This is a genomic window from Nocardioides anomalus (assembly GCF_011046535.1).
Classification (GTDB): Bacteria; Actinomycetota; Actinomycetes; order Propionibacteriales; family Nocardioidaceae; genus Nocardioides; species Nocardioides anomalus.
Genome location: NZ_CP049257.1, coordinates 3,672,328 through 3,728,593, shown reverse-complemented (window position 1 = coordinate 3,728,593; position 56,266 = coordinate 3,672,328). Strand labels below are relative to the sequence as shown.

At 73.1% G+C, this 56,266-nt stretch carries 57 protein-coding genes and 1 riboswitch (2 of these 58 running past the window's edge); of the genes, 40 read left to right on the top strand and 17 right to left on the bottom strand.

The genetic code is table 11. The features are described 5' to 3' along the window. A protein-coding gene (locus G5V58_RS18670; protein WP_165236128.1) for a flavin monoamine oxidase family protein crosses the window boundary here: on the bottom strand, nt 1–1,029 show its 5' portion. 483 nt of this gene lie to the left of the window's left edge; the window shows 1,029 of its 1,512 coding nt (coding positions 1–1,029); the start codon lies at nt 1,027–1,029; its stop codon lies beyond the left edge, outside the window. A 45-nt stretch (nt 1,030–1,074) separates the two neighbouring features. Here G5V58_RS18670 and G5V58_RS18665 point away from each other — a divergent pair, with 45 nt between their 5' ends. The 5 genes from G5V58_RS18665 to G5V58_RS18645 are packed head-to-tail and all read left to right on the top strand — an operon-like array spanning nt 1,075 to nt 4,568. Then, nucleotides 1,075–1,725, top strand: coding sequence for a class II aldolase/adducin family protein (locus G5V58_RS18665; protein WP_165236125.1), 651 nt, complete (start codon nt 1,075–1,077; stop codon nt 1,723–1,725). Then, the gene (locus G5V58_RS18660) at nt 1,722–2,642 is read left to right on the top strand and encodes a carbohydrate kinase family protein (RefSeq protein WP_165236122.1); all 921 of its coding nucleotides are present in this window, start codon (nt 1,722–1,724) and stop codon (nt 2,640–2,642) included. The genes G5V58_RS18665 and G5V58_RS18660 overlap by 4 nt, the downstream gene beginning before the upstream one ends. Continuing rightward, the gene (locus G5V58_RS18655; RefSeq protein ID WP_165236118.1) at nt 2,639–3,802 is read left to right on the top strand and encodes a zinc-binding dehydrogenase; all 1,164 of its coding nucleotides are present in this window, start codon (nt 2,639–2,641) and stop codon (nt 3,800–3,802) included. Before G5V58_RS18660 ends, G5V58_RS18655 begins: the two co-directional genes overlap by 4 nt. Next, nucleotides 3,799–4,230, top strand: a complete 432-nt coding sequence (locus G5V58_RS18650) for an MmcQ/YjbR family DNA-binding protein (protein ID WP_230486739.1) — start codon at nt 3,799–3,801, stop codon at nt 4,228–4,230. Before G5V58_RS18655 ends, G5V58_RS18650 begins: the two co-directional genes overlap by 4 nt. After that, nucleotides 4,227–4,568 (top strand): NUDIX domain-containing protein, encoded by a 342-nt coding sequence (locus tag G5V58_RS18645; protein ID WP_165236114.1) that lies wholly within the window; start codon nt 4,227–4,229, stop codon nt 4,566–4,568. The genes G5V58_RS18650 and G5V58_RS18645 overlap by 4 nt, the downstream gene beginning before the upstream one ends. On the opposite strand, the gene G5V58_RS18640 is transcribed toward G5V58_RS18645, so the two are convergent. Genes G5V58_RS18640 through G5V58_RS18630 form a run of 3 tightly spaced genes read right to left on the bottom strand, consistent with a single transcriptional unit; the run spans nt 4,531 to nt 8,761 of the window. Beyond that, nucleotides 4,531–5,982: a pyridoxal phosphate-dependent decarboxylase family protein gene (locus G5V58_RS18640; protein ID WP_165236111.1), complete on the bottom strand. Its 1,452-nt coding sequence runs from the start codon at nt 5,980–5,982 to the stop codon at nt 4,531–4,533. The genes G5V58_RS18645 and G5V58_RS18640 overlap by 38 nt on opposite strands. Further along, on the bottom strand, nt 5,979–7,322 hold the full coding sequence (locus tag G5V58_RS18635; RefSeq protein ID WP_165236108.1) for an MFS transporter: 1,344 nt from the start codon (nt 7,320–7,322) through the stop codon (nt 5,979–5,981). Before G5V58_RS18635 ends, G5V58_RS18640 begins: the two co-directional genes overlap by 4 nt. 26 nt (nt 7,323–7,348) lie before the next feature. After that, nucleotides 7,349–8,761, bottom strand: a complete 1,413-nt coding sequence (locus G5V58_RS18630; protein WP_165236105.1) for an alpha/beta fold hydrolase — start codon at nt 8,759–8,761, stop codon at nt 7,349–7,351. Nucleotides 8,762–8,832: 71 nt separating this feature from the next. Between G5V58_RS18630 and G5V58_RS18625 the strand changes: the two genes are divergently transcribed. Further along, nucleotides 8,833–10,428, top strand: coding sequence for an FMN-binding glutamate synthase family protein (locus tag G5V58_RS18625; protein ID WP_165236102.1), 1,596 nt, complete (start codon nt 8,833–8,835; stop codon nt 10,426–10,428). 11 nt (nt 10,429–10,439) lie between these two features. Here the strand turns inward: G5V58_RS18625 and G5V58_RS18620 are convergent, their stop codons facing one another. Next, nucleotides 10,440–11,867 (bottom strand): alpha,alpha-trehalose-phosphate synthase (UDP-forming), encoded by a 1,428-nt coding sequence (locus tag G5V58_RS18620; protein ID WP_165236099.1) that lies wholly within the window; start codon nt 11,865–11,867, stop codon nt 10,440–10,442. Nucleotides 11,868–12,037: 170 nt separating this feature from the next. On the opposite strand from G5V58_RS18620, the gene G5V58_RS18615 reads away from it, so the two are divergent. Together G5V58_RS18615 and G5V58_RS18610 are read left to right on the top strand one after the other, a co-directional pair. Beyond that, entirely contained in the window at nt 12,038–13,360 is a 1,323-nt protein-coding gene (locus G5V58_RS18615) for a sensor histidine kinase (protein WP_165236096.1), read from the top strand. Between the two features lie 5 nt (nt 13,361–13,365). After that, nucleotides 13,366–14,007, top strand: coding sequence for a response regulator (locus G5V58_RS18610; RefSeq protein ID WP_165239301.1), 642 nt, complete (start codon nt 13,366–13,368; stop codon nt 14,005–14,007). 7 nt (nt 14,008–14,014) lie between these two features. Here G5V58_RS18610 and G5V58_RS18605 read toward each other — a convergent pair whose 3' ends face one another. From G5V58_RS18605 to G5V58_RS18595, 3 genes are all read right to left on the bottom strand, one after another. Then, entirely contained in the window at nt 14,015–14,860 is an 846-nt protein-coding gene (locus G5V58_RS18605) for a hypothetical protein (RefSeq protein ID WP_165236093.1), read from the bottom strand. A gap of 144 nt (nt 14,861–15,004) precedes the next feature. Next, nucleotides 15,005–15,583, bottom strand: a complete 579-nt coding sequence (locus G5V58_RS18600) for a hypothetical protein (protein WP_165236090.1) — start codon at nt 15,581–15,583, stop codon at nt 15,005–15,007. 198 nt (nt 15,584–15,781) lie between these two features. Continuing rightward, a complete protein-coding gene (locus tag G5V58_RS18595; RefSeq protein ID WP_165236088.1) occupies nt 15,782–16,804 on the bottom strand; it encodes a Gfo/Idh/MocA family protein in 1,023 nt (340 codons plus the stop codon). Between the two features lie 73 nt (nt 16,805–16,877). Here G5V58_RS18595 and G5V58_RS18590 point away from each other — a divergent pair, with 73 nt between their 5' ends. The 9 genes from G5V58_RS18590 (at nt 16,878) to G5V58_RS18550 (ending at nt 27,340) form a co-directional block, all read left to right on the top strand. Next, nucleotides 16,878–17,180 carry a DUF3263 domain-containing protein gene (locus G5V58_RS18590; protein ID WP_165236085.1) on the top strand — a complete coding sequence of 101 codons (303 nt, stop codon included), beginning with the start codon at nt 16,878–16,880 and terminating at the stop codon, nt 17,178–17,180. Between the two features lie 19 nt (nt 17,181–17,199). Beyond that, nucleotides 17,200–17,703: a LytR C-terminal domain-containing protein gene (locus tag G5V58_RS18585; RefSeq protein ID WP_165236083.1), complete on the top strand. Its 504-nt coding sequence runs from the start codon at nt 17,200–17,202 to the stop codon at nt 17,701–17,703. Between the two features lie 159 nt (nt 17,704–17,862). Further along, on the top strand, nt 17,863–18,708 hold the full coding sequence (otsB, locus tag G5V58_RS18580; protein WP_165236081.1) for a trehalose-phosphatase: 846 nt from the start codon (nt 17,863–17,865) through the stop codon (nt 18,706–18,708). Between the two features lie 94 nt (nt 18,709–18,802). Beyond that, nucleotides 18,803–21,106: an endopeptidase La gene (lon, locus tag G5V58_RS18575; protein WP_407939638.1), complete on the top strand. Its 2,304-nt coding sequence runs from the start codon at nt 18,803–18,805 to the stop codon at nt 21,104–21,106. A 30-nt stretch (nt 21,107–21,136) separates the two neighbouring features. Next, nucleotides 21,137–21,625: a hypothetical protein gene (locus G5V58_RS18570; protein WP_165236077.1), complete on the top strand. Its 489-nt coding sequence runs from the start codon at nt 21,137–21,139 to the stop codon at nt 21,623–21,625. 94 nt (nt 21,626–21,719) lie between these two features. After that, nucleotides 21,720–21,831, top strand: a riboswitch (SAM riboswitch). Between the two features lie 7 nt (nt 21,832–21,838). Continuing rightward, nucleotides 21,839–23,107: a threonine synthase gene (thrC, locus tag G5V58_RS18565; RefSeq protein ID WP_165236075.1), complete on the top strand. Its 1,269-nt coding sequence runs from the start codon at nt 21,839–21,841 to the stop codon at nt 23,105–23,107. A gap of 42 nt (nt 23,108–23,149) precedes the next feature. Then, complete coding sequence (locus G5V58_RS18560) at nt 23,150–24,085, top strand: TauD/TfdA dioxygenase family protein (protein ID WP_165236073.1); 936 nt, start codon at nt 23,150–23,152, stop codon at nt 24,083–24,085. Nucleotides 24,086–24,136: 51 nt separating this feature from the next. Continuing rightward, nucleotides 24,137–24,904 carry an SGNH/GDSL hydrolase family protein gene (locus G5V58_RS18555; RefSeq protein WP_165236071.1) on the top strand — a complete coding sequence of 256 codons (768 nt, stop codon included), beginning with the start codon at nt 24,137–24,139 and terminating at the stop codon, nt 24,902–24,904. Between the two features lie 84 nt (nt 24,905–24,988). Next, on the top strand, nt 24,989–27,340 hold the full coding sequence (locus G5V58_RS18550) for a putative bifunctional diguanylate cyclase/phosphodiesterase (RefSeq protein WP_165236068.1): 2,352 nt from the start codon (nt 24,989–24,991) through the stop codon (nt 27,338–27,340). A 160-nt stretch (nt 27,341–27,500) separates the two neighbouring features. Here G5V58_RS18550 and G5V58_RS18545 read toward each other — a convergent pair whose 3' ends face one another. From G5V58_RS18545 to G5V58_RS18525, 5 genes are all read right to left on the bottom strand, one after another. After that, nucleotides 27,501–27,872, bottom strand: a complete 372-nt coding sequence (locus G5V58_RS18545) for a hypothetical protein (RefSeq protein WP_165236065.1) — start codon at nt 27,870–27,872, stop codon at nt 27,501–27,503. A 279-nt stretch (nt 27,873–28,151) separates the two neighbouring features. Next, a complete protein-coding gene (locus G5V58_RS18540; protein WP_230486738.1) occupies nt 28,152–29,195 on the bottom strand; it encodes an RNA polymerase sigma factor in 1,044 nt (347 codons plus the stop codon). 170 nt (nt 29,196–29,365) lie between these two features. Continuing rightward, complete coding sequence (locus tag G5V58_RS18535; RefSeq protein ID WP_230486737.1) at nt 29,366–29,716, bottom strand: YciI family protein; 351 nt, start codon at nt 29,714–29,716, stop codon at nt 29,366–29,368. Then, nucleotides 29,713–30,072 carry a YciI family protein gene (locus tag G5V58_RS18530; protein WP_165236062.1) on the bottom strand — a complete coding sequence of 120 codons (360 nt, stop codon included), beginning with the start codon at nt 30,070–30,072 and terminating at the stop codon, nt 29,713–29,715. Before G5V58_RS18530 ends, G5V58_RS18535 begins: the two co-directional genes overlap by 4 nt. Further along, nucleotides 30,069–30,428 (bottom strand): YciI family protein, encoded by a 360-nt coding sequence (locus tag G5V58_RS18525; RefSeq protein WP_165236059.1) that lies wholly within the window; start codon nt 30,426–30,428, stop codon nt 30,069–30,071. Before G5V58_RS18525 ends, G5V58_RS18530 begins: the two co-directional genes overlap by 4 nt. A 70-nt stretch (nt 30,429–30,498) precedes the next feature. Between G5V58_RS18525 and G5V58_RS18520 the strand changes: the two genes are divergently transcribed. From G5V58_RS18520 to groL, 12 genes are all read left to right on the top strand, one after another. Next, nucleotides 30,499–31,260, top strand: a complete 762-nt coding sequence (locus G5V58_RS18520) for an ATP-grasp domain-containing protein (protein WP_165236056.1) — start codon at nt 30,499–30,501, stop codon at nt 31,258–31,260. Nucleotides 31,261–31,281: 21 nt separating this feature from the next. Further along, the gene (locus G5V58_RS18515) at nt 31,282–32,814 is read left to right on the top strand and encodes an APC family permease (protein WP_165236053.1); all 1,533 of its coding nucleotides are present in this window, start codon (nt 31,282–31,284) and stop codon (nt 32,812–32,814) included. Between the two features lie 36 nt (nt 32,815–32,850). Next, nucleotides 32,851–33,345, top strand: a complete 495-nt coding sequence (locus G5V58_RS18510) for a SigE family RNA polymerase sigma factor (RefSeq protein ID WP_165236051.1) — start codon at nt 32,851–32,853, stop codon at nt 33,343–33,345. Continuing rightward, nucleotides 33,342–34,331 carry a hypothetical protein gene (locus G5V58_RS18505; protein WP_165236049.1) on the top strand — a complete coding sequence of 330 codons (990 nt, stop codon included), beginning with the start codon at nt 33,342–33,344 and terminating at the stop codon, nt 34,329–34,331. Before G5V58_RS18510 ends, G5V58_RS18505 begins: the two co-directional genes overlap by 4 nt. A 133-nt stretch (nt 34,332–34,464) precedes the next feature. Further along, the gene (locus G5V58_RS18500) at nt 34,465–35,760 is read left to right on the top strand and encodes an ABC transporter substrate-binding protein (protein ID WP_165236046.1); all 1,296 of its coding nucleotides are present in this window, start codon (nt 34,465–34,467) and stop codon (nt 35,758–35,760) included. A gap of 104 nt (nt 35,761–35,864) precedes the next feature. Further along, nucleotides 35,865–36,818 (top strand): carbohydrate ABC transporter permease, encoded by a 954-nt coding sequence (locus tag G5V58_RS18495; RefSeq protein ID WP_165236043.1) that lies wholly within the window; start codon nt 35,865–35,867, stop codon nt 36,816–36,818. Then, nucleotides 36,815–37,714 (top strand): carbohydrate ABC transporter permease, encoded by a 900-nt coding sequence (locus G5V58_RS18490; protein ID WP_230486736.1) that lies wholly within the window; start codon nt 36,815–36,817, stop codon nt 37,712–37,714. Before G5V58_RS18495 ends, G5V58_RS18490 begins: the two co-directional genes overlap by 4 nt. Then, nucleotides 37,711–39,141, top strand: a complete 1,431-nt coding sequence (locus G5V58_RS18485; RefSeq protein WP_329957533.1) for a GH1 family beta-glucosidase — start codon at nt 37,711–37,713, stop codon at nt 39,139–39,141. The genes G5V58_RS18490 and G5V58_RS18485 overlap by 4 nt, the downstream gene beginning before the upstream one ends. After that, the gene (locus G5V58_RS18480) at nt 39,138–40,160 is read left to right on the top strand and encodes a LacI family DNA-binding transcriptional regulator (RefSeq protein ID WP_165236040.1); all 1,023 of its coding nucleotides are present in this window, start codon (nt 39,138–39,140) and stop codon (nt 40,158–40,160) included. The genes G5V58_RS18485 and G5V58_RS18480 overlap by 4 nt, the downstream gene beginning before the upstream one ends. A gap of 39 nt (nt 40,161–40,199) precedes the next feature. After that, nucleotides 40,200–40,943, top strand: coding sequence for an SDR family NAD(P)-dependent oxidoreductase (locus tag G5V58_RS18475; RefSeq protein WP_165236037.1), 744 nt, complete (start codon nt 40,200–40,202; stop codon nt 40,941–40,943). 19 nt (nt 40,944–40,962) lie between these two features. Beyond that, complete coding sequence (locus G5V58_RS18470) at nt 40,963–41,568, top strand: hypothetical protein (RefSeq protein ID WP_165236034.1); 606 nt, start codon at nt 40,963–40,965, stop codon at nt 41,566–41,568. A gap of 111 nt (nt 41,569–41,679) precedes the next feature. Continuing rightward, a complete protein-coding gene (gene groL / locus G5V58_RS18465; RefSeq protein ID WP_165236031.1) occupies nt 41,680–43,305 on the top strand; it encodes a chaperonin GroEL in 1,626 nt (541 codons plus the stop codon). A gap of 101 nt (nt 43,306–43,406) precedes the next feature. Here groL and G5V58_RS18460 read toward each other — a convergent pair whose 3' ends face one another. Continuing rightward, nucleotides 43,407–43,958 carry a hypothetical protein gene (locus G5V58_RS18460; protein ID WP_165236028.1) on the bottom strand — a complete coding sequence of 184 codons (552 nt, stop codon included), beginning with the start codon at nt 43,956–43,958 and terminating at the stop codon, nt 43,407–43,409. 108 nt (nt 43,959–44,066) lie between these two features. Between G5V58_RS18460 and G5V58_RS18455 the strand changes: the two genes are divergently transcribed. The 3 genes from G5V58_RS18455 to G5V58_RS18445 are packed head-to-tail and all read left to right on the top strand — an operon-like array spanning nt 44,067 to nt 45,900. Then, nucleotides 44,067–44,618 (top strand): RNA polymerase sigma factor, encoded by a 552-nt coding sequence (locus G5V58_RS18455; RefSeq protein ID WP_165236026.1) that lies wholly within the window; start codon nt 44,067–44,069, stop codon nt 44,616–44,618. Next, nucleotides 44,615–45,337, top strand: a complete 723-nt coding sequence (locus G5V58_RS18450; protein ID WP_165236023.1) for a hypothetical protein — start codon at nt 44,615–44,617, stop codon at nt 45,335–45,337. The genes G5V58_RS18455 and G5V58_RS18450 overlap by 4 nt, the downstream gene beginning before the upstream one ends. Before the next feature lie 41 nt (nt 45,338–45,378). Beyond that, complete coding sequence (locus tag G5V58_RS18445; RefSeq protein WP_230486735.1) at nt 45,379–45,900, top strand: nucleotidyltransferase family protein; 522 nt, start codon at nt 45,379–45,381, stop codon at nt 45,898–45,900. Between the two features lie 277 nt (nt 45,901–46,177). On the opposite strand, the gene G5V58_RS18440 is transcribed toward G5V58_RS18445, so the two are convergent. Next, nucleotides 46,178–46,450 carry a DUF3253 domain-containing protein gene (locus tag G5V58_RS18440; protein WP_165236020.1) on the bottom strand — a complete coding sequence of 91 codons (273 nt, stop codon included), beginning with the start codon at nt 46,448–46,450 and terminating at the stop codon, nt 46,178–46,180. A gap of 17 nt (nt 46,451–46,467) precedes the next feature. Between G5V58_RS18440 and G5V58_RS18435 the strand changes: the two genes are divergently transcribed. Beyond that, nucleotides 46,468–46,857: a VOC family protein gene (locus G5V58_RS18435; RefSeq protein ID WP_165236017.1), complete on the top strand. Its 390-nt coding sequence runs from the start codon at nt 46,468–46,470 to the stop codon at nt 46,855–46,857. On the opposite strand, the gene G5V58_RS18430 is transcribed toward G5V58_RS18435, so the two are convergent. Then, nucleotides 46,854–47,927 (bottom strand): patatin-like phospholipase family protein, encoded by a 1,074-nt coding sequence (locus G5V58_RS18430; RefSeq protein WP_165236015.1) that lies wholly within the window; start codon nt 47,925–47,927, stop codon nt 46,854–46,856. The two genes, G5V58_RS18435 and G5V58_RS18430, sit on opposite strands and share 4 nt — an antisense overlap. A 44-nt stretch (nt 47,928–47,971) precedes the next feature. Between G5V58_RS18430 and G5V58_RS18425 the strand changes: the two genes are divergently transcribed. From G5V58_RS18425 to G5V58_RS18405, 5 genes are read left to right on the top strand one after another with little or no spacing between them, the layout of a single operon-like run. After that, on the top strand, nt 47,972–48,856 hold the full coding sequence (locus G5V58_RS18425; protein ID WP_165236012.1) for an AAA family ATPase: 885 nt from the start codon (nt 47,972–47,974) through the stop codon (nt 48,854–48,856). Nucleotides 48,857–48,867: 11 nt separating this feature from the next. Further along, nucleotides 48,868–50,007: a vWA domain-containing protein gene (locus G5V58_RS18420; RefSeq protein ID WP_230486734.1), complete on the top strand. Its 1,140-nt coding sequence runs from the start codon at nt 48,868–48,870 to the stop codon at nt 50,005–50,007. Beyond that, on the top strand, nt 50,000–51,136 hold the full coding sequence (locus tag G5V58_RS18415; RefSeq protein WP_165236009.1) for an XdhC family protein: 1,137 nt from the start codon (nt 50,000–50,002) through the stop codon (nt 51,134–51,136). The genes G5V58_RS18420 and G5V58_RS18415 overlap by 8 nt, the downstream gene beginning before the upstream one ends. Then, nucleotides 51,136–52,218, top strand: a complete 1,083-nt coding sequence (locus tag G5V58_RS18410) for an alpha/beta hydrolase family protein (RefSeq protein ID WP_230486733.1) — start codon at nt 51,136–51,138, stop codon at nt 52,216–52,218. Before G5V58_RS18415 ends, G5V58_RS18410 begins: the two co-directional genes overlap by 1 nt. A gap of 32 nt (nt 52,219–52,250) precedes the next feature. Then, nucleotides 52,251–53,489, top strand: coding sequence for a sigma-54-dependent transcriptional regulator family protein (locus G5V58_RS18405; RefSeq protein WP_165236006.1), 1,239 nt, complete (start codon nt 52,251–52,253; stop codon nt 53,487–53,489). Nucleotides 53,490–53,694: 205 nt separating this feature from the next. Here G5V58_RS18405 and G5V58_RS18400 read toward each other — a convergent pair whose 3' ends face one another. Then, entirely contained in the window at nt 53,695–54,078 is a 384-nt protein-coding gene (locus G5V58_RS18400) for a MerR family transcriptional regulator (RefSeq protein ID WP_165236004.1), read from the bottom strand. Nucleotides 54,079–54,432: 354 nt separating this feature from the next. Here G5V58_RS18400 and G5V58_RS18395 point away from each other — a divergent pair, with 354 nt between their 5' ends. Beyond that, a complete protein-coding gene (locus tag G5V58_RS18395) occupies nt 54,433–55,209 on the top strand; it encodes a sigma-54-dependent transcriptional regulator family protein (protein ID WP_230486732.1) in 777 nt (258 codons plus the stop codon). Nucleotides 55,210–55,902: 693 nt separating this feature from the next. Next, nucleotides 55,903–56,266 carry the 5' portion of a hypothetical protein gene (locus tag G5V58_RS18390; RefSeq protein WP_165236001.1) on the top strand. Its footprint extends 74 nt past the window's final position, so the window shows 364 of its 438 coding nt (coding positions 1–364); the start codon lies at nt 55,903–55,905; its stop codon lies off the right edge, out of view.

The window sequence follows — 56,266 nt, the reverse complement described above, 5'->3', positions numbered from 1 at the left end:
GCCCATCCGCAGCGACTCCAGGAGCGCGCGGCGCCGGCGAGGCAGGACCGGGTGGAAGCCGATGTCCAGGACGGTGGGGGGCGGGGCGGCGACGACGACGCGCCTGGCGCGCACGCGCCCGCGGCTGGTCTTGACGTGGACCCGGCCGTCACGCTGGACGATCCGCTGCACCTGGGCGCGCAGCGCGACCACGTCGCCGAGCTGCCTGGCCAGCTTGAGCGGGACCAGCTGCGAGCCCCCGACGAAGCGGCGCTCCTGGGCGCCGTTCGCGGTGTCGGAGTTGCGCGAGAACGTGCCGGGGGTCTGCTCGTCACCCGAGCACGCGACGTACCAGAGGGTGAAGAGGAGGGAGAGCTCGCTCGGGTCGGCGCCGAAGCCGGGCTGGGTCCAACAGGCGATGAGGTTCTCGACGCCGGGCCCGTTGAGCGCGTTGGTCCGGATCCACTGCCCGAGCGTGATCGAGTCCCACTCCCGCGCCCTCGGGTGGGCCCACGGTGCGGCGACGTCGATCTCGGCGGCGTAGCCGTCGATGCGCTGCAGCAGGACCGCCGCGTCGGCCAGGATCGTCGGGTCCGGCGGCACGGTGCCGGTGTACTCCTGGCGGCCGGTGGTCGCGGAGAGGTAGACGCTGCTGCCGGTGTCGTACTCCGCGAACGTCGGCACGCCGAGCTCCTGGGCCAGGGCCGCGATGTGGTTCTGGGTGGGGCCGATGAACGCCCCTCCGGACTCGATGACCTGGGCGCCCGGCTGCTTCCCGGCCAGGGAGTGGTTGAGCACCCGACCGCCGACCCGCTTGCGGGCCTCGACCACAAGCACGTCGTGGCCCTTCGTCGCGATCTCCCGGGCCGCGACCAGGCCGGCGAGGCCCGCCCCGACCACGACGACGTCGACCTGCTCCGGCAGCCGACCCTGCCGCGTCCCGGCCAGCACGGCCGCTTCCGAGTCCGCGGTGAGGGCGCCGGCGCCGAGCAGCGCGGCACCGGTCGTCGCGCTGCCCAGCAGCGCCCGGCGGGAGAGCTCCGTCGTCATGCAGGGCGCAACGAGGCGGGGCGCCGCCTGGTTACTGTGAGGCCCATGACCCGGGCCCCGCTGCGCGAGGAGGTCGCCGCCGCCGCCCGCCGTCTGGCCCATGAGGGCCTGCTCGTCGGGACCGCCGGGAACGTGTCGGCCCGGTCCGGCGACGAGGTCGCGGTCACCGCCTCGGGTGTCGCGCTCGCCGGCTGCCGACCCGAGGACGTGACGGTCGTGGCGCCCGACGGCACGGTGCTCGAGGGTGCGCTGCGACCGACGTCCGAGCTCGCCCTGCACCTCGGGGTGTACGCCGACACCGCTGCCGCCGCCGTCGTGCACACCCATGCGCCGTGGTCGACCGCGCTCGCGTGCGTGCTGGACGAGCTGCCGGTCCTGCACTACCAGCAACTGCTGCTCGGCGGGTCGGTCCGCGTCGCGCCGTACGCGACGTTCGGCACCGCCGAGCTCGCCGCCGGCGTGCGGGCGGCGCTGGACGGCAAGCAGGCGGCCCTGCTGGCCAACCACGGCTCGGTGGCCGTCGGCGGCTCGCTGGACGCCGCGGTCGAGAACGCTCTGCTCCTGGAGTGGCTGGCCGCGCTGCACCACCGCGCGTCGGCGCTCGGGGAGCCCCGGTTGCTCACCGCGGAGCAGCAGCACGACGTGGTCGAACAGGCGCTGGCCACGCACTACGGGAACCCGCAGGAGAACGCATGAAGGTCGCCGCCGTCGGCGTGCACGTGCTCGACACCCACGTGATCGGCATCGAGTCGATCCCCGACGGCTCCGACGGTCAGCTGGTCGAGACGATCCGGATGTCGCCGGCCGGCACCGCGGGAGGCACCGCCGTGGTGCTGGCCCGGCTCGGCGCCGAGGTGTCGTCGTACGGCGCGGTCGGGACCGACCCGCTCGCCGACACCCTCCTCGCGCTGCTCGAGCGCGAGGGCGTGGACGTCTCCGGCCTGGTCCGCAAGGACGGCCAGCAGACCTCGGCGTCGGTCATCCCCGTCCGGCCGAACGGGGACCGCCCGGCCTGGCACTGCATCGGCGCCAACGGGGCGCTGACGCCCGAGGACCTGCCGTCGTTCGCCGGCTTCGACGTGGTGCACCTGGGCGGGCCGGAGTTCCTCGGCGGCGAGGCGGCCGGGCTCGTCCTGCGTGGCGCCCGCGAGGCCGGCGCGCGCACGTCGCTCGACGTGCTCGCGCCCGGGGACCCCGACATGCTGGCCTGGATCGCCGACGCGCTGCCGCACGCGGACTTCCTGCTGCCCAACGACGAGCAGGTCCTCGGTTTCACCGGTGCCTCCTCGCTGGAGGAGGGTGCCCGTCAGCTGGTGGACCGCGGCGTCGGCTGCGTGGCCGTCACCCGGGGCGCGCGCGGGGCGCTGGTGGTCACCGCCGCCGACGTCGTCGAGGTCCCGGCGTACGACGTGGAGGTGGTGGACACGACCGGGTGCGGCGACGCCTTCTCGGCCGGCTTCCTGCGCGGCGTCGTCCTCGGCGGCGACCTGGCCGCCGCCGCCCGGCTGGGGTGCGCCACCGCCGCCCAGGTCGCGCAGGGGCTCGGCACCGACGCCGGCTCCTACACGCTGGCCTCGGTGCAGGCCTTCGAGCGCTCGGCGGCGGTCCGATGAGGGCGGTGGTCTGCGAGGACGCGGCGCTGTCGGTGCGCGACCTGCCCGACCCGACGCCCGGCAAGGGGCAGCTGGTCCTGAACGTCCTGCGCTGCGGCATCTGCGGCTCGGACCTGCACGCCCGCGAGCACTGCGACGACCTCGGTGCGGTGATGGCCGAGCTCGACTACGCCGACTTCATGAGCCGCTCGAGCGCGACCGTGCTGGGCCACGAGTTCGTCGGCGAGGTCCGCGAGCGGGGGCGCGGCGTGCGCCGGGAGTTCCGCGAGGGCGACCACGTCGTCTCGCTGCCGCTGGTCCGCCGCGGCCGCGCCGCACACCCCGTCGGGCTCTCCCCGCTCGCCCCCGGTGGGTACGCCGAGCAGGTGCTCGTCGAGCAGTCGCTGTCGTTCAGGGTGCCCAACGGGCTCGCGCCCGAGGTCGCCGCGCTCACCGAGCCGATGGCGGTCGCGCTGCACGCGGTGAACAGGTCCGACGTCTCCCGCCGCGACACCGCGATCGTCCTGGGCTGCGGTCCGGTCGGGCTCGCGGTCATCGCGTGGCTCAAGGCCCGCGGCGTGCGCACCGTGGTCGCCAGCGACTTCTCGCCGGGTCGCCGCGCGCTGGCCACCCGCTGCGGCGCCGACGTCGTCGTCGACCCGGCCGACTCCTCGCCGTACGACGTGGCGCCGGGGCGCGCCCTGACCACCGCGACCGCCTTCTTCCGCCTCGCCGTCGACTCGATGGACAAGCTGCGCCTGGTGCCCGGCTGGCAGCACGTCTTCCGCGCCGCCGACCGGCTCGGCGCGGCCACCCCCTCCGGCCCGGTGGTCTTCGAGTGCGTCGGCGTGCCCGGGATGATCGAGTCCGTCGTCTCCGCCGCGCCCCTCAACTCGCGCGTGGTCGTGGTCGGCGTGTGCATGGGCGCCGACGCCTTCCGGCCCTCGATGGCCATCAACAAGGAGCTCGACCTGCGCTTCGTGCTCTGCTACACCCCGCTGGAGTTCCGCGACACCCTGCACGCGCTGGCCGACGGCCGCGTGGACGCCTCGGCCCTGGTGACCGGCACCGTCGGCCTCGACGGCGTCGCCGCCGCCTTCGACGCCCTCGGCGACCCCGAGGCCCACGCCAAGGTGCTCATCGACCCGACCTCGACCGCCACCACGCCGATCCCGGTATGACCGTGGCCCGCCGGTCCCGCCGCGCCCGCGTCGCCGACGTGCACGCCCTCGCCGCCGCCCTGCCCGGCGTCGACCGCTACCCCGACCGGGTCCGCGACACCTACCAGGTCAGCGGCCGCAGCTTCGTCTTCTTCCGCACCCCTCGACCCGACGCCGTCGACCCCGACACCGGCGAGCGCTACGACGACGTCATCGTCTTCTGGGTCGAGTCCGAGGAGGACAAGCACGCGCTGGTCCTCGACGAGTCCACGCCGTTCTTCACCACTCCGCACTTCGACGGCCACCCCTCCGTGCTGCTCCGCGGCTCCCGCATCGGCGAGCTCACCCTCGACGAGCTGCGCGAGGTCGTCCAGGACGCCTGGCTCGCCCGCGCCGGCAAGCTGGCCCGCGCGGCCTGGCTGGCCGAGCACCTCGGCGCCGGGGGATGAGGCAGCTCCGGCGCCGCCGGGTCCACGACGGCTGGGTGCAGGTCGACCGGCTCACCCTCGAGGACGACGGCGTGCCGCCCTCGGAGTGGGAGGTGGACGTCTACGCGGACTCCGTCGCGGTGCTGACCCGGACCGCGTCCTCGACGAGCTCCCGGGTCGCGGTCTCGACCGGCGAGGACCCCGTGACCGGTGCCCGCCGCGAGCTGCGGGAGGAGACCGGTGTCGTGGGCAGCACCGCCCGCCATCTCGGCTCGGAGTGGGCGGCGGGCAACGAGACCCGCCGAGCTGGCCGGACTGAGGTCAGCGGATCCCGTCCGCCCGGCGGACCGGTCGGCTGAGCCGGTCCAGGAACGCCGTGAGCAGCGCCTCGCGCATGGCCGGGGTCGCCACGTCGAGCAGGGCGTTGACCTCGGCCATCCGCTCCGGCAGCTCGAGGCTGTCGCCGCCCCCGACCAGCCCGCTGGCCGCGAGGAGACCGTCGAAGTCCGCGTCGCTCAGGGCGGCCGGGTCGAGGGCCTCGATGAAGGCGACGACGTCGTCGTCGACGCTCACCGGTCCGGCCTGCTGGGCCGCACGTACCGAGTCGCGCAGGGCGGTGAGGAGCTCGTCGACGTGAGCGCCGGTGGCGGCGCTGACCGAGAGGTGGATGGTCGGTGGCGTGGCGCCGTAGGACATCTGGGGCTGGACGTACCACCCGCGTGTCGCCATCTCGTCGCAGACCGTGAACGCGTCGCAGCTCGCGTCGGTCACCAGGGCGATCAGCGTGCTCTGTGGAGAGACGAGCAGATCGAGGCCGTCGATGTCGGTGGTCCCGGCCACGATCGCATCGACGGCTCGGAACACCTCACGCGAAAGGAGCTCGTACCCCGTGTCACCCAGCGACTCGACCACGGCCCAGGCGCCGGCCAGGGGCCCGCCGGACTTCGTCGACTGCATCGTCGAGTTCAGCATCGTGTAGCCCGGCCACGCCGCGGACGCGAAGAGCTGCGGCCTGCGCAGCTCGGGCGTCCGGTGCAGCAGGAGCGAGGTGCCCTTGGGTGCGTAGCCGTACTTGTGCAGGTCGACCGAGATCGACGTGACCCCCTCCACCGCGAACGTCCACGGGGGCACGGCTCGGCCGAGCCGCGCGGCGTACGGCAGCACCCAGCCACCGATGCACGCGTCGACGTGGCACCGGATCCCGCGCGCCGCCGCAAGGGCCGCGAGCTCGGTGACCGGGTCGACGACGCCGTGCGCGTACGACGGCGCGCTCGCGACCACCAGCACCGTGCGGTCGCGCGCCTCGTCGACGGCCCGCGCCGTGGCCGCCACGTCGGCGGCGTAGGAGTCGCCGACGGGCACGAGCACCGGCTCCACGCCGAAGTAGTGCGCGGCCTTGTGGAACGCCGCGTGCGCGGTGGCCGGCAGCACCATGCGCGGCTCGACCACGTCCGGGTGCGCGTCGCGCGCCGCCTGCACCGCGAGCAGCACCGACTCGGTGCCGCCCGAGGTGACGGTCCCGACTGCCGTCCCGGGTCCGTCGAGCAGGTCGAGCGCGAACCCGACCAGCTCGTTCTCCATCTGCAGCAGGCTGGGGAACGCCGTCGGGTCGAGCCCGTTGGAGCCGGCGTACGCCGCGACCGCCTCGCGCCCGACCCGGTCCACCTCGGGGAGCCCGGAGTCGTAGACGTAGGCCAAGGTGCGTCCGCCGTGCACCGGCAGGTCGTGCGCCTGGAGCGCCCGGAGACGCTCGAGGGGATCGGGCTGGGTCACGCGGTGGCTCCTGTCGGGGTCTCGTCCACCTCGTCGGAGGTGAGCGCGTAGCGGGTCAGCCACACCAGGCTGACCAGCACGAGCAGCGCCGGCAGCACCGAGAAGCCGAGGGTGATGGCGGTCAGGGCCGAGTCGGGCTGGGCCACGTCGCCGTCCGTGCTCGACCGGTAGCCGCCGACCGCGAGGACCAGGGCGAACAGCCCCGGGCCGAGCGCGAGCCCGAGGGTCTCGCCGGCCGTCCACACGCCGGTGTAGACGCCGACCCGCGTGCTGCCGGTCCGGCGCGCGTCCACCGCGGCCGCGTCGGGGAGCATGGCGAGCGGGAAGACCTGTGCGCCGGCGTACCCGACCCCGACCAGGGCCACCGCGGCCACGACCACGCCGAACGGCGCGGAGCGGGCGACGACGGCCAGCAGCGCGCCGGCGGCGAGGATGATCGAGGCGAGCAGGTAGCCCTGCTTCTTGCCCACCCGGGCGCCGAGCGCGGACCAGGCCGGGGTGAGCAGCAGCGCAGGGCCGACGAAGCAGACGAAGAGGATCGTCGACGCGCCCTTGCGGTCGAGCACGTCGGTGGCCAGGTAGTCGACCCCGGCCAGCATGGCGCCGGTGGCCAGCGCCTGCACCACGAAGGTCGTGAGCAGGAGCCGGAAGTCACGCGCCTCGGCCACGATCTTGAGCTGGTCGCGCAACGAGCCCGGCCCGGGCTGCACCGCGCCCACCGGCGCGCGTCGGGTGCCGCGGTAGGCGCCGACCACGCCGACGGCGATGACGCAGGCCATGGCCACGCCCATCACGCGGTAGCCGGCCCGCCCGCCGACCGCGTCGCGGATCAGCGGCGCCGTCGCGCCCGCGAGCATGATGGTGAAGGCCAAGATGGCGACCCGCCACGTCATCAGCCGGGTGCGCTCGTCGTAGGACGGCGTCAGCTCGGCAGGCATGGCGACATAGGGCACCTGGAAGAACGCGTACGCCGTCGCGCAGGCCAGGAAGCAGACCAGCACCCACGCCGCCTCGAGGGCCTGCGAGGACATCGACGGCGCCGCGAACAGCAGCGCGAACGCCGCCGCCAGCGCCAGCCCGGCCCGCAGCAGCCACGGCCGCCGCGGCCCGCGCGGGTCGACGGTCCGGTCGCTGATCCGGCCCGCGATCGGGTTGAGGGCCACGTCCCAGGCCTTGGGCGCGAAGACGATGAACCCGGCCGCCACCGCGGCGATCCCCAGGCTGTCGGTGAGGTAGGGCAGCAGCATCAGCCCCGGCACGGTCCCGAAGGCGCCGGTCGCGACCGACCCCGACCCGTACCCGGCGCGCACGGCGCGCGGCAGCGGCGTGACGTCGGGCACGGACGAAGACTAGGGCGTGTCCGGGCTCAGCGAGCCAGGCCGCGCGAGCCGGCCGAGCCGTAGCGGCGGGTCGGGTTCGAGCCGATGGCGTCCGGGCTGCTCGACTTCTTCGTGGCGGCCTTCTTGGCGGGGGCGGCCTTCTTGGCGGGGGCGGCCTTCTTGGCGGGGGCGGCCTTCTTGGCGGGGGCGGCCTTCTTGGCGGGGGCGGCCTTCTTGGCGGGGGCGGCCTTCTTGGCGGGGGCGGCCTTCTTGGCGGGCGCGGCCTTCTTGGCGGGCGCGGCCTTCTTGGCGGGCGCGGCCTTCTTGGCGGGCGCGGCCTTCTTGGCGACGGCCTTCTTGGCGACGGCCTTCTTCGCCGCGGGTGTCGGCGCGTCGGTGGTCGACCACCGCCCGATCCACTCGTCCAGCGTCCGCCAGGTCGTGCCGCGCGCGGCACGCCCGGTCAGCATGCCGAGATGCCCGCCCGGGACGATCTCGAAGCCGACCTCCCGCGAGCCCGTGAGCAGCGGGACGACCGCCTTGACCGAGCCGACGGGGGCGATGCCGTCGGTGGCGCCGGCGAAGACGAGGACCGGCGCGGTGACGTCGGCGAGTGAGAGGGTCCGCCCGCCGAGGTCGAAGCGGCCGGTGGCGAGCGTGTTGGTGCGCACGAAGCGGTGGTAGAGCTGGCCGAAGGACCGGCCGGGGTAGGCGATCATGTTGGCGGTGAACCGGTCCACGGCCTCGACCTGGGCCAGGAAGTCGGCGTCGTCGAGGCGGGCGGCGACGGCCAGCGGCTTGGTCACCAGCTTCTGGAACGACGAGAGCTGGAAGGCCCAGCGCACCAGCGGCCGCGGCGCGCCGCCGAGCGCTTGGTAGACCGGCGTGAGCACGCGGCCCTCGGTGAGGTTGAGCAGGGGGCGCAGCGGTGCGACCAGCGGGACCTGGGAGACGTCGACCGGCGAGCCGAGGACCGAGATCGAGGCGATCGGCAGGTCGGGGCGGTCGGCGGCGGTGAGCAGCGCGAAGATCCCGCCGAGGCTCCAGCCGACCACGTGCACCGGGCGCCCGCCGGCGTGCCGGGAGACCTCCTCGATAGCGGTCGGCACCACGTCGTCGACCCAGTGCTCCATGCCGAGGCTGCGGTTGCGGAAGGAGACCTGCCCGTACTCCACGAGGTACGTCGGGCGCCCGGCCTGGACGAAGTGCTCGACGACCGAGCAGCCGCGGCGCAGGTCGAAGGCGAGCGCCGGCGCGGCCAGCGGCGTGACGAGCAGGACCGGGTCGCCCTGCTCGCGGGCGGTGGCGGCCGGCCGGTAGTGGTAGACCTCGCGCAGCTCGCCCTCGTCGATGAGCGTGCGCGGCATCGGCCGGAGGTCGGCGAGTCCGCCGTAGAGGACCTTGTGGGCCAGGTTGCCGGCGGCCGAGACGACCTGGTCGGGCTTGGGTACCAGGTCCATGCCCGAAACCGTAGCCCGCCGTTCGCGGGAAGGGGATCGACAGTGCGCAGCCCGACGGCTAGGAACGACTCGTGAAGTGGACGACCCGGCTCGCGGCCGGCGCGGTGGGGGCCCTCGGGGCGGTCGCCGCCCACGACGTGGTGCAGAAGAAGCACGCGATCCTGCGCAACTTCCCGGTCATCGGGCACCTGCGCTTCACCCTGGAGCGGTTCGGCCCGGAGCTGCGCCAGTACATCGTCACCAGCAACGACGAGGAGCGCCCGTTCAGCCGCGACCAGCGCCGCTGGGTCTACGCCAGCGCCAAGGGCGAGAACTCCTACTTCGGCTTCGGCACCGACAACGACGTGGAGAACGTCGAGGGCTACCCGATCATCAAGCACCGCACCTTCGCCGGGCCCGGCGCGCAGACCGCGCGGCACGGCGAGGAGGGCGTGCCGCTGCCGATGGCCAAGGTGGTGGGCGCGGCCCGCGGTCGCCGCCTCGCGGTCCGGCCGGCGTCGGTGGTCAACATCTCGGGGATGAGCTTCGGCTCCCTCTCCGGCAACGCGGTGACCGCGCTCAACAAGGGCGCGCTGCGCGCCGGGTGCCTGCAGAACACCGGCGAGGGCGGGCTCGCGCCGTACCACCGGCAGGGCGGGGACCTGGTCTTCCAGATCGGTACGTCGTACTTCGGGTGCCGCGACGAGCACGGCCGGTTCGACCTCCAGCGGCTCAAGGAGCTGGTGGCGTCGGCGCCGGTCCGCGCGCTCGAGATCAAGCTGTCGCAGGGCGCGAAGCCCGGGCTCGGCGGCATGCTGCCGGGGGCCAAGGTGACGCCGGAGATCGCCGCGATCCGGGGCATCCCGGTCGGCCAGGACTGCGCCTCGCCGAGCCGGCACCAGGTGTTCACCGACGTCGACTCGATGCTGGACTTCGTCGAGCTGCTGGCCGCCGAGACCGGCCTCCCGGTCGGCATCAAGTCCGCGGTGGGCAACCTGGACTTCTGGGACGACCTGGTCGAGCGGATGGCGGGGCTGCGGACCCAGGACGGCCGCGGCGTGGACTTCGTCAACATCGACGGCGGCGAGGGCGGGACCGGCGCGGCGCCGCTGGTCTTCGCCGACTCGGTGGCGTTCCCGTTCCGGGTCGGGTTCACCCAGGTCTACAGCCGGTTCGCGCGCGCCGGGCTGACCGACGACGTGGTCTTCGTCGGCGGCGGCAAGCTCGGGCTGCCCGAGAACGCCGCAGTGGCCTTCGCGCTCGGCTGCGACGGCGTGCAGGTGGGCCGGGAGGCGATGTTCGCGGTCGGCTGCATCCAGGCCCAGAAGTGCCACACCGACCGGTGCCCGACCGGCGTGGCCACCCAGGACCCGTGGCTGCAGCGCGGGCTGGACCCCGACGACAAGGCCGAGCGCGTCGAGAAGTACGTCCTCGCCCTGCGCCGCGACCTCCTCAAGGTCTCCGAGGCGGTCGGCGTGAGCCATCCCGGTCTCATCGGCCCCGAGGACATCGACCTGGTCGAGGGCACCCGGACCACCACCGGTCTGCGCGAGACCTACGGCTACGAGCCGGGCTGGGGCCGGCTCGGCCCGGCCCTGCGCGAGGAGCTGGTCGCGCTGATGGCACCCAACCGCCCGGAGACCGAGCGTCCTCCGACCACCAGCTCCGGCGCCGCGCGCTCAGCCTGACCGGGCCCGGCTCAGGAGCGCGAGGCCGGCCTGACCGCCTTGCCGTGCTTGTCGCGGACGTGGGACAGCTCGCTCATGAAGTGGTCGGCCCACGCCCGCACATCGTTGTGGCTCACGGTCTTGCGCATGGCCTTCATCCGCTTGGTGAGGTCCTTGCCGTCGGCGCGGTACGCCTCGAGGAGCGCGGCCTTCATGCCGTTGATGTCGTAGGGGTTGACCAGCCACGCCTGCCGCAGCTCGTCGGCCGCGCCGGCGAACTCCGAGAGCACCAGCGCCCCGGCGTCGTCGTAGCGGCACGCGACGTACTCCTTGGCCACCAGGTTCATGCCGTCGCGGTACGGCGTGACGACCATGACGTCGGCGGCACGGTAGAGCGCGGCCATCTCCTCGCGCGGGTAGGAGGAGTGCAGGTAGCTGATCGCGGGCCGCCCGATGCGGCCCAGGTCGCCGTTGATGCGGCCGACGAGGCGGTCGATCTCGTCGCGCAGGCGCTGGTACTCCTCGACGTGCTCGCGCGAGGGCACCGCGACCTGCACGAAGACCGCGTCCTCGACGTCGAGGGCGCCGTCCTCGAGCAGCTCGGCGTACGCGCGGAGGCGGGCGTAGATGCCCTTGGTGTAGTCGAGCCGGTCCACACCCAGGAAGATCTTGCTCGGGTCGCCCAGCGCCGCGCGGATCTCCTTGGCCCGGCTGGTGACCTCCTCCGAGCGCGCCAGCTCCTCGAAGCCGGCCGCGTCGATCGAGATCGGGAACGCCGCCGCGCGCACGGTCCGGCCGTCGGGCAGGTAGACCAGGTCGCGGTGGGTCTTGTGGCCCACCCGCTGGCGCACCAGCCGCACGAAGTTGCCGGCGCCGCCGGGCAGCTGGAAGCCGACCAGGTCCGCACCCAGCAGCCCCTCGAGGAGCTGGCGGCGCCACGGCAGCTGCTGGAACAGCTCCGCGGGCGGGAACGGGATGTGCAGGTAGAAGCCGATCCGCAGGTCGGGTCGCAGCTCGCGCAGCATCTGCGGGACCAGCTGGAGCTGGTAGTCCTGGACCCACACCAGGGCGTCCTCGTTGGCCAGCTCGGCGGCCTCGTCGGCGAAGCGCTGGTTGACCGAGACGTAGGTGTCCCACCACTCGCGGTGGAACTCCGGCTTGGCCACCAGGTCGTGGTACAGCGGCCACAGGGTGGCGTTGGAGAAGCCCTCGTAGTGGCCCTCGATCTCCTCGGCCGTCATCGACATCGGGTGCAGCGACAGCCCGTCGGCCTCGAACGGCTCGAGGTCCTGCTCGGTCCCGCCCGGCCAGCCCATCCACACGCCGTCGTCGGCGCGCATCACCGGCTCGATCGCGCTGACCAGGCCGCCCGGCGACGGCCGCCAGGTCGAGGTGCCGTCGGGCTGCTCGACCCGGTCCACGGGGAGCCGGTTCGCGACGATCACGAGGTCGTAGCCCACGTGGTCAGCCTAGGTCGTGGAGGGCGGGGGCGGTCACGGCCGGTCAGTACCCCCGGCCGCACGACGCACGCGGCCGGCTGTCGGGCTGGCCCGACACCACCTGTGGTGCTGGCAGGATCGTGGCCACGCTCCCAGCAGCCGACGCTGGAGCCATGACCCAGACCATGCCCATGACTGCCACCGAACCCCGGCCGGTCCCGGCCTCCTCCGCCGCGGCGGCGCCGCGGTCGGTCGAGCGCCCGCGCGGGCTGCGGCGGGTGCTCTACGACTCGGGCTACGCGCTGTCGGCGTTCCCGATCGCGCTCCCGGCCTTCGTGGTCGTGGTCGTCGACCTCGCGCTCGGCGTCGGCCTGACCGTGCTCATCGGTGGCCTGCTGATGTTCTGGGTGGCGGTGAACGTCGCCCGCGGCTTCGCCCGCTTCGAGCGCATCCGGCTGCGCGGGCTGCTCGGCAAGCCGGCCCCGACCCCGGCGTACCTCTGCGCGCCGGACGACGCCGGATTCTGGCGCAAGGCGCTGACCCCGCTGCGCGACGCGCAGTCGTGGCTCGACGTGGTCTGGTGCCTGGTCGGCCTGGTGACCGGCACGGTGGCCTTCGCCCTGGCGGCGGCCTGGTGGGCGGCGGCGCTGGCCGGGCTGACGTACTGGTTCTGGCAGCAGTTCCTCCCGTTCGACCCCGACGACCAGACGACGCTGGCCGCTCTGCTCGGCTTCGACAACACCCGCACGACCGACAGCCTGGTCCAGCTGGTCCTGGGCGTCGTCGCGCTGCTGAGCCTGCCGTTCGTGGTGCGCTTCGCGGCGACCCTGCACGGCAGCCTGGCCTCGGTGCTGCTGAGCAGCCGGGCCGAGCTCCAGCAGGAGGTACGTCGCGCCGAGGGCGGCCGCGAGGCGGCCCGGGCCGCCGAGGCCGGGTCGCTGCGCCGGCTGGAGCGCGACATCCACGACGGCCCCCAGCAGCGGCTGGTCCGGCTGCAGATGGACCTGGGCCGGGTGCGCAGGCAGCTGACCGAGGACCCGGCGCTGGCCGGCGCGGCGCTCGACTCGGCGCTCGAGCAGGCCCGCGAGACCGTGGCCGAGCTGCGCTCGCTGTCGCGCGGCATCGCCCCGCCGCTGCTGGTCGACCGCGGCCTGGCCGCCGCGCTCGGCGAGCTCACCGTCCGGGCGAGCGTCCCCGTCGAGGCCACCGTCGACGTGCCGGACCAGCTGCCCCCGCACGTGGAGACCGCGGTCTACTTCGTGGTCGCCGAGGCGCTCACCAACGTGGCCAAGCACAGCGGCGCGACCCGCACCACGGTCGGCGTCTGGACCGAGGGCGGGGGTGTGCACGTGCGCGTGGAGGACGACGGTGTCGGCGGTGCCGCGCTCGACAAGGGCAGCGGCCTGGCCGGGCTCGAGCAGCGGGTCCGCGCGGCCGACGGCCGGCTCGAGGTCACCTCGCCGGCGGGCGGTCCGACCGTGCTGCGCGCCTGGCTGCCCGTCGGAGACGCGTGAGGCCGCTGCGGATCGTCGTCGCGGACGACTCCCTCCTCCTGCGGGAGGGGCTCCAGCTGCTGCTCGCCGAGGCCGGCCACGACGTCGTGGCCGGCGTCGCCGACGGCCCGTCGTACGTCGCCGCCGTGCTCGAGCACCGGCCTGACGTCGGCATCGTCGACGTGCGCATGCCGCCCAGCCACACCGACGAGGGCCTGCGCGCCGCGGTCGAGGTCCGCCGCGCCTGGCCCGACGCCCGGATCATGGTTCTCAGCCAGTACGTCGAGGTCTCCTACGCCGACGAGCTCCTCGCCGCCGGCGGCGGTGGCGTCGGCTACCTGCTCAAGGACCGCGTCAGCGACCTCGACGACTTCCTCACCGCCCTCGACACCGTCGCCGCCGGCGGCACCGTCCTCGACCCCCAGGTCGTCGCCCAGCTCATGGTCCGCCGGCGCGACCCGCTGGAGGGCCTGACCCCGCGTGAGCGCGAGGTGCTCGGCCTGATGGCCGAGGGCCGCTCCAACGCCGCCATCGCCGAGGCGCTCGTCGTCACCGAGGGCGGCGTGGAGAAGCACACCCAGCGGATCTTCGCCAAGCTCGGCCTCCACCCGGACGACGGCCAGCACCGCAGGGTGCTGGCCGTCGTGCGGTTCCTGCAGGCGGGTTGACGGCCCGTCAGCGACCGTCGATGGAGCCGGTGCTCGTCGCCGTGCCTGCGCTGGTGCCTGCGCCGGTGCCTGCGCCAGTGGCAGCGCCCGTGGGACCGCCGGCGACGGTCTCCGCGGTGAGGCTGGCCTGCCAGTACGAGTTCCCCGCGCCGACGGCGTACCCGCACAGCCGGTAGGTGTGGACGCCGGCCGTGGCCGGCACGACGAGGTCCTGCACGATCTGGTCGCGGCCCCCGGAAGCCGCCTCGCCGTAGCTGCGGGTGTCGTAGCCGGGGCCGGTCGTGGCCGCGCACGTGGTGCCGTCGGCCGACGTCCACAGGGTCGGGAAGGCGGCGGTGCCGCCAGCCTGGAACGACATCGTCCCGACGAGGTGGACGAAGCCGACCCCGTTCGGCACCGTGAGCGCGACCGTCCCCAGCTCGGTGGCGGTCGAGCTCGGCAGCGGGTGGCTCTGCGTCGGGAGCTGCAGCTGGGCCGACCGGTCCAGGTAGGTCGAGGCCGGCTGCCCGTTCAGGTTGGTGGCGTTGGCCGCGGTCGCTGCGCTCTTGACCGAGAGCTCCGGCGCCGCCTTGGCCACCGCCTTGGCAGCGATGCTCTTGACCTTGCCCTTGGTGAGGGCGCCGCCGGCGTGGGCGGTGCCGAACGAGCCGAGGACCAGCGCCACGAGGGCGACGACGACGAGGACGGGGAGACGGGAGGTGCGCTTCCTGGTGGGCTCCTGGGTGCGGGTGGCGCTGACAGCACTCAGGAGCGGCAGGGCGGGCTGCAGACACCTCGTTCCGGCGACCGTGACTGTGGACGGCGTCGTCAAGCCGTCGTCGATGACGAACGGCGCGTGGTCGATGCCGACCAACCGGAGCCGAGGGACTGACCCCGGAGCACACTCAGCGGATCGTCGCCGAGCTCGGCCTGCTGCCCGACGACGGCCAGCACCGGGGGTGCTGGCCGTCGTGCGGTTCCTGCAGAGCGGATGAGATGTGGCGTCCGGAAGAACCGGTCAACGCTCGGTGGTCGGCACGCCAGCCTGGTGCGCCGAGCGGGCGCCGCCCGCCGGCGGTGCGGTGACTGCACCGAGCGCGGTCACGCTGTCGATCCTCATCAGGGTGAGCTGCGGGGGTGCGTAGCCGCTGGTGGCGGGGTAGGTCAGGGTGCCCGTCGAGGGGTAGCAGCCGAGCGTCAGCGCGCCGGTCGGGAGGATGGTGACCACGTGCGAAGCGCTGACCGTGTGCACCGTCGGGATGTAGCGCGAGGAGTAGGTGTCGAGCAGGTCCCGCGGAGCGCCATCCTGCGTGAGGAAACAGAACAACCCGGTGTCGGCGCTCGTCACGGCGCTGAGGGACAGGTCGACGAGATAGGTACCGGCGGGAACGCCGGTCAACGTCTTGGTGAAGCCCGACGTCGCCGACGCCGAGCCGAGGTCGATCGTGCGAGCGGTGGTCAGGTAGGTCGAGGCCGGCTGCCCGCCGAGATTCGCTGCGTTGGTCGCGCTGGCCGCGTTGACCGCGTTCGTGGCGGTGGCTGCGTTGGTCGCGGTCTGCGCGCTCTTGACCGACAGTCCGGGCGCGGCCTTGGCCACCGCCTTCGCAGCGATGCTCTTGACCTTGCTCTTGGTCAGGGCGCCACCGGCCTGGGCGGTGCCGAACGAGCCGAGGAGGAGCGCCGCGACTGTGACGACGGCGAGGAGGCTGAGGCGTGGGAGGTGCTGCAAGGTCGTGCTCCTGACGGACGGGGTGGCTGTCGGTAGCCAGGAGCGTCGCCGTGCCGTGGAGATACGTCAATCGCCCGGGTAGCGCACGCCGACCTGCGCGCGCAGGTCGTCCATCTGCCGCATGATCGCCAGCGTCTGGGCGTGGGGGACGAGCGGGCTCTCGAGCAGGCCGGCGGCCAGGCAGCGCTGGAACTCCACCACCTCGTTGCCGTAGCCACGCCCGATGACCTCGTCCGCGCCGCCGAACTCCACGACCCGGCCGCGCTCGATGTCGTCGTTGGTGGCGCCGACGCCGATGGGCGTGAACGTCGCGGTGGTGGGGTGGTGGAAGTCGTCGACCACGAGCCGGCCGCGGTCGGTGGCCAGCTCCGCGCGGCGCGAGGACCACGAGGTCATCGAGGCGGTGAGGGTGGCGACGGCACCGCGGGGGTAGCGGCCGGCGATGGCGACGTCGAGGTCGGCGCCGAGCTCGGAGAGCACGGCGGTGCCGGTGAGCGCCTCGGCCTCGCCGAGGAGCAGGTGGGCGAAGGTGAGGGGGTAGACGCCCATGTCCAGCAGCGCGCCGCCGCCGAGGGCGGGGTCAAGGAGGCGGTCGGTGGGGTCGTCGGGGACGACGAAGCCGAGCTCGGCGTGCAGCTGGCGGGGCGTGCCGAACTCGCCGGCGCGCACCCGCTCGACCACCGCGCGCACGACGGGGTGCGTCGCGGTCCACATCGCCTCCATGAGCAGCAGCCCGGCGGCGCGCGCCTGGTCGAAGAGCGCGGCGGCGTCGGCGGCGCGCAGCGTCATCGGCTTCTCGCACAGCACGTGCTTGCCGGCGGCGAGGCACGCGGCCACGTGGTCGACGTGCAGGGCGTGCGGCGAGGCGACGTACACCGCGTCGACGCGGTCGTCGGCCAGGAACTCCTCGTACGAGCCGTACGCCGTGCCGCCGGCCTCGTCGGCGAGGGCCGACGCGCGCTCCCGGGAGCGGGAGCCGACGGCGGCGAGCTCGGCGTCGGGGACGAGGAGGAGGTCGCGGGCGAAGGTCTGGGCGATGCGCCCCGGGCCGAGGATGCCCCAGCGGGTGACGGCGACGGCCTGAGTCATGGCCCGAGTCTGGCCCCCGGCGCGCCGGAGGGTTGAATGACATCGCTGTGATTCGTCGCCTAGCATGTCGGCCATGGATGCGGCGAACGTCGGGCGCCCGGAGGCCGGTCAGGCCTCCGAGCAGGTGGTGCTCAGCGACCGCGACCGCGAGATCCTGGAGTTCGAGCGGCACTGGTGGAAGTACGCCGGCGCCAAGGAGACCGCGGTCCGCGAGAAGTTCGACATGTCCTCGACGCGCTACTACCAGGTGCTCAACGCCCTCATCGACCGTCCCGAGGCCCTCGAGGCCGACCCGCTGCTGGTCCGGCGGCTGCGCCGGCTGCGCGCCGCGCGCCAGCGGCAGCGCTCGGCCCGCCGCCTCGGCTTCGAGCTGTAGACCCGTGGCCGGCCGCCCGATGACCAGGCGCGTCCGCGACCAGCGCGGGGTGGTCTTCCCCTCGCCGGTGGTGCTGCTGAGCGTCATCGCGGTGGCCATGGCCGGTGTCGCGTTCGTCTTCACCCGCGACGCCGAGCCCCAGGAGAAGCAGATCACCCCGGCCGCGCAGCCCGAGGCCTCCGCGAGCGCGGCGCCCACGCCGTCGGCCTCGCCGACCAAGGCGCCGAAGCCGCCCAAGCCGCAGGTCGACCGGTCCAAGGTCTACGTCGTGGTCTTCAACAACTCCGGCATCACGGGGCTCGCCGGCCGGGTCGCGGCCCAGGCCACCCAGATCGGCTGGCAGGTCGTCGGCTCCGACAACTGGTACGGCACCATCCCGGCCTCCACCGTCTACTACCCGAAGCGGATGGAGCGCGAGGGCAAGCTGCTCGCCCTCGACCTCGGCATCCAGCGCACCGCGCCCGCCGTCGACCCCATGCGGCTCGACCGGCTCACCGTGATCCTCACCGGCGAGCTTCCGTAGCCCTCAGCTCCGCACGACCCACGGCGGCCAGCAGGCGGCCAACAGGAGGGCGGACCCGGTGAGCGCGCGGGGGAGCACGGCGGCAACCTGGCCGCGCGGAACAGCCCGTCGACATGGCCCGGATGGGTCGTGCCGGCGCGGTTGTGGTGGGGTAGCGCCATGGAGTTCACCTCGGAGGAGGGGGAGCAGAAGTACGCCGCCCTCGTCCGGGTCGCCGCCGAGACCGTGGTCGGGCTGGACTTCGACGGCACCCTCGCCCCGATCGTGGACGACCCGGCCCAGGCGCACATCCACCCGGACGCGGCCGAGGTCCTCGTGGCGCTGGCCGAGCAGGTCCGTGCCGTCGCCGTCGTCACCGGCCGCCCGGCCCGCCAGGCGCTCGACCTCGGCGGCCTCGAGGCGGTCGGCAACGCCGTGGGCGACGTGGGCAAGGAGCTCTACGTCCTCGGGCAGTACGGCAACGAGCGCTGGTCGTCGACCAACCGCCGCGTGATCAGCCCCCGCCCGCCGCACGGGCTGGCGTCGTTCACCGCCGATCTGCCCCGGCTGCTGCGCCGGCTCGGTGCGGGAGAGGCGCACATCGAGGAGAAGGGGCTCGCGGTCGCCGTCCACACCCGCCGGCTGCCGGACCCCCAGGCGGCGTACGACGCGCTCCTGCCCGAGCTGCGCGACCTCGCCGCGCGCCACGACCTGGTCGTCGAGCCCGGCAAGCAGGTCGTCGAGGTCCGCTCGCCCGGCATGCACAAGGGGCTCGCGGTCGAGACCCTGGCCGAGGAGCTGGACGCGGGCGGGTTCGTCTTCGTCGGCGACGACCTGGGCGACGTCGAGGCCTTCGAGGCCGTCGCCGCCCTGGCCGAGGGTGGCCTGCCCACGCTGCGGGTCTGCTCGGCCTCCGACGAGGAGAGCGCCCTGGTCCCGCTCTCTGACGTCCTGGTCCACGGTCCCGACGGCGTCCTCGATCTGCTGCGCCAGCTCGCGCAGGACGCGGCCGGCCTGCGGGCTTGATCGCCCCCTGTTCGCCCAGGGAGAACGCGGGGAGCGCCGGGAACACCGCTTCGATCCCAGAAGTTGAGCCGGTATGACTCAAGCATCGCTCCCGGTGTTGTTCCTCTCCGACCTCGTCGTGCTGCCCGGCATGGTGGTCCCGATCGCGCTCGACGACGCCGCCCAGGCGGCCGTCGACGCCGCCCGCAGCAGCTCCGGCGGCGAGCTGCTCCTCGCCCCTCGCCTCGAGGACCGCTACGCGTCGTACGGCGTCGTGGCGAGCGTCGAGCGCGTGGGCCGCACGATGGGCGGTGGCGCGGGCGCGGTCCTGCGCGCCGGCCAGCGCGCCCGCATCGGCTCCGGCGTCACCGGCCCCGGCGCGGCCCTGTGGGTCGAGGTCGAGCCGGTCGCCGAGACCGTGACCGACCACGCCCGTGAGCTCGCCGAGGAGTACAAGCGGCTCGTCGTCGCCGTGCTCCAGCGCCGCGAGGCCTGGCAGATCATCGACCAGGTCCACCAGATGACCGACCCGAGCAAGATCGCCGACGCGGCCGGCTACGCGCCGTACCTCACCGACGAGCAGAAGCGCGAGCTCCTGGAGACGCCGGACGTCGAGGAGCGGCTCGAGACGGTGATCGCGTGGACGCGCGACCACCTCGCCGAGGCCGAGGTCTCGGACAAGATCAACGAGGACGTCCGCGAGGGGATGGAGAAGACCCAGCGCGAGTTCCTGCTCCGCCAGCAGCTGGCCGCGATCCGCAAGGAGCTCGGCGAGGGCGAGCCGGAGGGCGCCGAGGACTACCGCTCCCGTGTGGAGTCCGCCGACCTGCCCGAGGACGTCCGCGCCGCGGCGCTCAAGGAGGTCGACAAGCTCGAGCGCTCCAGCGAGCAGAACCCGGAGGCGGCCTGGATCCGCACCTGGCTCGACACCGTGCTCGAGCTGCCGTGGGGCGAGCGGACCGACGACGTCAACGACGTCACCGCGGCCCGGGCCCAGCTCGACGCCGACCACCACGGCCTCGACGAGGTCAAGGAGCGGATCGTGGAGTACCTCGCGGTCCGCAGCCGGCGCGCCGAGCGCGGCCTTCAGGTCATCGGCGGCCGGGGCTCCGGCGCCGTCATCCTGCTGGCCGGCCCTCCCGGAGTCGGCAAGACCTCGCTGGGTGAGTCCGTGGCCCGCGCCATGGGCCGCACCTTCGTCCGCGTCGCCCTCGGTGGGGTGCGCGACGAGGCCGAGATCCGCGGTCACCGGCGCACGTACGTCGGCGCGCTGCCCGGTCGCATCGTGCGGGCCATCAAGGAGGCCGGCTCGATGAACCCGGTCGTGCTGCTCGACGAGGTCGACAAGGTCGGCTCCGACTACCGCGGCGACCCCGCGGCCGCCCTGCTCGAGGTGCTCGACCCGGCGCAGAACCACACCTTCCGCGACCACTACCTCGAGCTCGACCTGGACCTGTCCGACGTGCTCTTCATCGCCACGGCGAACGTCGTCGAGCAGATCCCGCAGGCGCTGCTGGACCGCATGGAGCTGGTCACCCTCGACGGCTACACCGAGGAGGACAAGGTCGCCATCGCCCGCGACTTCCTGCTGCCGCGGCAGCTGGAGCGGGCCGCGCTGACCGAGGCCGAGGTCTCGATCACCGACGCCGCGCTGCGCGAGCTGGCCGCGAACTACACCCGCGAGGCCGGCGTACGCCAGATGGAGCGGCTGCTGGCCAAGGCCATGCGCAAGGCGGCCACGAAGCTGGCCGTCGGCGACCGCGAGCGGATCGACATCGACGAGCCCGACCTCAAGGAGCTGCTCGGCCGGCCGCGGTTCACGCCGGAGTCGGCGGAGCGCACCGCGGTCCCGGGCGTGGCCACCGGCCTGGCCGTCACCGGCATGGGCGGCGACGTGCTCTTCATCGAGGCGTCCGCGCACGAGGGGACCGCCGGGCTCACGCTCACCGGTCAGCTCGGCGACGTGATGAAGGAGTCCGCGCAGATCGCGCTGTCCTTCGTCAAGGCGCACGCGGCCGACCTCGGCGTGGACCGCGCGTTCTTCGAGGACAAAGCGATCCACGTCCACGTCCCCGCGGGCGCGACGCCCAAGGACGGCCCCTCGGCCGGCATCACCATGGTCACCGCGCTCACCTCGCTGGCCACCGGTCGCCCGGTGCGCTCGGAGGTCGGCATGACCGGTGAGGTCACGCTCAACGGCCGGGTGCTCCCGATCGGCGGGCTCAAGCAGAAGCTGCTCGCGGCCCAGCGCGCCGGCCTCACCGAGGTCTTCGTCCCGCTGCGCAACGAGCCGGACCTGGACGACGTGCCGGCCGAGGTCCGCGAGGCCCTCACCGTGCACGTGGTCGGCGACGTCCTCGACGTGGTCCGGGGTGCCCTCACCCCGGCCGACGAGGTCGCGGCGACCCAGGCGGCTTAGGCCCCACCGCAGACGGGTAGGACTGGTCCCGTGACCCGTCCTACCCGTCTCGCGTCTCTCCTCGTCCCCGTCCTGGCCGCCGCCCTCGTCGCCACCGGGCCCGCCGCCGACGCCAAACCCAAGCCCAAGCCGAAGAACCCAGACGGCCACTACGTCGGTCACGAGACCCCGGTCGAGGACAACGCCTTGGACACGATGGTCTACGAGTTCGACGTCACCGGCCACGGCCGCAAGATCAAGAACATGATCGTGCGCTTCAACGCGGTCTGCTCCTACCCCCTCGGCGTGCAGTACGTCGTGCAGCCGGCCGGTCCGATGAAGATCGACAAGCGCGGGAAGTTCCACTACCTGCTCGAGCAGGACAGCCCCAACGACTACGAGGACATCCGCCTCGAGGTCACCGGCAGGCTCAAGGGCACCGAGGTCAAGTCCGCGACCTTCTCCTACGAGGTCGGCTACTGCGCCCGCGGCGACGCCGACGACCCGATGGACTGGGTGGCCAAGCGCACCAAGCGCTGACCCCCTTGCGCCCGCGCGCGGAGCGGGTCTGGTGCACCCGTCCACATGGCGGTACTCGTGTTCACGCCCTGAGACGAGCGCCCGTAGTGTTGGCACCTCATCCAGAGGGACTGAGGGAACGGCCCTGAGAAGTCCCGGCAACCGCCGCACACCGCGGAAAGGTGCCAATTCCGTCCGGAGCGAAGGTCGCTGCGGAGAGATGAGGAGGACCTCGTGAGCACTGCTGTCGCCGAGAAGAAGACCACGCTGCGCGACGGTGCGTTCGGGCACGCCACCGCGCTCTCGTGCCGCGAGTGCGGTCACCAGACCGCGCTCGGCCCCTTCTACGCCTGTCCGGAGTGCTTCGGTCCGCTCGAGATCGCCTACGACTTCCCGCAGGTGACGCGGGAGGAGATCGAGGCCGGGCCGCGCAACATCTGGCGCTACAAGGCGCTGCTGCCGGTGCCGAGTGACATCGAGTCCAGCCCCAACACCGAGCCTGGCTTCACCCGGCTGCTGCCGGCGGCCAACCTGGCCCGCGAGCTGGGCCTGACCAGGCTCTGGGTCAAGGACGACTCCACCAACCCGACCAACTCCTTCAAGGACCGCGTGGTGGCCTGCGCGCTGAGCGCGGCCCGCGAGCTCGGCGCGACGGTGTTCGCCTGCCCGAGCACCGGCAACCTGGCCAACGCGGTGGCGGCGGCCGGGGCGCGCGCCGGCATGAAGACGGTGGTCTTCATCCCCAGCAATCTCGAGCAGCCCAAGCAGGTCAACAGCGCGGTCTTCACCGAGCAGCTGGTCGCGGTCGACGGCACCTACGACGACGTCAACAAGCTGGCCCAGGAGATCGCCGCCGAGGAGGACGGCTGGGCGTTCGTCAACGTCAACGTCCGGCCCTACTACGCCGAGGGCTCCAAGACCCTCGGCTACGAGATCGCCGAGCAGCTCGGCTGGCGGCTGCCCGACCAGGTCGTCATCCCGGTCGCGAGCGGGTCGCAGCTGACCAAGGTCGACAAGGCGTTCCGGGAGCTGATCACGCTCGGGCTCGTCGAGGACAAGCCCTACAAGGTGTACGGCGCGCAGGCGGCCGGCTGCTCGCCGGTCAGCACGGCGTTCAAGACCGACGCCCCCGCGATCCGCCCGGTCAAGCCCGACACCATCGCCAAGAGCCTGGCCATCGGCAACCCGGCCGACGGCATCTACGTGCTCGACGTCTGCCACCGCACCGGTGGCGCCGTCGAGGACGTGACCGACGACGAGGTCCGCGCGGCCATCGTGCTGCTGGCCCGCACCGAGGGGATCTTCACCGAGACCGCCGGCGGCACCACGGTCGGCGTGCTGAAGAAGCTCGTGGAGACCCGCCAGCTCGACCCCGAGCTCGAGACCGTGGTCATCAACACCGGCCACGGCCTCAAGACCCTCGACGCGGTCGCGGGCTCGGTCGGGCCCGCGGCGACCATCGCGCCGACGTACGACGCGTTCGTGGCGACCGGGCTCGCGTGATACCTGCCTAAGTCCACCGGCTTACTGCGGTAACCTGGCCGCATGACGATGGTGCTGGGCACGCTGGACCGCGCGACTGCGCTCGACGTCCGCCAGCTGGGCGGCCGGATCGGCGCCGAGGTCACGGGCGTGCGTCTCGGTGGCGCGCTGTCCGCGGAGACCGTGGCCCAGGTGCGCGCGGCGCTGCTGACCCACAAGGTGCTGTTCTTCCGCGACCAGGACCACGTCGACGACGAGGACCAGATCGGCTTCGCGGAGCGGTTCGGTCCGCTGACCACCGCGCACCCGACTGTCAACACCGGCAGCGCCCGGGTCCTGCGCGTCACCGCCAACAAGGGCATGGCCGCCAACGCCTGGCACACCGACGTCACCTTCGTGGACCGGGTGCCGGCCCTCTCGGTGCTGCGGGCGGTCACCCTCCCGCCGTACGGCGGCACCACGGTCTGGGCCAACACCGTCACGGCGTACGACGCGCTGCCGGCGCCGCTCCAGGCGCTGGTCGACGGGCTGTGGGCGGTGCACACCAACAGCTACGACTACGCCCAGCAGGACGAGGAGCACGACCAGCCGGACGCCAACTACAGCCGTGACGACTTCGTCTCCCAGCTCTTCGAGACCCAGCACCCGGTGGTGCGGGTGCACCCCGAGACCGGCGAGCGGTCGCTGGTGCTCGGCCACTTCGTGAGCCGCTTCCTGGGCCTCAACAGCTCGGAGTCGACCGCGCTGTTCCAGCTGCTGCAGAACCGCGTCACCAAGCTCGAGAACACCGTGCGCTGGTCCTGGCGGCCCGGCGACGTCGCGATGTGGGACAACCGCGCCACCCAGCACTACGCGGTCGCCGACTTCGACCACCACCCGCGCGAGATGCGCCGGATCACCGTGGCCGGCGACGTGCCGGTCTCCCTCGACGGCCGCCGCAGCGTCGTGGTCCGCGGCGACGCCGCGGCGTACTCCCGCCTGGACGAGCTCATCACCTGAGCGACGCGGCGTGCTCACGGTCCGTTCAGGTCGGCGTGCGACAGATGCCTCGTGCGTCGCCGTGCCCTCCTCACCGTCACCCTCGTGGTCCTCGGCGCGCTCGCCGGCCGGGAGCTGCTGCGCCGGCAGGCGGCGCACGCCCGCCGCCTGATCGGCAAGCCGCTCGGTGAGGACGCGCTCGACGCCGACCGCCGCTGGAAGCGGAAGTACGCCGGCGAGCCGATCGACCTGCTCCTGGTGGGCGACTCCATCGCGGCCGGCCTGGGCGCCACCCGCCGCAAGGAGACCCTCGGCGCCCGGTTGGCGGTGCGGCTGGCCAAGGCCACCCGCCGCCCGGTCCGGCTGCGCACCGTGGCCGAGGTCGGCGCCGAGACCTCGATGCTGGCCGGGCAGCTGGCGCGGCTGCGCCCGGCGTACCGGCCCGACGTCGCGGTGGTCATCGTCGGCGGCAACGACGTCACCCACCGGGTGCCGGTCGCCGAGTCCGTGCGCGACCTCGAGGCTGCGGTGAGCGCGCTGCGCGAGCGCGGCGCCGAGGTCGTGGTCGGCACCTGTCCCGACCTCGGTGCGCTCCGGCCGGTGCCCCAGCCCCTGCGCGCCCTGGGCTCGCGGGCGTCGCGGCAGCTGGCTGCCGCGCAGGCCGTGGCGGCCGCCCGGGCGGGGGCGCACGTGGTCCCGCTGGCCCAGGCCGTCGGACCCTCCTTCGTGGCCGACCCCGACGCGATGTTCAGCGCGGACCGCTTCCACCCCAGCGCCGCGGGCTACCGGCGCACGGCCAAGGCGCTGCTCCCCACCGTCCTGGCCGCGCTCGGGCGCTGAGCACCAGTCTGGCCATTCCGCCTCGCGGGCCCTGTCGGCCGCTCGATACTGAGTCGTCTGCCGTACCGCCGACAGGAGCCCCTCATGCCCGACACCCGGACCCGGTTGCGCGACTCGCGCAGCTGGCGGTTCGACGTCGGCCTGTGCGTGCTCGGCGTCGCACTGCTGGTCTGGGCCACACCGCACGCACTCGGGGGCGGGTGGGAGGTCCTGGCCGCGGTGCTCGTCGGCGTACCGGTGGTCGTCCTCGTCGCGCACTTCCCGATGGTGCTCGACGGTGAGGACGGCGGCATCGAGATCGGCTTCGACTCCACGGTGCTGATGTTCCTGCTGTGCACCCTCGACGCCCGGTCGGCCCTGGCCGTCTGGGGCCTCGGGGTCATCGCCACGCAGGTCACGTCGGGCAAGCGGCCGACCGCGATCGTGTTCAACGTCGGCGTGGGCGTGCTGGCCGGTGCCGTCTCCGCGGCGGCGCTGCACCTGGTCCGCGGCGGCCAGACCGGTACGCCGCGCGAGCTGCTCGCCATGGTCGCCGCGGCGAGCGCCTACTTCTCGATCGACTACGTGCTCTCGGCCATCTCGGTCGGCATCGACTCCGGCACGCCGATCCGCAGCCACCTCGTCCAGCCCGGGACCTGGCTGGCCGTCGTGTGCTTCGTGCCGTTCGACCTGCTCGGCTACCTGGCCGCCGTCGTGCTGCGCAGCAACCCCTGGTGGATGCTCTCGCTGCTGGTCGTCCCGCTCATCACCCTGCTCGTGGCCACCCGCGCGCTCACCCGCGGCCGGGAGAACGCCCGCCGGCTCACCGTGCTCCTCGAGGCGGCGGTGCGGATCCAGTCGGTGCACGAGTCCGAGCTGGTCAGCGAGGCAGTGCTGCACGACGCGCGCCGGCTGATCCGGCTCACCGACGTCGAGGTCCGCACGACCCCACCCGCGGCGTACGAGATCGGCGCGCAGGTGCGCCGCGGCAAGGACGCGTTGTGGATCGTCGCGCAGTCGCGCGAGCGGGCCCGCGCCACCGTCCAGGCCGACCAGCACGCGCTCGACGCGCTGGCCGTGCTGGCCACCGACGCCTTCGCGCGGCTGCAGCTCACCGCCGACATGGTCCACTTCGCGCGGCACGACCCGCTGACCGACCTGCCCAACCGCGGCATCCTGCTCGACCGCGTGGCCCACGCCCTGCACCTGGCCCGGCGCCGCAACGTCCGCGTCGCGCTGCTGTTCGTCGACCTCGACGAGTTCAAGCCGGTCAACGACCGCTTCGGCCACGCCGCCGGCGACGAGGTCCTGATCGAGGTCGCGCGCCGGCTGCTGGCCGCCACCCGCGAGAGCGACACCGTGGCCCGGCTCGGCGGCGACGAGTTCGCCGTGCTGCTGGAGGACGTCTCGGTCCAGGAGGTCATCGAGATCAGCGACCGGATCCTGGCCTCGCTGATGCGCGGCGCCGAGGTCTCCGGCCACCACGTGCCGCTGGGCGCGTCCATCGGCATCGCCTACGGCGACGGCAGCGAGTCCGGCGAGGCGCTGCTGCGCGAGGCCGACCTGGCGATGTACGAGGCCAAGGGCCGCGGCAAGGCCCAGTCGGTCTCCTACGAGCCCGCCATCGGCCGGGCCAGCATCGAGCGGCTGGAGCTGGTCGAGGAGCTGCGCCGGGCCATCGACGAGGAGGAGCTGGCCGTCGTCTACCAGCCCGTCGTCGCCACCGAGTCCGGCCTCATCACCGGCGTCGAGGCCCTGGTGCGCTGGCGGCTCAACGGCACCGACGTGCCCACCGACGTCTTCGTCCGCATCGCCGAGGACACCGGCCTGGTCGTCGGCCTCGGCGAGCTCGTGCTCCGCCGGGTCAGCGGCGACGCCCGCGCGCTGCGCGACGCCGCCGGCGGCCCCATCTCCATCAGCGTCAACGTCTCGGCCCGCCAGCTGCGCGACCCCCGCTTCGTCGGGGTCGTGCAGACCGCCGTGCGCGACATGGACCGCACCGGCCTGGTCCTGGAGATCACCGAGCGCCAGGAGATCGGCGACGACCCCGAGGTCCTGCACGTGATGCGCGTCATCGCCGCCATGGGCGTGCGCTTCGCGATCGACGACTTCGGCGTCGGCTTCTCCTCGATCAGCTACCTCCACGAGCTGCCCGCCCACGTGGTCAAGACCGACGCCACCCTCTCGGCCGGCATCGACCACGACGAGCGCGCCCGCGCCGTGCTCCACGCCATCGCCGTCATGGGCGACGCCCTCGGCCTCGACGTCGTCGTCGAGGGAGTCGAGCGCGAGACCCAGCTCGAAGCCATCCGCGAGGAGGTCGGCGCCCCCTTCGTGCAGGGCTACCTGCTCCACCGGCCGATGCCCCTCGAGGCGCTGCTCCCCGTCGTCCGCGACAACCGCCACCCCGACGCCCGACCCAAGGTCGAGGAACTCCCCGCACCGACCGCCCGCTGAGCCCGAGCGACCAGACCCACCTGGCACGCTCGGCGCGCCGAACCGTCCCGGGTGCCGCTTTCTGGGGCAGAGCGCGCAGCGCTTGGCCCCAGAAAGCGGCACCCGGGACGGTTCGATGAAAGCGCGCCGAGCACGTCGCGACGGAGTCGCGACCAAACAGCTAGCGCTCCTTCGCCGGCCCCAGGGCGATGTCGCGGAAGGTCTTGAACGTCGCGTTGCCCGGGCCGAGGTCGGCCGGCTGGAGCAGCGAGACCGTGGTCTGCCACCAGGCGTTGGACTCGAAGACGCCGAGGGCGGTGAGCAGCTCCTGGAGGTAGGCCTCGGTGGTGTAGCCGTTCACCGTGCCTATCTGGACCTGGGGCCGGAAGCCGCGGCGGTCGACGAAGAGCTGCAGGCCGCCGGCGACGCGGGTGATGCCCTGGCGCAGGTTGGCCAGCACGTCGAGGTCGCCGTCGAGCGGCACCCAGACGCCGTCGTCGCCCTCGGGCTCGAGGGCCACGCCGCCGCGCAGGCGCAGGCGGGGGTGGGCCACTGCCAGGCCTCGGCGTCCAGGGCGTTGGCCAGGCGCATCGCGTCGTTGAGGGCCAGGTTGCCGAACTTGGCCACGGTCAGGTGCATCGCGGCGGGCGAGACGGTGTTGAGCATGGGCGCCGGCGGGGGCGGCGGGGGAGCGGTCTCGCGACGGCGCAGCAGTCCCCGCCGGACGGGGACCGGCTCCGGTGGCCGGGACGGCGCGACACCGTCCACGACCTGGCGGACGCGGGTGAGCACGTCCGGAGGTGGCACGAGGGCGGCGTACACCATCATGGGCTCATTCTGTCCCGAGCGCGGCCCGTCTCCCGTCAAGGTGGGCGAGTTCGGCCTCGTTTCCGCACCGGTCGACGGCCAGGTCGTACGCCGCGCGGGCCTCGTCGAGCCGTCCCGCTCGGGTCAGGAGCTCGGCGCGGGCGGCCGGCAGCCGGTGCCCGGGCAGGTCGAGACCGGCCAGCGCGGCGAGTCCGGCCTGCGGGCCGTCGGCCTCTCCGACGGCGACCGCGCGGTTGAGCCGGACCACCGGCGAGTCGCCGAGGGCGAGCAGCTCGTCGTAGCGCGCCACGATCCGCGGCCACGCGGTCTGCGCGGCGGTGGGGGCGATGGCGTGCTCGGCGGCGATGAGCGCCTGGAGGAGGTACGGCGCGGGCGCGGCGTGCGCCAGCGGCGTCAGCAGCCCGATGGCCTCGGCGATCTCGTCGTGGTGCCAACGCGTGCGGTCCTGGTCGGGCAGCAGCACGAGCCGGCCGTCGCGGACCCGGGCGTCGCGCCGCGAGTGCTGCAGCAGGACCAGGGCGAGCAGCGCGTCGACCTCGGGGTCGGGCGCGGGCAGCACCGTGCGCAGCACCCGGACCAGCCGCACCGCCTCGCCGGCCACGTCGGCGCGCAGCACGTCCGCACCCGAGCCGGGCGCGTAGCCGGCGGTGAAGGCCAGGTACGCCACCTCGCCCACCACCCGCACCCGCTCGGCCAGCTCGGCCCCGACCGGCACCGCGAACCGCTCTCCAGCCAGCCGCTTGCGCGCCCGGGTGAGCCGCGCCGCCATCGCCGAGGTCCGCACCAGGAACAGCCGGGCCAGGTCCTCGGTCGACACGCCGAGCACCAGCCGCAGGGTCAGCGCCGCCGCGGCCTCGCGCGGCAGCGACGGGTGCGCGCACAGCAGCACCAGCCGCAGCCGCTCGTCGACCACACGCGCCCCGCCCGGGTCCGCCACCACCTCCTGCGCCTCCTCCGCGAGCTCCGCCTCCACCGCCAGCACCGGCAGCCGCCGCGCGGCCACCGCCTCGGCCCGCAGCCGGTCGCTGACCCGCCGCCGCGCCGCCACCAGCAGCCACGCCCCCCGGTTGTCCGGTACGCCGTCGCGCGGCCACGTCCGCGCCGCCGCCTCGAAGGCGTCGGCGAGCCCGTCCTCGGCCAGGTCCAGCCGGCGGTACCGCGCGACGAGCAGGGCCAGCAGCCGGCCCCACTCGTCGCGGTGTGACTCCTCCAGTGGGGTCAGAGCTGCACCTCGAGCGTGGGTCGCACCTCCACGGCGTACTCCCGGGGCAGCAGCGCGGCCACCTCGACCGCGGTCTCCAGGTCGGGCACGTCGATGAGGTAGAAGCCGCCCAGCTGTTCGACGGTCTCCGCGAACGGCCCCTCGCTGACCGGCCGGTCGTCGCCGGGCCGCACCGTGCGCGCGGCGCCGGGGTGGTCGAGGGCCTCGCCGGCCACCACCTCGCCCCGGGCGCGGACCGCGGCGTCGAAGGCCTGGAAGTCGGCGACCACCCGCGCGCGCAGGGCGTCGTCGGCGCCCTCCCACTTGGCGAAGTGGTCGTCCTCGGCCATGAGCACCAAGAACCTCACGCCGCACCTCCCGTCGTCGCGCGCACCTCGACCGCGCTCTCGCCGTGGCCCAGGATGCGGCAGACGTCGAGCAGGTCGTCGAGGTCCTCGCTCTCGACGACGTAGAAGCCGGTCAGCTGCTCGACGCTCTCGGCGTACGGCCCGTCGGTCACCGTCTGCTGCCCGGACGCGGAGGTGCGCAGCACCCTGGCCTCGCGGGAGTGGGTCAGCTCGGCGCCGCCGGTCACCCGGTGCCCGCGGGCGGCCAGGGCCTCGGCGAACTCCCGGTGCACGCCGTAGACCCGCTCCCGCTCGCTCGGCGTGGCCGCCTCCCACTGCGCCTCGTCGCCGGGCAGCAGGACGGCGTACGTCGTCACGAGTAGTCCCGGTCCGGCCGCGGCCGGATCTCGAGGCGCCCGTGCCCCTCGAGCATGAGCCGGGCGGCGTCCACGACGGTCTCCAGGTCCGCGGCCTCCACGATGTAGAAGCCGGTCAGCTGCTCCACGCTCTCGGCGTAGGGCCCCTCGGTGACGCTCATCCCGTCGTCGCCCGCGACCAGCACGCGGCCCTCGCGGGAGTGGGTGAGGTCGGCGCCGCCGACGACCTTGCCGCCGCGCTCCTTGAGCAGGCTCAGGAAGCGCTCGTCGGCGTCGTAGGTCTGCTGGCGGGTGGCGTCGTCCGAACGCTCCCACTGGTCCTCGTCGTCGACGCTGAACACGACGTACTGCGGCATGGGCTCTCTCCTCTGGGTCGGTCTCGATCCTGACACCGTGATGACGCGCGGGCCACGCGAGAATCGACAGGTGCCGGACATCTTTCTCGTGACCTCGGGCGAGCTGCCCACCGGCGAGCCCGGCGCCGGGCACCTCGACGCGGCCCTGGCCGACCGTGGGCTCGACACCGCGTGGGTGGTCTGGGACGACCCGGAGGTCGACTGGGACGCCGCCCGGCTGGTCGTGGTCCGCTCGACGTGGGACTACCACCGGCGCCTCGAGGAGTTCCTGGCCTGGGCCCGCACCGTCCCGCGGCTGCTCAACGGCGCCGAGACCTTCACCTGGAACGCCGACAAGGCCTACCTCGTCGGGCTGGGGGAGCACGTGCCGACCGTGCCGACGACGCTGCTGGACGGCGCCGCGCTCGTGGTCAAGCCGCGCGTCGGCGCGAGCGGCATCGGGCTGGTGCCGCTCGACGGCGGCCCGTGGGTGGTGCAGCCGGTCGTGGACTCGGTGCGCACCGAGGGCGAGTCGTCGGTCTACGTCTTCGGCGGCCGGGCGGTGAGCCAGTTCGACAAGCGGCCGGCGCCGGGCGAGCTCCGCGTCCAGGAGGAGTACGGCGGCACGACGGTCCGCGCGGACCTCGACCCGGACGCGGCCGCCCTGGCCGAGCGCGCCGTCGCGGCGACCGGCGGCGCGGCGTACGCCCGGGTGGACCTGATGCGCTGGCGGGGCGAGCGGGTGGTGAGCGAGCTGGAGCTCGTCGAGCCGGGGCTCTACCTCGACGTCGACCCGGTCAACGCCGAGCCGTTCGCCGCCCTGGTGCACGACACGCTGTCGCGACAATCCTGACCGACGGGGTACTGCCTGCTCATGTCAGCAGGATCAGCGAGCGCGACCGAGGGCTCCGGGCAGACCAAGAAGAAGACCGGCATCCTCCGGACCAAGGACATCGACACCGTCCTGCACCAGAACGACGACGAGGACCACGGGCTCAAGAAGAGCCTGAGCGCCCGGGACCTGATGGGCTTCGGGATCGGCATCGTCATCGGGACCGGCATCTTCGTGCTGACCGGCGTCGAGGCCAAGAACCACGCCGGCCCCGCGATCACGATCTCCTTCGCCATCGCCGGCGTCGTCGCCATGCTGGCGGCGCTCTGCTACGCCGAGCTGGCCGCCGCGGTGCCGACGGCCGGGTCGTCCTACACCTACGCCTACACGACCATCGGCGAGCTGTTCGGCTGGATCATCGGCTGGGACCTGGTGCTCGAGTTCGCGCTCGGCTCGGCCACGGTCGCGCGCGGCTGGTCGGGCTACGTGCAGGACTTCCTCGGGCTGCCGACCTCGCTGTTCGGCGAGGAGGCGCCGGTCAACGTCGGCGCGGTCCTCATCGTCGTGGTGCTCGGCGTCGTCGCCACCGTCGGCATCCGCGAGTCCAAGTGGGTCACCAACCTGCTGGTGCTGGTCAAGGTGAGCATCACCGTCTTCGTCATCATCGCCGGGCTGTTCTTCCTCAAGGCGGCGAACCTCACGCCGTTCATCCCCCCGAGCAAGCCGGAGGAGTCCAGCGGCGGGCTGTCCCAGCCGCTGTGGCAGTTCCTCAGCGGGACCAGCCCGACGGCGTACGGCATCACCGGCATCCTCGTCGCGACCGCGGTGGTGTTCTTCGCCTACTCCGGCTTCGAGGCGGTGGCCAACCTGGGCGAGGAGACCGAGAACCCCGGCCGGGACATGCCGCGCGGCCTCATCGGCACCCTCGTGGTCTGCACGGTCCTCTACCTCGCGGTCTGCTTCGTGCTGACCGGCATGGTCGACTACCGCAACCTGTCCGAGGGCGCCCCGATCTCCGACGCCTTCACCCAGGTCGGCCTGGGCTGGGCCAGCAAGGTCGTCGGCATCGCCGCGGTCGCCGGCCTCACCTCGGTGATCCTGGTCGACATCGTCGGCATGGCCCGGATCGGCTTCGCGCTGTGCCGCGACGGGCTGCTGCCGGCCGCGGTGGGCAAGGTGCACGAGAAGTACGGCACCCCGGCCCGCCTCACCATGGGCACCACGATCGTCGTGGCGGTGATCGCGGCGTTCGTCCCGATCGACACCCTGGCCGAGATGGTCAGCATCGGCACGCTGTTCGCGTTCCTGGTCGTGGCCATCGCCGTGATCGTGCTGCGCCGCACCAAGCCGCGCATGGACCGGCCCTTCCGGACCCCGAGCGTCCCGGTCCTGCCGATCGTCTCCGCCGTCACCTGCATCGGGCTGATGGCCAGCCTGGCCACCGAGACCTGGCTGCGGTTCCTGGTCTGGCTCGCGGTCGGGCTGCTCATCTACTTCTTCTACGGCCGCACCCACTCGCGGCTGGCGCCCGGCGTGGACGCGCACGAGACTGACGAGAAGCTGGGCACCGCCTGACCCCAACCTCCGGCCCGGCCCGAGCGTTGTGAGGTCGTGGAGCAGGAGTTCACCCGGTGGGCGCGGGCGCGGCAGCAGCCGCTCCTGCGCACCGCGGTGCTGCTCTGCGGTGACCACCACCGGGCCGAGGACCTGGTCCAGGACGCGCTGACCAAGGTCGCGCTGCGCTGGTCGCGGCTGCGCGACGGCCACCCCGACGCCTACGCGCGCCAGGTCATGGTCCGCACCAACATCTCCTGGTGGCGCCGGCACCGGCGCGAGGTGGTCGTCGAATTGCGGGACACCACCAGCGGGCCCGGCCCCGCGGCCGAGGTCGACCGCAGGCTGCTGCTCGACCGCGCGCTCGCGCAGCTGACCGCGCGACAGCGGACCACCGTCGTGCTGCGCTTCTACGAGGACCTGAGCGAGCGCGAGACCGCGGAGGCCATGGGCGTCGGCCTCGGGACCGTCAAGAGCCAGACCCACGTCGCACTGGCCCGGCTGCGCGCCGTCGCGCCCGAGCTGGCCGAGCTGCTGGAGGAGCCGACATGACCCACGACCGACTGCGCGAGCTGCTCCGCGAGCGGGTGGCCGACGAGACCATGCCCGACGTCTCGGCCCGGGCCTGGCGCCGGGCCCGGACCGTGCGCCGGCGGCACCGGCTCGGCGTGGTCGCCGGCGTCGCGGCCGCCACCGTCGCGGTGTCGGGCGGGATCGCCGTGCTCGACCCGCGGCCGCCCGCGCCGCCGTCGAGTGGTGACGTCGGCGTCTCGGACCGGGGCCGCCCCGATGCGACGTACGACGGCGTGCCGCTGTGGTGGGGCCCCGACCAGCTCCAGGAGCGCGACCTCCCGCTGGTCGACTCGCCGCTGCCGCCCGACATCGCGGTGGGCACCGCGAGCCCCGAGCGGCGCGACGACCCGATGGACCGCGCGTACGCCGTCTTCGCGACCGGCCGCTCCCTCACCCTGGTCGGCCCGGACGGCGAGGTGCGCGACGTCGAGGCGCCGGGCCTGGAGGAGGTCACCAAGGCCAACGGCTACTCCTACCTGCCTGCCCCGCAGCTGGCGCCGGACGGCAGCACCGTCTCGTTCCGCCAACCGGGTGGCACCGCGGCCGTCTACGACGTGGCGCGCCGGGCGTGGGGCACCGACCTCGCCTACGGCACCAGCCAGAGCCCGCCGGAGCCCGGCATCGACACCGGTGCGGCCCAGCAGTACGGCCCGGTCGTCGCCGGCGCCGCGAGCTGGGGGATGGGGCTCCAGCTGCCCGTGCGCGACCCCGGGACCGACCTGTCGGGATCGGAGTTCATGACCTGGCCGGGCGGGGTGCTGGCGTTCACCGAGGCCACGACCGACGGGACCGACACGAGGGACAAGAACTGCTGCGCCGTGGCCGGCTGGCTGGACGCCGACACCGTGGTCTACGAATCCCGGCAGACCTACCCCGTCCTCGTGGCCTGGCGGGTGGGGACGCACGACTTCGGGGTGCTCACCCGCATCCACGGCTCCTACGACACGGCGAGCTACGCCCTCTGAGGGCCACGCTTCCGCTTCTGACCAGCCTCGGGACGAACTCGTGGGAGCGATCCCACGAGCCCCCTTGACATACGGTGTGACAGCCATCACTGTTCCGTGGGAACGCTCCCACAAGCAGACGGGATCCACCGCCATGACGCTCCACACCCGCGCTCGCCGCACGGCCGCCGCCGCCGGCCTGCTCCTGCTCGCCGCCGCCGGCCTGGCCGGCTGCGGCGACGACGCCGACGGCGCCTCCGGCTCCGACACGACGCTGCGGGTCAGCGTCTTCGGCAACTTCGGCTACGAAGACCTCTACAAGCAGTTCGAGAGGGACCACCCCGGCGTCAAGATCGTCGAGACCTCCGAGGGCGACCTCGGGCAGTACAACACCCAGCTCACCCAGAAGATCGCCGCGGGCAGCGGCGCTGGCGACGTGGTCGCCATCGAGGAGGGCCAGGTCGTCAACTTCCTGCAGAGCGCGGACAAGTTCGTGAACTTCCAGGAGCACGGCTCGAACGACCACAAGGACCAGTGGCTGGACTGGAAGTACGCCCAGGCCACCACCGCCGACGGCAAGGACACCATCGGCCTCGGCACCGACGTCGGTGGCCTGGCCATGTGCTACCGCAAGGACCTCTTCGAGCAGGCCGGGCTCCCGACCGACCGCGAGCAGGTCGCGGCCCTGTGGCCGACGTGGGACGCCTTCACCCAGGTCGGCGAGCAGTTCCAGGACGCGATGGGCGACGACGTGCACTTCATCGACTCGGCCACCAACACCTACAACTCGATCCTCATGCAGACCGCGGACGAGACGTACTTCGACCACGACAACAAGCTCATCATCGACTCCAACCCGGCCGTCCAGAACGCCTGGGACACCGCGCTGGCCATGTCGGACGCCGGCATCAGCGCCAAGCTGAAGTCGTTCTCCAACGAGTGGAACGCCGGCTTCAAGAACGGCGCCTTCGCCACCATCGCCTGCCCGGCCTGGATGACCAGCTACATCGAGGAGCAGGCCGGCGACGAGAACGCCGGCAAGTGGGACATCACCACCGTCCCCGGCGGCGGCGGCAACTGGGGCGGGTCGTTCCTGGCCGTGCCGACGGTCAGCAAGCACCAGGACCTCGCCCTCGAGCTCGTGGACTTCCTGACCAGCGCCGACGGCCAGATGGGTGCCTTCGAGGCGGTCGGCAACCTGCCGTCCAACCCGACGCTCTACGACACCCCGGCGCTCAAGGACGCCACGAACGAGTACTTCAGCGACGCCCCGATCGGGCAGCTGTTCGTGGCCGGCGCGTCCAGCCTCAAGCCGGTCTACCTCGGTGCGAAGAACCAGCCGGTCCGCGACGCGGTGGAGAACGCCATGCGCAGCGCGGAGAACGGCGAGAAGTCGTCCTCGGAGGCCTGGGACACGGCCGTGAGCGACGCCGAAGCGGCAGCGGGCTGACCCGGAACAGCCCCTGACCCGGCCGGCAGGCCCGTCGTACGCCTCACGCGGGCCTGCCGGCCACACCACCTCTCCACCCCAGCGACTTCAGCGATCGGAGCCTCGTGGCCACTCTGACCAGCACCCCGGCGACACCGGCCCAACGCCGGCGCCGGGCTCGACCCGGGCGCGGACCGCGCGGCGAGCAGGTGGCGGGCTACGCCTTCATCTCGCCGTTCTTCCTGGTCTTCGCGGTCTTCGGGCTGTTCCCGCTGCTGTTCACGTTCTGGGTCTCGCTGCACGACTGGAGCCTGCTCGGCGACCGCTCCTGGTCCGGGCTGGGCAACTACAGCAAGCTGCTCGGCGACGACCACTTCTGGAACGCGCTGCGCAACACCCTCGGCATCTTCGTGCTGGCCACGGTCCCGCAGCTGCTGCTGTCGCTGGTCCTGGCCCAGCTGCTCAACCAGCGGCTGCGGGCCCGGACCCTGTGGCGGATGGGGGTGCTGCTGCCCAACATCACCTCGATCGCCGCGGTCGGCATCATCTTCACGCTGCTCTTCGCCCGTGACTTCGGTCTGGTCAACTGGCTGCTCGGCCACGTCGGCGTCGAGCCCATCGCCTGGCAGCAGCACCGCTGGTCGTCGTGGCTGGCCATCTCGGTGATGGTCGACTGGCGCTGGACCGGCTACAACGCGCTGATCTTCCTGGCCGCGCTCCAAGCCGTCCCGCGCGAGCTCTACGACGCCGCCTCGATCGACGGCGCCGGCCCGGTCCAGCAGTTCCGGCACATCACCGTGCCGATGCTGCGACCGACGATCGTCTTCGTCACCCTCGTCGCCACCATCGGCGGGATGCAGCTGTTCACCGAGCCGCTGCTGTTCAACTCCGGCGCCAACGCGATCACCGGCGGCACGACCCGGCAGTTCCAGACGCTGACCATGTACGTCTACGAGCAGGCCTTCACCGGCCAGGAGTTCGGGTACGCCAGCAGCGTCGCGTGGGTCATGTTCATCGTCATCGCCCTGATCGGTGCGCTCAACGCGCTGCTGCTGCGGCGACTGCGGGGCGTCCAGTGACCGCGCACGTCGAGCTGGAGCCGGCGCCCGTGGTCGCCGTACCTGCGACGCAGACGGTGGAGGCGCCGCGCGTGCGTCGCCGGCTGGTCAGCCCCACGGTGGTGGTGCTCAGCTTCGTCACCGCGCTCTCGGCCTTCCCCCTCTACTTCATGGTCGTCATGGCCTCGCGGCCCAACTCCGACATCACCTCGGTGCCGCCGCCGCTGACCCCGGGCGGCGAGCTGTTCACCAACCTCGACCGGGTGCTGTCCAACCCGGACATCACCTTCGGCAAGGCGGTGGTCAACACCGTGCTCGTCGCGACCGTGACCACGGCGGCGGTCGTGTTCTTCTCCTGCCTGGCCGGGTTCGCCTTCGCCAAGCTGCGCTTCGTCGGCCGCTCGCCGCTGCTCGCCTTCGTGCTGCTCACGATGATGGTGCCGGTCCAGCTCGGGCTGATCCCGCTCTACATGCTGATGAGCAAGCTGCACCTGAGCGGCACCCTGCCCGCGGTCTCGCTGCCCTTCCTGGTCTCCGGCTTCGGCGTCTTCCTCATGCGGCAGTACGTCGTGCAGGCGCTGCCCGACGAGCTGCTCGAGGCCGCCCGCCTGGACGGCGCATCGATCCTCAAGACCTTCTTCTACGTGGTGCTGCCGGTGCTGCGGCCGGCCGCCGCGGTGCTCGCGCTGCTGACGTTCATGGAGCGCTGGAACGACTTCCTCTGGCCCTACCTCGTGCTCGACCTCGACCACCCGACCGTCCAGGTCGCGCTCGCGCGCCTGGCCGGCGGCTACTACACCGACCAGGCGCTGGTGATGGCCGGGACGCTGCTCGGCGTCCTCCCGCTGCTCGTGGTCTTCATCCTCTTCGGCCGCCAGATCGTCGGCGGCATCATGGAAGGCGGCCTCAAGTCGTGACCACCCTCGATCCCCGTCCCGCGACCCTCGACGCCCTCGGCGCCCGCGACGAGACAGACCTGCTCGTCGACGCCGCCGTGCGCCCCGAGGAGTTCCCGCCCGACTTCGTCTGGGGCGCCGCCACCGCGTCGTACCAGATCGAGGGCGCGGCCACCCTCGGCGGCCGGACCCCCTCGATCTGGGACACCTTCTGCGCCGAGCCCGGCCGGGTCGTCGGGGGCGACACCGGCGACGTGGCCTGCGACCACTACCACCGCTACGGCGAGGACGTCGGGCTGATGCGGACGCTCGGTCTGGCGGCGTACCGCTTCTCGGTGTCGTGGTCGCGCGTGCTCACGCCGTCCGGGGAGGTGAACGCCGACGGGCTCGGCTTCTACGACCGGCTGGTCGACGAGGTGCTGGCCGCCGGCATCGACCCGTGGGTGACGCTCTACCACTGGGACCTGCCGCAGCACCTCGAGGACGCCGGCGGCTGGCCGGCCCGCGACACCGCCGCCCGGCTGGCCGAGCTGGCCGCGGTCGTGGGCGGGCGCCTCGGCGACCGGGTCGGGCACTTCATCACCCTCAACGAGCCGTGGTGCGCGGCCTTCCTCGGCTACGGCAACGGCATCCACGCGCCCGGCCGGCACTCCGCGGCCGACGCCGTGGCCGCCAGCCACCACCTCAACCTGGCCCACGGGCTGTCGGTGCAGGCGCTGCGGGCCGCCGCGCCCGACGCGCTGGTGGGCACGACGCTGAACCTCTACCCGGTCACCGCGGCCTTCCCGGGGGCCGACTCCGAGGACGCGGTGCGCCGCATCGACGGGCTGCAGAACCGGTGGTTCCTCGACCCCGCGCTCCTGGGCTCCTACCCGGACGACGTGCTGGCCGACCTCGGGGCGCTCGTCGCCCCGACGCTCATCCAGGACGGCGACCTCGGGACGATCCACCAGCCGCTCGACTTCCTGGGCATCAACTACTACACGCGGCACGTGGTCCGCCCCTCGGCGTACCCGGGGACCAACGCGGGGGAGTTCACCCACCGCGGCCTGCCCACCGCCGCGAACGGCTGGGAGGTCGACCCCGAGGGGCTGACCGAGATCCTGGTGCGCGTCGCGCGCGACTACCCGGCGCTGCCGCTGTTCATCACCGAGAACGGCTCCGCGTGGGACGACACCGTCGAGGCCGACGGCTCGGTGGTCGACGCCGACCGACTGGCCTACCTGGCCGCGCACCTGGCCGCGTGCGCCCGCGCCCGCGAGCAGGGCGCGGACGTCGCCGGCTACTTCGCGTGGTCGCTGCTCGACAACTTCGAGTGGGCCGAGGGGTACGCCATGCGCTTCGGGCTCGTGCACGTCGACTTCGCCACCCAGCGGCGCACGGTCAAGGCCAGCGGGGAGTGGTACGGCCGCTTCGTGCGCGCCGCCCGCGACATACTCAGCCCATGACGCGTGCGCCCCGGACGCGGCCCACCCTCGAGGAGGTGGCCGCCGCGGCCGGCGTGGGCCGGGGCACCGCCTCCCGGGTGATCAACGGCAGCGAGAAGGTCTCCGACCGCGCCCGCCAGGCCGTCGAGGGCGCGATCGCCGAGCTCGGCTACGTGCCCAACCAGGCCGCGCGGACCCTCGTCACCCAGCGCACCGACGCCGTGGCCCTGGTCATCGCCGAGTCCGAGGAGCGCGTGTTCGGCGAGCCGTTCTTCGCCGGCGTGGTCCGCGGCATCGGCAGCGCCCTCTCCGACGCCCGCCTCCAGCTGGTCCTCCTGCTGGCCGAGCACGCCCAGCGCAACGGCCGCCTCGACGAGTACCTCACCCGCCAGCACGTCGACGGCGTCCTGCTCCTGTCGCTGCACGACGACGACACCCTCCCCGACCGGATCCGCGCCCGCGGCCTGCCCGTCGTCCTCGGCGGTCGTGCCACCGAGGACCAGGCCGGCGCCTTCGTCGACGCCGACAACGTCCTCGGCGCCCGCCTCGCCGTCGACCACCTCGTCCACCGCGGCCGCCGCACCATCGCCACCATCGCCGGACCCGCCGACATGGTCGTCGGCCGCACCCGCCACGCGGGCTACCTCGCCGGCCTGCGCGCCGCCGGCCTCCCGCTCGACCCCGACCTGGTCGTGCCCGGCGACTTCTCCCAGGAGTCCGGCGAGAGCGCCATGCGCGTGCTGCTGTCCCGCCGCCCGGACCTCGACGCGGTGTTCTGCGCCAACGACCTGATGGCCGCCGGCGCCCTGCGGGTGCTCCGCGAGGCCGGCCTCGACGTACCCACCGCCGTCTCCGTCGTCGGCTTCGACGACGCGCCCCTCGCCCAGTCCACGCACCCGCCGCTCACCACCGTGCACCAGAGCCCCGAGCACATGGGCCGCGAGATGGTCGGCCTGCTGCTCGACACCATGGCGCACCCCGACGAGCCGCCCGCGCCGAGGCTGCTGGAGACGCGCCTGGTGGTGCGGGAGTCGAGCTAGGCGGACCGGTGGCGCAGTGAGCGGCGGGGGAGCGTGTTCGTGACGAGGACGGCGATCGTGACCGGCGGGGGTGCCGGGCTGGGGCGCGAGCTCGCGCTCGGGCTGGCGGGAGCCGGCTACGCCGTGGTGGTCGCCGACCTCGACGAGGCCGCCGCACGCTCCTGCGCCACGGCCGTCGAGGAGCACGGGGTGCCGGCCCGTCCGGTGCGGGCCGACCTGCGTGAGCGGGGCGACCTCGACCACGTCCTGGCCGCAGCGCAGTCGCTGGGCGGCCCCGACGTCCTCGTCAACAACGCCGGCGCGTGGAGCGCGAGGCGGCAGTACCCCGAGGCCGCCGAGGACGAGTGGGTCGCGACAATGGCGCTGAACCTGATCGCTCCCATGACGCTCACCCAGCTGGTCCTGGACCCGATGCGGGCCCGCGGGGGCGGCGTGGTCGTCAACATCGCGTCCAGCGGAGGGATCGGGTTCGAGGCCTACGGATCGCCGGAGTACGGCGCGGCCAAAGCCGGCCTGATCCGGTTCACCTCGGCGCTCGCCGGCCTGGCCGACACCGACGCGGTCCGGGTCATGTGCGTCGCGCCGGACTGGATCGGGCTGGACCGGGCCCACGAGCAGTGGCGCCGGCTGAGCGAGGACGAGCGCGCCCGCGCTCGACCGCTGATCCCGCCCGCCGACGTCGTCGCCAGCGTGCTCGACCTGGTGCGGCACGGGACCGGGGGGACCGTGGTGGAGCTGTGGGGAGGCGAGCCGCCCGTGGTGCACACCGCGGCCCCCGGCTGACAGCGGGCATGATCTGCGGGTGCCACGCCGCGACGCAGCCCTCGCGGCGACCGCTGCGGCGTACTCCCTGGCCCACCACCTCGGCTCGCTGCCCGACGGCCTCGGCCCGGCCGGGCACGGCACGCGGGTGACCGACTGGCTCGACCTGCTGGTCCCGTTCGTGGTCCTCGGCCCCGCGTTGTGGACCCTGGTCGAGGCGCGGGCCGGCCGCGCGGCGTACGCCGTCTTCGCCGTCGGCGCGCTCCTCTACGCCACCGGCCACGGCGTCCACCTGTCCGCGAACTCCATCGGCAACACCGCGCCAGGGGAGACGGCGCACCTGTGGGACGAGCGGGTCGGCCACCTCCTCTGGTACGCCGGCGTGGCGGTGGTCTTCGCGGTCCTGGCCCACACGCTGCGGCAGACCGAGCCGACGGGCCACCCGGTCGCCTGGCTGCTGGTGCTGGCCGTGGGCGCCACGTGGGGCACCAACGCCACCGGCGGCGAGCTCACCTGGCCGGGCGCGGTGCTGGCGCTCGCGGCCCTGGCCTGGGGCGTCGCCCGGCGCCGGACACGAGCGGGCCTGGCTGCGGCGGTGGGCGCGAGCGGCGTGGTCGCGGTCGTGGTGTCGGCCGCGGTCCGCTGACGGCGAACTCTTCTTGCACTCACCAGGGTCGAGTGCTAAACATGACGCTGGCACTCTCGAGTGGAGAGTGCCACCTACCCAGAACTTCAAGCGTGAGGAAGCGCAGGAGTCATGCCGAAGCTGATTTCGTTCAACGAGGAGGCCCGTCGGGGCCTCGAGCGGGGTATGAACACCCTCGCCGACGCCGTCAAGGTCACCCTCGGTCCCAAGGGCCGCAACGTCGTCCTGGAGAAGAAGTGGGGCGCCCCCACGATCACCAACGACGGTGTGAGCATCGCCAAGGAGATCGAGCTCGAGGACCCGTACGAGAAGATCGGCGCCGAGCTCGTCAAGGAGGTCGCGAAGAAGACCGACGACGTCGCCGGTGACGGTACGACGACCGCGACCGTGCTCGCCCAGGCCATGGTCCGCGAGGGGCTGCGCAACGTCGCGGCCGGCGCGAACCCGATGGGTCTCAAGCGCGGCATCGAGAAGGCCGTCGAGGCCGTGTCCGAGCAGCTGCTCAGCATGGCCACCGAGATCGAGACCAAGGAGCAGATCGCCGCGACCGCGTCGATCTCCGCCGCCGACCCGACCGTGGGCGACATCATCGCCGAGGCGATGGACAAGGTCGGCAAGGAAGGCGTCATCACCGTCGAGGAGTCCAACACCTTCGGGCTGGACCTCGAGCTGACCGAGGGCATGCGGTTCGACAAGGGCTACATCTCGGCCTACTTCGTGACCGACCCCGAGCGCATGGAGACCGTGCTCGAGGACCCCTACGTCCTCATCGCCAACTCCAAGGTGTCGTCGGTCAAGGACCTGCTCCCGCTGCTGGAGAAGGTCATGCAGTCCGGCAAGCCGCTGCTGATCCTGGCCGAGGACGTCGACGGCGAGGCGCTGTCGACCCTGGTCGTCAACAAGATCCGCGGCACCTTCAAGTCCGTCGCCGTCAAGGCTCCGGGCTTCGGCGACCGTCGCAAGGCCATGCTCCAGGACATCGCGATCCTGACCGGCGGCCAGGTCATCTCCGAGGAGGTCGGCCTCAAGCTCGAGTCGGCCGGTCTGGAGCTGCTCGGCCAGGCCCGCAAGGTCGTCATCACCAAGGACGAGACCACCATCGTCGAGGGCTCCGGCGACTCGGCCCAGATCGAGGGCCGGGTCAACCAGATCCGTGCCGAGATCGAGAAGTCGGACTCCGACTACGACCGCGAGAAGCTCCAGGAGCGCCTCGCCAAGCTGGCCGGCGGCGTGGCCGTCATCAAGGTCGGCGCGGCCACCGAGGTCGAGCTCAAGGAGCGCAAGCACCGCATCGAGGACGCCGTGCGCAACGCCAAGGCGGCCGTCGAGGAGGGCATCGTCGCCGGCGGCGGCGTGGCCCTGGTGCAGGCTTCGGCCACCGCGTTCGACAAGCTCGAGCTCACCGGTGACGAGGCCGTCGGCGCCAACATCGTGCGCGTCGCGACCGAGGCCCCGCTCAAGCAGATCGCGATCAACGCCGGCCTCGAGGGCGGCGTCGTGTCGGAGAAGGTCAAGGGCCTCACGCCCGGCCACGGCCTCAACGCCGCGACCGGCGAGTACGTCGACATGCTGGCCGAGGGCATCATCGACCCGGCCAAGGTGACCCGCAGCGCGCTGCAGAACGCCGCCTCCATCGCGGCGCTCTTCCTCACCACCGAGGCGGTCGTCGCGGACAAGCCCGAGAAGGCTCCCGCGATGCCGGGTGGCGACGGCGGCATGGGCGGCATGGACTTCTGAGTCCAGCCCCTCGCTGACACCAGCACAGAGCACCACCCAGCACGGCCCCGGTCCGACAGGACCGGGGCCGTGCTCCGTCCCGTGGGCGTCGGCCGGGGACGTCAGGAGGTCACGCAGTGGTGCCAGAAGTCCTGGCCGCTGGAGTTGGCGACGAGGTTCCTGGTGCGGTCGATCGCCAGCGGGGTCAGCGGGTACGTCGAGGTGAAGCTGCCGCTGAACTCGTAGCTGCCGACGTTGCTGTCGGCCCAGGTGTAGTCGAGGTGAGTGGCGATCCAGACCAGCTCGCCGGAGGTGGGCAGGCGCCCGCCCCGGCTGCTGCAGTCCGCCACCGCCGCGTCGTACGACGACGGTCCGGTCGGGACCAGCCGCACGCAGCCGCCGAACGCCGCGACCTCGCCGGCCGCGCACGCACGGTTGAGGTCGGTGCGGGCCACCGATCCGTCCGCGAGGTCGGCGCTGCCCAGAGAGGCGTCCGCGACGTCCGCACCGGTGACGGTGCTGTCGCTGAGATCGGCGCCGCTCAGGCTGCCGTCGGCGACGTCGGCGCCGGTCAGGGTGCCGTTCTTGACGTCCTTGCTCTGGATGGTCTCGTTCTTGATCTGCTTGCCGGTGATCTTGCCGGCGGCGTAGCCGGTCCCGCCGGCGGCGAGCACGAGGGCCAGGACGGCGACGACGAACGAGGGCGTGATCCGGGGGCTCGTGCCCGCAACGTAGGGGCCGGGGACCGCGGCTGGCCAGGGTCGTGTGTGAGGGTTGTCGGTGTGACCCAGGCGCCCGACGACGACGCCCGCGCGCGCTTCGAGGCGCTCGCGGCGGAGGTCGCCGAGCCGGTGCGCCGCTTCCTCGCCCGGCGTACCGATCCCGACACCGCCGACGACGTGCTCGCCGAGACCCTGCTGGTCTGCTGGCGCCGCCTCGACCAGGTCCCCGACCCGGCGCTGCCGTGGGTCTACGGCGTGGCCCGCAACTGCCTGGCCAACGAGGAGCGCAGCGGTCGGCGCCAGTGGCGCCTGGCCGCCAAGATCACCGTCGTCGACCCGCCGCAGGAGGCCGCGCCGGCCGACGACGAGGGCAGCGGTGCCGAGGAGCGGGTGGCCGCGGTCCTGGCCACGATGCGCCCCGAGGAGGCTGAGCTGCTGCGCCTGTGGGCCTGGGAGCAGCTGGGCCCCAGCGAGATCGCGGCCGTGCTCGGCCTGACCCCGAACGCCGTGAGCATCCGCCTGCACCGGGCTCGTGGAAAGTTCAAGGACGAGTTGCGAAAGATCGAGCGGGCCGGCGGACATGAAGCAGTGAGAGAAGGGAGGGACACGTGAGCACCGATCGCTTCGACTTCGACCACGACGACGACCTGCGCGCGCTGCTGCGTGGCGGCGATCCCGCCCGTGTCGTTCCCCCGGCCGACCCGGCCGCCCTCGCGAGCCTCCTGGAGGACATCATGAGCGCCGACCTCGACATCCGTCCCGAGACCGACGAGGCCCCCGCGGCCCGCCGGCGGACCCCGCTCACCTGGCTGGTCGCCGCGGCCGCCGCGGTCGTGATCGCCGGAGCCGGTGGCTTCGCGGTCTCCCAGCTGGCCGGCGGCGACGACAGCCCCACCCCTAGCGCGGGCTCCACGACCAGCGACAGCCCGGCGGGCACCGACACGAGCGCCGACACGAGCGACGACACAATCGACGGGCACGCCCCGCTGGCCGGTCAGACCACGAGCTTCGAGGTCGCCGACGCCTCGGCGCGCTGCGCCCCTCCGGACCCGGCGATCCTCGCGCAGTACCCGCAGGCCTTCGAGGGCCAGGTCACCGCGATCTCGGGCGACACCGTGACGCTGACCGCCACCGACGTGTACGCCGGCGACGTCGGCCAGACCGTCCAGGTCAGCTCCTCGCCGGTCAACGTGGCCGCGCTCGTCAAGAAGACCGACTTCCAGGTCGGCGGCACCTACCTCGTCGCAGTCTTCGACGGACAGGTGTCGCTCTGCTACGGCGGGCCGGCCGACCAGGCCGCCCCGCTGTTCGAGAAGGCGTTCGTCCGCTGAACGCCCAGGGCCTCCTCCTCGCCGCTGGTGCCGGATCCCGCATGGGCCGGCCCAAGGCGCTGGTCCACGACGCTGACGGGACGTCGTGGCTCCAGAGGTCGGTGGAGGTCCTGCGCAACGGTGGGTGCAACGGGGTGACGGTGGTGCTCGGCGCCGAGGCCGACGAGGCGGTCCGCCTCCTCGACGGTCTCGGCGTCGACGTCGTCGTCGCCCACGACTGGACCACGGGCATGTCCGCCTCACTACGATCGGGACTGCAGTCGCTGATGGGCAGCGACATGCAGGCCGCTGTGGTGAGCCTGGTGGACCTGCCCGACCTGACCGCGGCCGTGGTACGACGCGTGCTCTCTGAGCGCGAGGGAGACGAGGCCCTCGTCCGAGCGTCGTACCACGGTCGCCCAGGCCACCCGGTCCTCCTGGGCCGGGCGCACTGGGCGCCCGTGGCGGCCGCCGCGACCGGTGACTCCGGCGCCAAGGCCTACCTCGAGCAGCACGACGCCGCGCTCGTCGAGTGCGGCGACCTGGCCAGCGGCGTGGACGTCGACACGCCCAGCTACGTCTGAACCACCCGCTCGGATCCCGGCATCGGCGTCGGCTCGCACCCGCACCCGTCGCAGGACAGGTGGGTGTGGGCCGCGTGGCCGCACGCCCCGCAGGCCGGGTCGTGCAGCAGCGGCACGGCTTCTTCGGTGTCTTCCATCTCGTTCTCCCTCCACCCCTCCGGTGACGCCGGCCAGGCGCGGGCAAACACCCACCTAGGTGGGTGGTCGACACCGAGCGCCGCAGGCGACAGCTCTCCCCTGCTGTCTCCTGTCGCCGCCCGCGTGGGGCGTTACGCGCTCACCGCTCGGGCCGCCGGATGCGCACCGGGCCCTTCACGGTCGGCAGGTCCACGACCTCGCCCTTCTGGGTCACCTCGACCTCGCCGCGCTGCACCAGCCGCTGGGCCGCGTCGCGGACCGGCTGCATCAGCGCGCGCCAGCCGTCCGCCGTACCCACCTCGCGGGCCACGTCGGACGGGCAGATCGTCTTGGGCGCCCGCCGGTCGAGCAGGTCGAGGATGGCGCGCTCCAGGCGGTGTCCTGAGCTCGTCGAAGGGTCGGGCTCCGGCACCCCTCTACAGTGCCCGCGTGCGCCTGGACCTCACCACCCTCGTCGTCGACGACCAGGACGAGGCGATCGCCTTCTTCGTCGACGCGCTGGGCTTCGAACTCGCCGAGGACCGCGCGAGCACCACCGACGACGGCCGCGCCAAGCGCTGGGTCGTCGTCCGCCCGCCCGGCGGTGGCGCGGGGCTGTTGCTGGCCCGGGCCGACGGTCCGGAGCAGGAGGCCGCCGTGGGCCGCCAGACCGGCGGACGCGTGGGCTTCTTCCTGCACGTCGAGGCGTTCGCGCCCCAGCACGCACGGATGCTGGCCGCCGGCGTGGAGTTCCTGGAGGAGCCGCGGCACGAGGCGTACGGCACGGTCGCGGTCTTCCTCGACTGCGCCGGCAACCGCTGGGACCTGCTCGGCGGCTAGACGAACCCGTCGAAGTGGGCGGCCTCGACCCGCCGCGCGATGGCCCGCCCGAACTCGCTCATCTCCTCCAGGAAGTCCACCCCGTCGATGGCGTCGAGCCGCTCCGGCGACAGGTGGCCGACGCCGAGCGCCTCGAGGCTGCCCGGGTGCGTCTCCGCGTCGTACCGGACGTAGCTGAACAGCGGCTCCCGCAGCAGCCCGGCGCCGCCGACCAGGTCGCCGAGCTCGCTGTCCAGGACCGGGCCGTGGCGGCACTCGCCGAGGACCCGGCACAGGTAGTCGTTCTGCACGCCCGCGCTGTGGATCAGCGCCTCGGGCACGGCGGTGGCGTAGCTGAGCAGGTTGAGGTCGTCGGCGCGCAGGTCGGCCTGGGCGCGCTCGGTGGTGCCGGTGCCCACGCTGACGAGCAGCAGCTCGTCGCGCCCGGTCGGCCAGCCCAGGTGGTACGCCGGCAGCGTGGCCATGAGCGCCAGCTGCAGCGCCGGGTTGTTGAGGGTGGTCACCGCGCCGTCGCTGAACACGAACGTCTGCCCGCCGACCGCGACCTCCTCGGGCACGAAGAACGTCGGCGCCGCGGACGACGCGCGCACCAGCTGCCACAGCGGCAGCTCGAGGTTGGAGCCCGGCCCCTGGTTGTAGCGGCCGGCCGGGTTGCTGCTCACCGGCCACGGCGACCCGGTCGAGCTGTTGCGCATCCCCAGGAGCAGCAGGCAGTGCAGGTCGGGGGAGCCGAGCGTGCGCTCCTCGCCGAACTCGCGGCGCAGCACCTCCTCGATCCCCGCCTCGTCGTACCGGGCGCGGACCAGGCCGAGCAGCCCGGCCCGGGTGAAGATGTGGCGCATGTTCTCGCGGTAGAGCTGCTGGATCCGGCTCACCGGCAGCCCGATCGCGATGCCGCCGGCGATGATCGCGCCGGTGCTCGTCCCGCCGACGTAGTCGAACCAGTCGCCCAGCACCAGGCCCGGGTCGCCGGACTCGTCGCGCAGCACCTGCTCCATGCGCGCCAGGACCTCGAGGGCCACCACCCCGCGGACCCCGCCCCCGTCGACGCTCAGCAGCTTGCGCGGCACGGGAGACAACGTAAGCCCAACCCGGCCGAACGTAGGCTCGAAGCATGGAGACGCCCCTGCCGGCGAGCGCCGACGACGTGGCCGGACGCCTCGGCGAGACGGGCTACCTCTGCGACGACGCGCTGGCCACGGTGACGTTCCTGGCCCTGCGCATGCAGCGCCCACTGCTGCTCGAGGGCGAGCCCGGCACCGGCAAGACCGCGCTGGCCGAGGCCCTGGCCGCCACGCTCGACCTGCCGCTGGTGCGGCTGCAGTGCTACGAGGGCATCGACGCCACGCAGGCCCTCTACGACTGGGACTTCCCCCGCCAGATCCTGCACCTGCGTGCGCTCGAGGCAGCGGGCTCCGGTGGCGACGTGGAGGAGGCCGAGAAGAGCCTGTACGACGAGCGCTTCCTCCTCGCCCGCCCGGTGCTGGCCGCGCTCCAGCAGAGCCCGGCGGTGCTGCTGGTCGACGAGGTGGACCGCGCCGACGACGAGTTCGAGGCCTTCCTGCTCGAGGTGCTGTCGACCTACCAGGTGAGCATCCCCGAGCTCGGCACGGTCGCGGCCGCGACGCCGCCGATCGTGGTGCTGACCTCCAACCGGACCCGCGAGCTGCACGACGCGCTCAAGCGGCGCTGCCTCTACCACTGGATCGAGCACCCGGGCCTGGACCGCGAGGTGCAGATCGTCCGCTCCCGCGCGCCCGAGGTCTCCGAGGAGCTGGCCCGCCAGGTCGTCGGCGTGGTCCAGCAGCTGCGCGACACCGCCCACCTGCAGAAGCCGCCCGGCGTGGCCGAGACCCTCGACTGGGCCCGCGCGCTGCACCACCTCGGCACCACCAACCTCGACCTCGAGACCTCCGCCCGCACCCTCGGCGCGCTGGTGAAGTACCGCGAGGACGGCCAGCGCGTCCAGCAGGCGCTGGACCAGATGCTGCGGGCCTGACGGTGGCTGAGGTGCGAGCGCCAGCGAGCCTCGAAGCCGACCAAGCGCTGGCACACGAGGCCGACGAGGTCCTGCTCGGCTTCACCCGGGCCCTGCGCGCCGCGGGCGTGCCGGTCACCCAGGACCGCGCCCAGGGGTTCCTGGAGGCGGTCTCGCTGGTCGGGCTGGGCGACGCGCGCGCGACGTACGACGCGGGGCGCGCCACGCTCTGCGCCTCGCCCGACGACCTGGCCCGCTACGACCAGGTGCACCAGGCCTACTTCAACGCCCGCGACGGCCTGCCCCGCCCGCGGCCGCCGGAGGAGGGGGTGCCGACCTTCGCCGGCATGCCGCTGAGCGAGGGCAACGCCCCCGACGCCGGCCAGAGCGACGAGGACATCGTCCGGGCCATGGCCAGCGACACCGAGGTGCTGCGCCACCGCGACGTGGCCGGGCTGTCCGCCGCCGAGCGCGCGCGGCTGGCCGCGATGTTCGCCAGCCTGCGCCCGCGCGCCCCGCGCCGGCGTACCTCCCGGCACCAGCGCTGGCACCGCGGCACCGTCGACGCGCCCCGCACCCTGCGCGCCTCGCTGCGCCAGATGGGCGAGCCCGCCGACATCGCCTGGCGCCGCCGTGGGAACAAGCCGCGCCGCGTCGTCCTTCTCTTGGACGTGTCCGGTTCGATGAGCGGGTACGCCGACGCGCTGCTCCGCCTCGCCCACCGCCTCACCCAGACGGCGGGCGACGTCGAGACCTTCACGGTGGGCACCCGGCTCACCCACGTCACCCGCGCGCTGCGCGGCCGCGACCCCGAGCGCGCGTTGGTCGCCGCCGGCGAGACGGTTCCGGACTGGTCGGGCGGAACCCGGCTGGGGGAGACCCTGCGGATGTTCCTGGACCGCTGGGGCCAGCGCGGGCTCGCCCGCGGCGCGGTCGTGGTGGTCTTCAGCGACGGCTGGGAGCGCGGCGACCCGACCCTGCTGGCCGAGCAGATGGCCCGGCTCCAGCGCATCGCCCACCGGGTGGTCTGGGTCAACCCGCACCGCGGCAAGACCGGCTACGAGCCCGTCCAGCAGGGCGTGGTCGCCGCGCTGCCGCACTGCGACGACTTCCTCGCCGGCCACTCGCTGGCGACGTACGCCGAACTCGTGGAGGTGGTCGCCCGTGCGTGACGTGCTGCCCGAACTCTTGAAGTGGTGGGAGAACGGCGACGAGGTCGGCGTCGGCACCGTGGTCGCGACCTTCCAGTCCGCGCCCCGCCCGCCGGGCGCCTCGATGCTGGTCGGCCCCGATGAGACCGCCGTCGGCTCGGTCTCGGGCGGCTGCGTCGAGGGCGCTGTCTACTCCCTCGCCCAGGAGGTGGTCGAGGCCGGTGAGCCGGTGCTGCAGCGCTACGGCGTCTCCGACGACGACGCCTTCGCGGTCGGCCTGACCTGCGGCGGCATCCTCGACGTGTACGTCGAGAAGGTCAGCCGGCAGACCTTCCCCGAGCTCGGCGAGATCGCCGCCGACATCGAGGCCGGCCGCCCGGTGGCGCTGGCGACGGTCATCGAGCACCCCGACCCCGACTGGATGGGCCGTCGGATGATCGTGCGCCCCGGCCACGACCCGGTCGGCACCATCGGCTCACCGCGCGCGGACGACGCCGTCCGCGACGACGCCATGGGGCTCCTGGCCGCCGGCCACAACGCCACGCTGTCCTACGGCCCCGACGGCGAGCGCCGCGGCGAGGGCATGCGCGTCTTCGTCTGGGCCTTCGCGCCCAAGCCGCGCCTGCTGGTCTTCGGCGCCATCGACTTCGCCGCCGCCGTCGCCCGCGTCGGCGCCTTCCTCGGCTACCACGTCACCGTCTGCGACGCCCGGCCCGTCTTCGCCACCGCCTCGCGCTTCCCCGACGCCGACGACGTGGTCGTGGACTGGCCGCACCGCTACCTCACCGCCGAGGTCGAGGCCGGCCGCATCGACCCGCGCACCGTCGTCACCGTGCTCACCCACGACCCCAAGTTCGACGTACCCCTCCTCGAGGTCGCCCTCCGCCTCCCCGACGTCGCCTACGTCGGCGCGATGGGCTCGCGGCGTACCCACGAGGACCGGCTCGAGCGCCTGCGCGAGGCCGGCCTCACCGACGAGGAGATCGCGCGACTCTCCAGCCCGATCGGCCTGGACCTCGGCGCCCGCACCCCCGAGGAGACCGCCATCTCCATCGCCGCCGAGATCATCGCCGGCCGCTGGGGCGGCTCAGGCCAGCCCCTCGCGGCCACCGACGGCCGCATCCACGGCGAGACCAACCCGCTCCGCTGATGCGCCGCCTCGCCGCCGCCGGCGTCCTCCTCCTCGCGACCGGCTGCACCAGCGACACATCCGCCCCACCCGCCTCGGACGACGACAAGATTCACCGGCCAACCGGTGAAACTACCGCCGCTCCGACGCAGAGCAGCCCGAGCCCGACGGCAGCCCCGACGCCGACCGAGGAGCCGCTGCCCGAGGTCACCAGCCCGGTCTCGCTGCCGGCGCTCATGCGCCAGGCCCCGGACGGCGGCAAGCCGCGCATCCTGCGCGAGGAGTACGCCACCGACGCCTACACCCGCTACGACGTGGAGTACCGCTCCGACGACCTCACCGTCTCCGGGGTCCTCGTCCGCCCGAAGGGGAAGGGTCCGTTCCCGGCGATCGTGCTCAACCACGGCTACATCGAGCCGTCGATCTACGTCACCGGCCAGGGGCTTGCCCGAGAGCAGGACGCCCTGGCCCGTGCCGGGTACGTCGTCCTGCACACCGACTACCGCGGCCATGCGTCCGGCGACCCCGTCCCGCAGCTCGACCGCGAGACCCGCCTCGGCTACTCCCGCGACGCGGTCAACGCTGCCGACGCCCTCAAGGAGCTGCCGTACGTCGACCAGACCCGCCTGGCCATGCTCGGCCGCTCCATGGGCGGCGGCGTGACCATGAACGCGCTCGTCACCCAGCCCGGCCTGGTCCGCGCCGCGGTCATCTACGACTCGGTCAGCAGTCGCTTCCTGGACAACCTCGACCACTTCACCCGGCCCTCGCGCCCGGAGTCGGTGACCGCGCTGTTCGACCGGTTCGGCACCCCGCAGGAGCGGCCGCGCTTTTACCGCGAGCTCGCGCCGCGCACGTACTTCGACCGCATCACCGAGCCCGTCCTCGTCCACCACGGCGAGCTCGACGGCACCTGCCCGCCCGCCTGGGCCCGGACCACCCAGCGGCTGATGCAGGACGCCGGCGTGGACAGCCGGCTCCGCTTCTGGGCGGGGGAGGACCACGCGTTCTACGCCAAGTGGCAGGCCGCCATGGACGAGACGCTCACCTTCCTCCGGAAGCGGCTGGCCCGAACCAGGAATCAGAACGCCCAGCCCCGGTGACGGCCATCACACCCCGAGGTAGCCTCCACCTCGTGCCCCGGGGTGAGCTCACCACACGCCGCCAGGAAGCCGTCCGCGCCTGGACCAGCTTCGTCGAGCACGGCGACGCCCTCGAACCGATCGTGCGCCCGGAGATCCTCACCTCCTGGACCCGCTCGGTGAAGGCGAACACCGTCGACGTCAAGGAAGCGCCCCTCGTCGACGAGGACGAGATCCGCTCCATCTGGCGCGGCTCGCCTCTCCAGGTCGCGGTCGAGAACGTCGAGCAGGAGCTCCGCCGTACCGCCGAGGACGGCGATCTGGTCATCGCCGTCACCGACGCCGACACCCGCATCCTGTGGACGTACGGCGGCCGCGTGATGCGCCGCAAGGCCGAGACCGTGAACTTCGTGGCCGGCGGCCGCTGGGACGACGAGAGCGTCGGCACCAACGCCCTCGACCTGGCCAACCGCCTGGCCGAGCCCGCCATGGTCTTCAGCGCCGAGCACTTCGCGCCCATCGTCCACAACTGGGTCTGCTGGGCCGCCCCCGTCCACGACCCCGTCACCGGCGCCAAGCTCGGCGTCATCGACCTCTCCACCACCTGGGACCGCACCCACCCCATCGGCCTGGCCACCGCAAGGGTCATGGCCCGCCTCATCGAGACCGCCCTGCCGCACTCCAGCCAGCACCCCTCCGCCCTCGAGGCCACCCACGAGCCCGGCCTGGTCATGACCCTCCTCGGCACCGCCGAGACCTACCTCGACGGCCAGCGCCTGCTCCTCAACAGAAGGCAGACCGAGGTCCTCGCCCTCCTTGCGCTCCACCCCGAGGGGCTCAGCCTCGAGCAGCTCCACGCCATGCTCTACGGCGACCAGGCCATCACCTTCTCCACCCTCAAGGCCGAGGTCTCCCACCTCCGAGCAGCCGTCGGCGGCCAGCTCGGCTCCCGCCCGTACCGCCTCCTCATGCCCGTGGCCACCGACGTCGACCATGTCCTCGCCCTCCTGCGCCGCGGCGACGTCGCCGCCGCCGTCGACGCCTACGGCGGCGACCTCCTCCCCGGCACCAACTCCCCAGCCCTCTCCGAGCTCGCCGAGTACGTCGCCGTAGCCGTCCGCGAAGCCCTCCTCGCCAACCCCCAACCCGACGCCGTCGTCCGCTACAGCGAGCTCGCCCCCTACGACACCGAGGTCCTCGAGGTCTGCCTCGCCACCCTCCAGCGCATCAGCGGCCAACCCCACCCCGCAGTCCCCCTCCTCAAAGGCCGACTCGCCGTCGCACGGCGCTGACGCGCCTACGACTCTGAGCCGCCCCTCGAGGAGCGGGACGGCTGGGTGGGGTTGGCACCCGACGCGCCTCCGTGAGTCGAGGCAGACCTCGAGGACCTCGGAGTCGTAGGGGGCGAGCCCGCAGCAGCGGACGACCAGCGTCGTGGTCCCGACGTGCATGCGCCGGACGTCGCGTCGCTGTCGCGCGCCGGCCCAGGGTCTAAGGTCAGCGCGGGGAGTCGCCGGTCTCTCCCTCGAGGAGGCCGATGAACTCGTCGGCCATCTCCAGATGGGGCACCAGCTTGTGGCGGCGGGAGCCGGCCTCGGCGCGGACCGCGTCCAGCCGCTCACGTGCTCCGGCGCGAGCGGATCGGGACGTCGAGGTGTCGCGGAGCGCCTCGATGTCGGTCAGCACCGCCTTCATCTCGTCCAGGGTGAAGCCGAGGGGCTTCATCCGACGGATGGGCATGATCTTCTCGACGTCCTCCTCAGTGTAGAGGCGGAAGCCGCCGTCGGTCCGACCCGACGGCACCAGGAGGTCGACCTCCTCCCAGCGGCGGAGGCTGCGCAGCGACAACTCGGTGCGGGCGGCGACCTCGCCGATGTGCATGAACCCCGAGCCGGTGCAATCGGCGCCGCCGGGGTCGACAGGAGTTGTGTCGGGGACAGCCTCGTCGCCCACAAGACCACCTCCCCTTCCCGTCGAGTTCGAACCTACCCTTACGTAAGGGTAGAGTTCGGAGCAGACTTACGCCGACAGCGCAGTCGGCACGGCTCATGGTCCCGCACGCCGCACCCGCGCCGTCCACCCGAGCCCAAGCACCGCCCGACCACACCGGTCCCGAGCCCTTACGGCGCTGGCGCACGACTCCCCGTGTCCCCCGGTAGCGCCAGGGCTCGCCTGCGCAGAACGGAGCTCGCACCGTGAGCACCACGAGCCCCGAAGCGCCTGGCTGAGCCGGCCATGGTCTTCAGCGCGGAGCACTTCGCGCCGATCGTGCACAACTGGGTGTGCTGGGCCGCGCCCGTCCACGACCCTGTCACCGGCGCCAAACTCGGTGTCATCGACCTCTCCACCACCTGGGACCGCACCCACCCGACCGGCCTGGCCACCGCAAGAGTCATGGCCCGACTCATCGAGACCGCCCTCCCGCACTCCAGCCAGCACCCGTCCCCCCTCAAGGCCACCCACGAGCCCGGTCTGGCCATGACCCTGCTCAGCACCGCCGAGACCTACCTCGACGGCCAGCGCCTGCTGCTCAACCGCCGCCAGACCGAGGTCCTCGCCCTCCTCGCCCTGCACCCCGAGGGGCTCAGCCTCGAGCAACTCCACGCCATGCTCTACGGCGACCAGGCCATCACCTTCTCGACCCTCAAGGCCGAGGTCTCCCACCTGCGCGCGGCGGTCGGCGGCCAGCTCGGCTCCAGGCCCTACCGCCTCCTCATGCCCGTCGCCACCGACGTCGACCACGTCCTTGCCCTCCTGCGCCGCGGCGACGTCGCCGCCGCCGTCGACGCCTACGGCGGCGACCTCCTTCCCGGCACCAACTCCCCAGCCCTCTCCGAGCTCGCCGAGTACGTCGCCGTAGCCGTCCGCGAAGCCCCCCTCGCCGACCCCCAACCCGACGCCGTCGTCCGCTACAGCGAGCTCGCCCCCTACGACTCCCAGGTCCTCGAGGTCTGCCTCGCCACCCTCCGATGCGCTGGAGGGTGGCGAGGCAGACATCGCCAACCTGGCTAGTTGCGACGACACACCTGCAGCGGATCTGCTTCCTGCGCCCATACGTGATGCGGCCAGTCACGTGAGTTGCCTGTGCTTCTGGACCGATGGCCGGAACTCCCGCCCGAGAATCTCGTTCCGTACCCTCCGGCTCTGTCCGGAGAAGGGCCCCGTGGGCCTACGTCAAGGACTACATTGCCGATCTTGAGGGTCCGTCCGTGAAGCAGAAACTCTGACAAGAGGACGAAGCAGGAGGTGGTCGGCCCAGTGACCCAAGAAGGGCGCCAGTCGCTGGTCTTCATCCACGGGGTCGGCGGTGCGCCGCCTGAGGACGTGTGGCTCGAGCCGCTGAGCAACGTCATGGCTGAGCTGGGGCATCTCGTCCAGAGCTCAGCGACATCGACGTCGTGACGGTCAGCTACCAGGCAGAACTCCTTGGCGAAGGGGTGTCTGAGCTGCTACCGCTGGCGCAAGCCCGACGATCTCGCGACCCATCACGCCGCATACCAAGTCGCTTGAGCCGAGCGGGAGGGAATCGCGCGCAGCTTTGCCCAGACCCTGTCGCGCCTCACGTTCGGGCTCGCCCCCGACGAGCAGGCAGCTGTCGCCGCTCAGGCGGTAGAGGCCTCGGTCAGCCAACTGCGCACCGAAGCGGGTCGCTACCGCCGCAACGACTCAGCTCGGGCGGAGTTGCTTGACACCGTGCTACGCCAAATGCCGGACTCCGGCCGAGCCGTCGTCATCGCCCACAGCCTCGGCTTTGTGGTAGCAGCCGACGTCGTCAAGCGGCTGTCACCACGGCTCCAGATCGATGGATTGATCACGATCGGCAGTCCACTTCCGCTCAGGGGCAGGTGGCCGTTCGTTGAACTCACCGGCGACGACTTCCCATACGACCAAGTGCGCTCCTGGGTCAACGTCTTCGACTCCCTGGACCCGGTCACCGGAGGCAGGGGAGTAGGGCGCTTGTTTCCGGAGGCCCTCGACGTCGACGTTCACTTCGGGACCCTTCCGAGCCTGGTACGCAACCACGGCGTTCAGTACTACCTCTCTCTCCGTGGTGGGCGCAATGGTCTCG

Excerpts from the sequence above, each read along its gene's own strand:
- G5V58_RS18665 (WP_165236125.1), top strand. The coding sequence starts at position 1,075 with ATGACCCGGGCCCCGCTGCGCGAGGAGGTCGCCGCCGCCGCCCGCCGT.
- G5V58_RS18660 (WP_165236122.1), top strand. The coding sequence starts at position 1,722 with ATGAAGGTCGCCGCCGTCGGCGTGCACGTGCTCGACACCCACGTGATC.
- G5V58_RS18655 (WP_165236118.1), top strand. The coding sequence starts at position 2,639 with ATGAGGGCGGTGGTCTGCGAGGACGCGGCGCTGTCGGTGCGCGACCTG.
- G5V58_RS18650 (WP_230486739.1), top strand. The coding sequence starts at position 3,799 with ATGACCGTGGCCCGCCGGTCCCGCCGCGCCCGCGTCGCCGACGTGCAC.
- G5V58_RS18645 (WP_165236114.1), top strand. The coding sequence starts at position 4,227 with ATGAGGCAGCTCCGGCGCCGCCGGGTCCACGACGGCTGGGTGCAGGTC.
- G5V58_RS18630 (WP_165236105.1), bottom strand. The coding sequence starts at position 8,761 with ATGGACCTGGTACCCAAGCCCGACCAGGTCGTCTCGGCCGCCGGCAAC.
- G5V58_RS18615 (WP_165236096.1), top strand. The coding sequence starts at position 12,038 with ATGACTGCCACCGAACCCCGGCCGGTCCCGGCCTCCTCCGCCGCGGCG.
- G5V58_RS18595 (WP_165236088.1), bottom strand. The coding sequence starts at position 16,804 with ATGACTCAGGCCGTCGCCGTCACCCGCTGGGGCATCCTCGGCCCGGGG.
- G5V58_RS18590 (WP_165236085.1), top strand. The coding sequence starts at position 16,878 with ATGGATGCGGCGAACGTCGGGCGCCCGGAGGCCGGTCAGGCCTCCGAG.
- G5V58_RS18585 (WP_165236083.1), top strand. The coding sequence starts at position 17,200 with ATGACCAGGCGCGTCCGCGACCAGCGCGGGGTGGTCTTCCCCTCGCCG.
- otsB (WP_165236081.1), top strand. The coding sequence starts at position 17,863 with ATGGAGTTCACCTCGGAGGAGGGGGAGCAGAAGTACGCCGCCCTCGTC.
- G5V58_RS18560 (WP_165236073.1), top strand. The coding sequence starts at position 23,150 with ATGACGATGGTGCTGGGCACGCTGGACCGCGCGACTGCGCTCGACGTC.
- G5V58_RS18550 (WP_165236068.1), top strand. The coding sequence starts at position 24,989 with ATGCCCGACACCCGGACCCGGTTGCGCGACTCGCGCAGCTGGCGGTTC.
- G5V58_RS18525 (WP_165236059.1), bottom strand. The coding sequence starts at position 30,428 with ATGCCGCAGTACGTCGTGTTCAGCGTCGACGACGAGGACCAGTGGGAG.
- G5V58_RS18515 (WP_165236053.1), top strand. The coding sequence starts at position 31,282 with ATGTCAGCAGGATCAGCGAGCGCGACCGAGGGCTCCGGGCAGACCAAG.
- G5V58_RS18505 (WP_165236049.1), top strand. The coding sequence starts at position 33,342 with ATGACCCACGACCGACTGCGCGAGCTGCTCCGCGAGCGGGTGGCCGAC.
- G5V58_RS18500 (WP_165236046.1), top strand. The coding sequence starts at position 34,465 with ATGACGCTCCACACCCGCGCTCGCCGCACGGCCGCCGCCGCCGGCCTG.
- G5V58_RS18480 (WP_165236040.1), top strand. The coding sequence starts at position 39,138 with ATGACGCGTGCGCCCCGGACGCGGCCCACCCTCGAGGAGGTGGCCGCC.
- groL (WP_165236031.1), top strand. The coding sequence starts at position 41,680 with ATGCCGAAGCTGATTTCGTTCAACGAGGAGGCCCGTCGGGGCCTCGAG.
- G5V58_RS18445 (WP_230486735.1), top strand. The coding sequence starts at position 45,379 with ATGGGCCGGCCCAAGGCGCTGGTCCACGACGCTGACGGGACGTCGTGG.
- G5V58_RS18425 (WP_165236012.1), top strand. The coding sequence starts at position 47,972 with ATGGAGACGCCCCTGCCGGCGAGCGCCGACGACGTGGCCGGACGCCTC.
- G5V58_RS18410 (WP_230486733.1), top strand. The coding sequence starts at position 51,136 with ATGCGCCGCCTCGCCGCCGCCGGCGTCCTCCTCCTCGCGACCGGCTGC.
- G5V58_RS18400 (WP_165236004.1), bottom strand. The coding sequence starts at position 54,078 with ATGCACATCGGCGAGGTCGCCGCCCGCACCGAGTTGTCGCTGCGCAGC.
- G5V58_RS18395 (WP_230486732.1), top strand. The coding sequence starts at position 54,433 with ATGGTCTTCAGCGCGGAGCACTTCGCGCCGATCGTGCACAACTGGGTG.